Source organism: Gemmatimonadaceae bacterium, from assembly GCA_035533755.1.
GTDB lineage: Bacteria > Gemmatimonadota > Gemmatimonadetes > Gemmatimonadales > Gemmatimonadaceae > JAGWRI01.
The window spans coordinates 1-56,178 of sequence record DATLTC010000038.1 but is presented as its reverse complement, the minus strand read 5'-3'; the positions used below and the strand labels follow the sequence as shown (position 1 = coordinate 56,178).

Sequence of the window (56,178 nt, the reverse complement as noted above, 5' to 3'; positions counted from 1 at the left end):
GCCGCAAGTATATGATTTTTCGACAGCTATGCAAGGATGCCGGCGCCATTTCAGCGCATCTGAGCGCGTGTCGAGATCCGACTGAAACGAGCTAAATTAGCAACACTATACAGCCATATTCAGGCCATAATATGCTCACTGGACTAAAAATACTCGATCTTTCCAGAGTACTTGCCGGGCCGCTCTCATCCATGCTGCTGGCCGACCTTGGTGCCGACGTGATCAAGGTGGAGCGTGCGGGTCAGGGCGATGAGACTCGCGGATGGGGGCCCCCGTTTGACGAGCGCGGGGAGAGCGCCTACTTCCTGAGCGTCAACCGCAACAAACTGAGCGTGGCGGTGGACCTCGACCGTCCCGACGACATTGACCTGTTGCGGCGTCTCATCAGTGAGGCGGACGTCGTGATCGACAACTTCCGCCGCGGGGCGCTGGAGCGGCGGGGAATCGATCCCGAGGCGCTCGTCGTGGCCCACCGCCGGCTCATCTGGTGCACGATCACGGGATTCGGCCGCGAGAGCACGCGTCCGGGATACGACTTCGTCACCCAGGCCGAATCGGGGTGGATGGCCATCACGGGAGAGCCGGGCGGCGATCCCATGAAAGTCGGCGTGGCGCTGGCAGATGTCCTAGCGGGCAAGGACACGGCGATCGCGGTGCTGGGTGCGCTCGTGGCGCGTTCCGGCAGCGGCGTCGGGCGCCGGATCTTCACGTCGCTGGCCGAGAGCGCCGTGGCGGCGCTGGGGAACGTGGCGCAGAACGTGCTCGTTTCGGGCAAGGACGCCGCACGCTGGGGCAACGCGCACCCGAATCTCGTCCCGTACCAACTCTTCCGCGCTGCCGACCGTGCTCTGGTCATCGCCGTGGGGAGCGACGCGCAATGGAAGCAGTGCGTGGGCGCGCTCGAGTTGGCCGAGCTGGCGGACGATCCCCGTCTCGCCACCAACGCGGGGCGGTTGGAGCATCGGGTGCGCGTCGTGAGCGCGATCGCGGCGCGCGTGGGTGAGCGCCCCGCGGCGCACTGGCAGGGCGTGCTCACCGATACCGGCGTTCCCACGGGCGTTGTTAGAACAGTATTAGAGGTGCTCTCGGAAACGGCGGGGGCATCGGCGCTTTTCGGCGTTCCTTCGAGCGTGGGGGGCAGTGTGCGCCGTCCGCCGCCGCGGTTGGACGAACATGGGGCGCTGGTGCGGGCCAACGGGTGGGCCTCGTTCGGCGATCCGGGGCTCCCGGGGCCCGGCGTTACCTCCCCGTCCCTCATTTCGTCTTGAAGGCGTGACATCCGGTGCCGGTCTCGGAGTGGGTGTCGCTCCCTGTTCCAACTGGGGAAAGTGCATTACTCTATCGTCGTGAAGACGACGGAGACACCCTCGGTCGTTGATCAGGACGCGTCTGATCAACTGGTCATTCAGCAGGTGCTCGCGGGCAAACGCGACGCATTCCGGCTGTTGATCACCCGGTACAGCGACCCGCTGTATCGCCACGCGCTGTGCATGACAGGGAGCCCGGATGTCGCGGAAGACATCCTCCAGCTCTCTTTCATCAAGGCATACCAGCACCTCTCCGAGGTGCGGGGCCGGTTCGACGCGTGGGTGTTTCGGATCGTTGCGAATGGCTGCAAGGACTGGCTGAAGAATATTCGGCGGTCGCATCTGAGCTACGAGGAGGATGATCAACCCTCGCAGCACGCGACCCCTGATGAGGAACTGGATCGAACGGAACTGCGCTCGGACCTGGATCGTGCACTGGCGTCGCTGCCCGCCTCGTTGCGGGAGGCGTTCATCATGAAACACGTGGAAGGGCGCTCGTACGAGGAGATGGCGGATTTGCTCGGCACAACGGTGGGAGCGTTGAAGATGCGAGTGCACCGTGCACGCGAAGCGCTCCAGGCCCTACTTGAGGAGAAGTACGCCTGACCATGTACGACGACCTGAACCCCGAGTCTGGTCTCACGCGCGACGTCCAGAAGCGTCCGACGAAGGACGAACCGGCGCGCCCACTCATCGATCGTGAAGTGCCGTTGGGTCCGCAGGCGGAACGCCCTCTCGCCGCGCCCGTACATGCGTGGTTGGATGGGGAGCTGCCGGAGGCTGCCGTGCGCAAGACTGATGCTTCGAAGGACGTGGAGTTCTGGCGTGGGTTGGACGTCGAGATGGCGCGAGTGCGCCGCCTGCGGACGCCGCAGCACGTGGAAGCGCAGATCATGGCCGCGCTCCCCACGCACGCGCCGGCCTCGATGATCACGCCCTGGTATCGCCGCGAGTTCGTGGTCACACCGACCGCGGCATTGCTGGTCGGCGCCGCGCTGGTCGCGGCCGCGTCCATCGTCACCGCGTTGATCGTGCGCTGAGCATTCGTCTCGGCGACCGAATCAGGCGGCCGGGCTCCTTCGCGATCCCGGTCGCCTTTTTCGTGCTCCCTCGCTAGCGTTGGGCGCACGATGACCCAACCGGCTGGCATCGCGGCGCGTTATCTCGCGCTCGGCGACTCGTACACGATCGGCGAAGGCGTGGCCGCCGACGCGCGGTGGCCCAACCAGCTCGCAGCCGCGCTCCGCGCGCGGGGGCTGGCGATTGCCGGTCCGGAACTCGTGGCCCGCTCCGGGTGGACGTGCGATGAGCTGTCCGCCGGAATCGATGCGGCAAACCCGGCGGGCCGGTGCGCGCTCGTGTCGCTCCTGATCGGCGTGAACGACCAGTTCCGGGGAGCGTCGGCGGCCGAATACGCCTCGCGATTCGCGCCGCTGCTGGCCCGGGCCGTCGCCCTGGCCGGCGGCCACGCGGGGCGCGTGATCGTGGTGTCGCTCCCCGACTGGGGGGTCACGCCGTTCGCCGAGGGGCGCGACGGGGCCGCGATCGCGACGGCCATCGACGCCTTCAATGCCGTGAACCGCGCCGAAGCCTCGCGGGCAGGGGCGCGCTACGTGGACGTGACCCCCAGCTCCCGGCGCGCCGCAGGCGACGAGACGCAGGTGACGAGCGACGGGCTGCATCCGTCGGCCGCGGTGTACGCCGACTGGGTGCGGCTGGCGCTACCCACGGCCGCGACGATCGTGGGCCAGTGAGCGCCGGCCGCGGCTAGAGGTCGCGCCGCAGGAACAGCAGGGCCACGCCGTTGCGGTAGAAGTCGGGGATGCGTGCCTCCTCCTCGAACCCTTCCTCACGCAAACGCCTGATGGCCGCCCCGTAGGGCGCCTCGTCGGGCCATTCGGCCATCGCGAACCGGGCGCCCATGGCGCGCAGGACGTCGCAGGCCCTTGCCACGAGGTGCGGGTCGTTGCCGGCCAACAGGTGCACGCGGCCGGCTCCCGTGCTGCCCGCAACGAGTCCCACGAGCGCGACGGCGGTGACGACGCCCCCGTGTTCGGTCCACACGGCGCAGCACTCGTCCGAGTCCTGCCGCTGGGCGATCGCGAGCAGCTCGAGGGCCCGCGTCAGATACGCCGTTCCGCCGAGCGCGGACTCGATCAGATCGCGGGCGCGGGCCGGCATGGCCTCAGATGTGGAGCGCGCGGCCGAGCGCGGCGAGCGCGGCTTCCTTGGTGGCTTCGGAGAGCGTGGGGTGGGCGTGCACGGTGATGCCGATGTCTTCGCTGGTAGCCCGGTATTCGAAGCCGAGCACGACCTCCGCGATCAGTTCCGAGGCGTTGGGGCCGATGATGTGGCCGCCCAGGAGCTCGTCGGTGCGGGCGTCGGCCACGAACTTCACGAACCCCGACGTCTCGCCCATCGAGCGGGCGCGGCCGTTGGCGGAATAGGGGAACTTGCCCACGCGGTAGTCGCGCCCCGCGGCCTTCACTTCCTGCTCGGTGAGCCCCACGGACGCGATCTCGGGCCAGGTGTACACCACCGACGGAATGGACTTGTAGTGCATGTGCACGGCCTGTCCGGCGATGACCTCGGCGGCCACGACGCCCTCCTCTTCGGCCTTGTGGGCAAGCAGCTTGCCGCCCACGCAATCGCCGACGGCGAACACGCCGGGGAGGTTGGTGCGCATCTGATCGTCCACGACCAGCTCGCCGCGCTTGCCCACGGCCAGGCCCAGCGCGGCGGCGTCGATGCCGGAGAGCACCGGCCGGCGGCCCACGGCCACGAGCACGTAGTCGCCCTCGAGCGTCTCGGTGGCGCCGTCCTTTTCCACGTCCACGAACACCCGGTCGCCGTCGCGCCGTCCCCCGACCACCCTGGTGCCCGTGCGCAGTTCCAGCCCCTGCTTGCGGAACGTGCGGTCGGCTTCCCGGACGACGTCGTCATCCATGCCCGGGAGGATGGTGGGGAAGAGCTCGACCACGGTCACCTTGGCCCCGAGGCGGCGCCAGACGGACCCCAGCTCCAGCCCGATCACCCCGCCGCCGATGACGATGAGGTGCCTGGGCACCTGGGGGATGCGGAGGGCGCCCACGTTGGAGAGCACCCGCTCCTCGTCGAACCTGAGGAATGGCAGGTCGATGGGCACGGATCCAGTGGCGATGATGACGTGTTTGGCGCGGACGGTCGAGGTGGTGCCGTCGGCGCCGGTGACCTCGACCACGTTGCCCGGCTTGAGGCTGCCGCGTCCTTTTAACCAGGCGACCTTGTTCTTTCGGAACAGGAACTCGATCCCCTTTGTATTTTGTCCTACGACGTCGTCCTTGCGCTTGAGCATCCGGGCGAGGTCGAGCCGCACTTCTCCGAGCACGAGACCGTGCTCGGCGGCGTGCGACCGCGCGAAGTCGAAGTGCTCGCTCGACGCGAGCAGCGCTTTCGACGGAATGCAGCCGACGTTCACGCAGGTGCCCCCCAGTGTCCTGTCCATCTCGACGCAGACGGTGGACAGGCCGAGTTGGGCGGCACGGATGGCGGCGACGTAGCCGCCCGGTCCGCCGCCGATCACGGCGACGTCGATAGGTGTGGGGTCCGGACTTGCCATAATTTGGGCGCAGGCGAATTTGAATCCTAAGCTAGCCGGTGCGCGTAGCCTGAGGGAGTCGGCGGCACGAGGTCGCGGCGGTGCGTCGCCGAGACTGCAGATGGGCAGGTAGGTTCAGTGGGAGCATCCCCTTTTTCTGGAGTCAGGATATGTCACGAGCTCTTCGGTCGGCGTTCGTTGGTGTGGCACTCGCCGGGTTGGCGTCGGTGGCTGGCGCGCAGGTCTGCGTGAGCACGCCGTCATTCTCGGCCGGTTCGGCGCGGCTTGGCGGGAGCGCGATCAGCGAGCAGGACCATAGCGGCGCGTACGCGGCCCAATTGGCGCTCGGCACGTGGAACGACTTCTTTGCCGTGGGCAACTACACGCACACCAAGAACAACAGCGGCGACGGTCAGTCCAACGGCGGCGGCGCCGCGGTGGGCTACGTGTACCAGATGGGCGGGGCCAGCCAGGTCTCGTTCTGTCCCATGGTCGGCGTGCAGGCGCAGAAGGGCTCCACGGTCGGGCGCATCCCGTTCAACAACCTTCCCCAGAACACGCTCGACGTGAGTGCGGGCGGCTCGCTCGGTTGGGTTGCCGCGAGCTCCGAGGACCTGCAGGTGATTCCGTCGATCGGGCTCTTTGCGGTGCACCGCAGCTACAAGTCGACGATCGTGATGCAGGGCACGTCGGCGCCCACGACCACCGACGACTTCGGCATGTTCACCGGCACGATCGGGTTCGTGTTCGACAAGGCGTGGACGCTGTCGCCGCTGGTGCAGGTGCCGCTGTCGGAGACCGACGGCAAGGTGGCGTACGGGCTGTCGCTGTCGTACAACTTCAACCTCCCGAAGATCTTCTGAGCCGGTGAGGCGCTGGATACAGCAGCGGGGCCGCACGATGTGCGGCCCCGCTTTTTTGTGCCGGCGTGCGAGCGGCGCTACTCCACGAGCATCGCGCCGGGCTCTTCCATCAACTCCTTCACGCGGACCAGGAAGAGCACCGCCTGCTGGCCGTCCACGATGCGGTGATCGTACGACAGCGCGATGTACATCATCGGCCGGATCACCACCTGGCCATCGAGGGCCACGGGGCGTTCCTGGATCTTGTGGAGGCCGAGGATGCCCACCTGGGGATAGTTGAGGATCGGGGTGGAGATCAGCGAGCCGAACACGCCGCCGTTGGTGATCGTGAACGTGCCTCCGGTGAGGTCGTCCATGGTCAACTTGGCGCGACGGGCGCGGTCGGCCACGGCGTTCATCTCCCGGGCGATCTCGAGCAGGCCCATGCCGTCGGCGTCCTTGATGTTGGGCACCACGAGCCCGGCATCGGACGCGACGGCGATTCCCATGTTCACGTAGTGCTTGTAGACGATGGACTCGCCGTCGATCTGCGCGTTGACCATCGGGTACGTCGCGAGCGCCTGGCAGGCGGCCTTCACGAAGAACGGCATGAACGACAGCTTCACGCCGTGCTCCTTCTCCACGCGGTCGCGCAGGCGGGCGCGGAGCGCGTTCACGGCGGTCATGTCGATCTCGTTGAACGTCGTGAGGTGCGCGGTGGCGTGCTGCGCCTGCAGGAGGTTCTCGGCGATGCGCTTGCGGCGGGTGGACATCTTCTCCCGCGTCTCGCGCTGCTGCACGCCGTGGGCTGCGGGTACAGTGGGTACAGTGGGTACGGAGGGTGCGGCGGGCGGGGCTGCGGCCAGGGCCGGGGCGCTGGGCGGAGCGCTCGGGCGTGCCGCGATGGCGTCCACCACGTCGGGCTTGCTGACCACGCCGCCAAGGCCGGTGCCGGCCACGCGGGAGAGGTCGACCCGGGATTCTGCCGCCAGCCGTTCAGCGGCCGGCGAGGCGCGTACGGCGCTGGCGCTGGCGGGGGCGGGGGCCGGCGCGGCAGGGGGTGGTGCCACCTTGGGCGCGGCAACTACCGGGGCGGGCGCGACAGGGCCGGCGGCCGGTTTGGCGGTCTCGTCCACCTCGGCGAGGGCGTCGTCCACATGGACCACGTCGCCTTCGGCGTGCAGGTGTCTGGCGAGCACGCCGCCGGCAAGCGACGGCACCTCGACGGTGATCTTGTCCGTCTCGAGTTCGACGATGGTGTCGCCGGGGGCGACGGCTTCTCCCTCTGCCTTGAGCCAGCGGGAGACGATCGCCTCGGTGATTGATTCGCCGAGCGGGGGGACCTTGATGGAGGTCATCAGTGATTCGTAGTCGGTTCGCGCGGACCCGAACGGCGCGCGGCGCCGCAGGCCCGGGGACTCCGGTGCATATTTCCACGCGGCGCGGAGCGCCGGTGCGCTCCCGTCGTGGCAAGCGATTCCAATATAACCGTAGAGGATGGCGGTGCGAGGACTGACGATCTCCGCTCACGGCGGACTCGAGCAACTCCAGCTGCGCGACGACCTGCCGATGCCGGCGCTGCGGGCGCCCACGGACGTGCGGGTGCGCGTGCGGGCCGCGGCGCTCAACCATCTGGACCTGTTCGTGCTGGAGGGGTTGCCGGGGGTGACGATCACGCCGGGGTGGGTGGTGGCCGCCGATGCGGTGGGCGTGGTGGACGCCGTCGGTCCGGCGGCCGCGGGCGTGCGGGTGGGCGACACGGTGATCATCAACCCCGGGATCAGCGATCGCACGTGCCGGTATTGCCAGCAGGGCGAGCATCCGTTGTGCGTGTCGTTCGGGATCCTGGGCGAGCACCACCCGGGCACGGCGGCGGAATACGTGGTGGTGCCGGGGTTCAACGTTCGCGCGATTCCCGAACGCACGCCGGTGGCCGAGGCGGCGGCGTTCGGGCTCGTGACGCTGACGGCGTGGCGCATGCTGGTGACGCGGGCGGCGGTGCAGGCAGGGGAGCGCGTGCTGATCTGGGGCATCGGGGGCGGGGTGGCGACGGCGGCGCTGCAGATCTGCAAGATGCGTGGGGCCGAGGTGTGGGTGACGTCGGGGAGCGACGAGAAGCTGGCGCGGGCGCGCGCGATGGGGGCCGACCATACGCTCAACCATCGGACCCAGGACGTGGCGCGCGAGATCCGGAGCGCCACCGGCAAGGCGGGGGTGGACGTGGTGGTGGACAACGTGGGGACGGCCACGTGGAAGCAGTCGCTGGCCGCGCTGGGCAGGCGTGGGCGCCTGGTGACGTGCGGTGGGACGTCGGGGCCGGTGGTGGAGACCGACGTACGCCGGCTGTTCTGGAACCAGTGGTCGATTCTCGGCTCGACGATGGGCACGGACGGGGAATTCGACGCCATCACGGCGGAATTGCGCGCCGGCCGGCTGCTGCCGCCCGTGGACCGGGTGTTCCCGCTCGCGCAGGGACGCGAGGCGTACGCGCGCCTGCAGCGAGGGGAGCAGTTCGGCAAGATCGTGCTGGCGGTGGAATGACCGATCGAGCGAGGGGCGCGCGGGGATGAGCGAGCACGCGCAGTTCGCGCCCGATGAGGAGCGGGCGATCCGGGAGGCGCACGCCGCGGGACATGGCGCGCGGTGTCCGCGCGACGGCGCCGCGATGACGCTGCGGGAAATCGGCGGGGGATCATTCGGGCTGGGCTACGCGCGGCGGCGCGAGTGGCTGCTCTGTCCGGTGTGCCGGCGCAGCGTGATCTTCGACCGGCGGCGGGGCACGCGTACGTGAGCGGCCAGCGCGGCTCCGCGGCGCCGGCTCTCGTGCGGCCGCTCGGGCGGGTGTAGCTTCCACGTTTCAACCCCTAGGGCGCATGCTCCTCCAGGATACGACGCAGGTCACGAACTTCGGTCAACGGCTGGGCGACAGCTTCGCGCAGGTCTTCAGCGCCTTCCTGCGGCCGCTGGGCGGCGCGGTCATCATCCTGTTCGCGGGCTATCTGCTGGCCAAGCTGATGCAGCGGATGGTGGAGCGGTTGCTGCGGCGGCTGCGGCTGAACCAGATGCTGGAGCGCGGCGGCGTGCTGCAGGCCGTGGAGCGCGGCGGGTCGCACCTGAATCCGGCCCGCGTGGTGGCCGGGTTCGTCTTCTGGCTGGCGATGTTCGCGGTGATTCTCATCTCGGCCGACGCGCTGGGATTGTCGTCGCTGGCGAGCGTGTTCTCGGAGCTCGTGAGCTACATCCCGAGCCTGATCGCCGCGGTCATCATCATTCTCGTGGGCATCGTGCTCGGCGGCTTCGTGGGCGGATTGATTGCCGCGTCGGCGGGGGCGCTCACGGGTGGGCGGACGCTGGCGCGCGTGGGGCGGGGCGGGGTGATCCTGCTGGCGGTGTTCATGGCGGTGCAGGAGTTGGGGATCGCCACCGACATCGTGACGACGGCGTTCGCGATTCTGTTCGGCGCCGTGGCGCTGGCGCTCGCCATGGCGTTCGGGCTCGGGAACCGGGAGCTGGCCGGGGAAGTGACGCGCGAATGGTACGAGCGGTATCGGCGGGAACGCGACGAGGTGCGAGAACTGGAGCGGCGCACGGAGGCGGAAGAGGAAGCGGCGCTGGACCGTGAGGAGCCCGGTTCCGGAGGCTAGAGAACAGGACGTGAACGAGCTGTGAAAGGGGCCTCGGACAGACGTCCGGGGCCCTCTTTGTAAAGCGAAGTGAAATAGCGACTTACGCTAGCTGCTATCGGTTGATTTTCGGCCCTCAAACATTTATCTTCCGGGGTCATCGTCCGGCCGATTTTTGCCCCTTCCCCGACGCCCAAAATGACCGCTCCGAACAATCGCGAACGGATCCTTCCCCGTCTGATCGACGACGAGATCAAAGAGTCGTTCATCAACTATTCGATGAGCGTGATCGTGTCGCGTGCGTTGCCCGATGTACGCGACGGTCTCAAGCCGGTGCATCGGCGCGTGCTCTACGCGATGAACGAGTTGGGGTTGGTGCCGGGGCGCCCGTACAAGAAATCGGCCACCGTGGTCGGCGACGTCCTCGGCAAGTATCACCCGCACGGCGACTCGAGCGTGTACGACGCGTTGGTGCGCATGGTGCAGGACTTCTCGCTGCGCAACCCGCTGATCGACGGCCAGGGGAACTTCGGATCGGTGGAAGGCGATCCGGCGGCGGCCTACCGGTACACCGAAGCCCGTCTGACGCCGATCGCGATGGAGATGCTGGCCGACATCGACAAGAACACGGTCGACTTCGTGCCCAACTTCGACGACCGGCTGCAGGAGCCGTCGGTGTTGCCGTCGGGCGTTCCGAACCTCGTGGTGAACGGGTCGTCGGGCATCGCGGTGGGCATGGCGACCAACATCCCGCCGCACAATCTGCGCGAAGTGGTGGCGGCCATCCTGCACCTGATCGAGAATCCCGACGCGACGCCGACCGACATCCGGAGGTTCATCAAGGGGCCGGACTTCCCGACGGCGGGGTTCATCTACGGCCGGCAGGGCATCAAGGACTACCAGGAGACGGGCCGCGGCCGGATCGTGATGCGGGCCCGGGCGGTGATCGAGGAGAAGGAATCCTCGAACAAGGCGCAGATCGTGGTCACGGAGATTCCGTACCAGGTGAACAGCGCCAAGCTGCTCGAGGACATCGCGTCGCTGGTGCGGGACAAGAAGCTCGAGGGGATCAGCGACCTGCGCAACGAGTCGGATCGCGAGGGGTTGCGGATCGTGATCGAACTCAAGCGGGATGCGATCCCGCGCGTGGTGCTCAACCAGCTCTACAAGCATACGGCGCTGCAGTCCACGTTCGGCGTGATCATGCTGGCGCTGGTGCCGGATCCCGCCACGGGCAGCCTGGTGCCGAAGGTGATGCCGCTGCTGGAGGTGCTCGAGCATTACATCGCGCACCGGCACGATGTGATCGTGCGCCGGGCGCAGTTCGAGCTCGACAAGGCGCTGGAGCGCGAGCACATCCTGGAAGGCCTCAAGATCGCGGTCGACAACATCGACGAGGTGATCAAGGTCATCCGCGCGGCGGAGGATACGCCGGCGGCGAGCGCGCAGTTGCAGCGGCGGTTCAAGCTCTCGGAGCGGCAGGCCGAGGCGATCCTCAATATGCGCCTGGCCAAGCTCACCGGCCTCGAGATCGAGAAGCTGGAAGAGGAGTTGCAGGAAGTGCAGGCCACGATCAAGGAGCTGCGGATGCTCCTCGAGTCCAAGCCCAAGCGGATGTCGATGATGAAGGAGGAGCTGGTGCGCGTGGCCGACAAGTTCGGCGACGACCGGCGCACCGAGATCACGAGCGACGAGGGCGAGTTCACGGTCGAGGATCTGATCGCCGAGGAGGACATGGTGGTCACGATCTCGCACTCCGGCTACATCAAGCGGACGGCGGTGTCCACCTACCGGCGGCAGCGCCGGGGCGGCAAGGGGGGGACGGGGACGACGCTGAAGGACGAGGATTTCGTGGAGCACCTGTTCATCGCGTCCACGCACGACTACCTGCTGTTCTTCACCGACGACGGTCGCGTGTTCTGGCTCAAGGTGCACGAGATCCCGCAGGCCGGCCGTGCCGCCAAGGGCAAGCCGGTGGTGAACATGATCAGCGTCTCACCGGAAACGCGCATCCAGGCGATGATGCCGGTGCGGGAGTTCCCGGAGAGCAAGTTCCTGATCTTCGCCACGCGCCTGGGCACGGTGAAGAAGACGGCGTTGTCGCAGTACGCGAATCCGCGGACCACGGGGCTCAAGGCCATCAAGATCGAGGACGGCGACGAGCTGATCGACGTGCAGGTGACCGACGGCAACAACGACATCGTGCTCGCCACGCGCCATGGGCTGTCGATCCGGTTCCACGAGAGCGACGTGCGCGCGATGGGGCGTGACACCACCGGCGTGAAGGGCATCGAGCTCGGCGACGACGACGCGCTGATCGGCATGGTGGTGGTCAAGCGCGAGGCGAATCTGCTGGTGGTGACCGAGAAGGGCATGGGCAAGTGCTCGCCGATCGACGAGTACCGCGTGCAGCACCGCGGGGGCCGGGGGATCATCACCGTGCACCGCACCGAGAAGACGGGCGTGGCGGTGAGCATCAAGGAAGTGCTGCCCGACGACGAGTTGATGTTGATCACGTCGAACGGGATGATCATCCGCATGCCGGTGAAGGGGATCCGGGTGGCCGGCCGCAACACGCAGGGCGTGCGGCTGGTGGATCTCGACGGCGGCGATCTGGTGCGCGACGTGGCCCGGGTGGTGCCGGACGATCAAGAGGAGGGCGTGGGCGACGAGTCGGAGGAGCCGGTGGTGGCCGGGGACGAGGAGTAGCGGATATCCGGCCGATGCGCTTTACCGCGCGGCGGGGGGGCGGTACCTTAGCGCGTTAACGACTCTAATCGATGCCCACCAGCCCCCCCGCCGTCAAGCCGAAACGCCGCAGCTCCACCTCGCTCGAGGTCGTGCGCGACTCGTTGCACGACCGGGCCGATCTTGCCGACGCGCTCCGCCATGCGCGGGCCGACGCCCAGGGCGAGGCGATCCTGTGGCAGCGGTGGGTGCGGTATCTCGGCGTGTTGCTGGCGCTGCTGGTGGCCCTGCTGTTCGGCGCCGCCCCCCAGGACGCGGCCCTCGTGCCCACGTTGCTGGCGGCGGGCGCGTACGTGGCTACGGTCCTCGTGGCGTCATGGCGCGTGAAGCGCTCCGAACGCGGCGTCCTTCATCCCTTCCTTCCCGGCGTGCTCGTGACGGCCGACATCGGCGTCACGGCGGCGTTCTTCTACTTTGCCAGCTCGGGGCAGGTGCACCACCGCATGCTGCTCATCGGCCTGCTGGCCATCCAGCTGTCGGTGTTCTACTTCGGCCGGTGGTTGGGGGCATACACCATGCTGCTCACCGCCGTGGTCTACGTGTTGATGGAGCGGGTGGTCCCGCCGTTCCTGGCGGGGCCGCGGGCCACGCTGGATCAGGTGGCGCTGAATACCGTGGTCTTCCTCCTGGCGGGCGGCGTGATGCTGTACGTGCTCGGCAGCTTCCGCGAGCGCATGGATGAATTGCGGCTGTTCTGCAAGCTGGTGGAGGAAGGGGAGATCACCACCAAGCTCGCCGCGACGCGGGCCTCGCACCCCGACGACCTCACGCTGCTCGCCCGGAGTTTCGAGGCGATGCGCGACCGGTTCGCCGAGCAGATCGGCAGTGATCCGCTCACCGGGTGCGTGAACCGCCGCGCCCTGGAGAATCGGCTGCGCGCCGACTGGCGCCTGGCCAAGCGGCGGGGGTCGCATGTGGCGGTGGTGGCGATCGACCTCGACCATTTCAAGAAGGTCAACGACACCCGCGGGCATCCGGTGGGCGACGTCGTGCTCCAGCAGTTGGCGGGCATCATGAAGGCCACGGCGCGGGACACCGACACCGTGGCCAGGCTGGGGGGCGACGAGTTCGTGGTGGTGCTGCCGGACACGGGGTGGGAAGGGGCCGTGGTGTTCGCCGACCGGCTGCTGCACAAGGTGCGGGAATTCGCGTTCGGCACCGAGAGCACGCCGGTGTCGGCCACGGTGTCGATCGGGGTGGCGTTGGCCCGCGGCACCGATCCCATCTCTCCCGACGTCCTGCTGCACGAGGCCGACCGCTCGCTCTACAAGGCGAAGACGGCCGGCCGCGATCGCGTGTACTCGTGACGCGCGCGGCCCAGGCGCCGCCCGAAGCGCGGCTGGTGACGCTGGACGACCTCGAACGCGCGGCGGCGATTCTGGCTCCGGTGGCGGTGCGCACGCCGCTGCTGCCGTTCGACGGACTGGTGGGGGCGGTGGACGCCGACGTCTGGCTCAAGCCGGAGATGCTCCAGCGGGGGGGGGCGTTCAAGTTTCGCGGCGCGTACAACTATCTCGCGAATCTGTCCGCCGCCGCCCGCGCGCGCGGCGTGATCGCCCCGTCGTCGGGGAACCACGCGCAGGCGGTGGCGCTGGCGGCGCGGCTGTTCGGCGTGCCGGCCACGGTGGTCATGCCGACGACGGTGACGGCCGCCAAGCGCGCCGGCGCCGAGCGCCTGGGGGCGCGCATCGAGCTCGCCGGCACGACGACGGCCGACCGCATGGCCCGCGCCGAGGAGATCGCGGGTGCCGAAGGATCCACCCTGGTGCCGCCGTACGATGATCCGACGATCATCGCCGGCCAGGGCACGATCGGGCTGGAGATCACGGCGCAACTCCCCGACGTGGCCACGGTGCTGGTGCCGGTGGGTGGTGGCGGGTTGAGCGCCGGCGTGGCTGCGGCCGTGAAGCTCACGGCGCCGCACGTGCGCGTGATCGGTGTGGAGCCGGCGGGCGCTCCCAAGTTGACGCGCGCCCGCGCCGCCGTGCGGCCGGTGCGGCTGGAACGCACGCAGAGCATCGCCGACGGGCTGCTGGCCGTGGAAATCGGCCAACTGCCGTTTGCGCACCACCAGCGCTACGTGGACGACGTGGTGACCGTGGACGACGCGGCGATGCGCGACGCGGTGCGTTTGTTGATCGATCGCGCGAAGCTGGTGGCGGAGCCGAGCGGCGCAATCACGATCGCGGCGTTGATGGCCGGCGCGGTGCGTGTCCAGGGGCCGGTGGTGGCCGTCCTGAGCGGCGGCAATGTGGACTGGGCCGGTCTCCAGGCGTTGCTCGGCGGCGCCCACGGTTAGCGGGGTCATTTGACGCGGCCCCGGTCCGGGCGCACCTTTTGCCCATGAAGCGTTGCCCCAGCTGCCGGACCGACTATCCGGATGACGCCCAATTCTGCACCAAGGACGGCACGCGGCTGATCGCCAAGCCGGACGCCGCCGTGGCCGACACGCGGGCCACGGCCACGCCGTCGCGCCCGCCCGGCGAGTCCGCGGCCAGCGGCGCCGGGCTCATCGGCCGCGTGCTCGACGGCCGGTACCGGGTGGAGCGCAAGGTGGGCGAGGGCGGCATGTCGTTCGTGTATCTGGCCTCCGACGCCACATCGCAGCAACGGTGCGCGATCAAGGTGCTCTCGGCGGCGCTGTCGCAGGACACCAACGCCATGGCGCGCCTCAAGCGGGAAGCCAGCCTGGGCATGCGCCTGGCGCATCCGAACGTCTGCCACATCATGCGGATGGGCGAGACGGAGGACGGCCTGGTGTACGTGGTGATGCCGTTTGTCGAGGGAGAGATCCTGTCCGACCGCAACAACCGGTTGGGTCACATCCCGGTGGACGACACAGTGCGGCTGGTGAAGGACATGGCGGCCGGGCTACAGGTGGCGCACGAGTTGAAGATCGTGCATCGCGATCTCAAGCCCGAGAACATCATGGTGTGCAAGCGGCCGGACGGCACCGACTACGCCGTGGTGATGGACTTCGGACTGGCCAAGGAGCGCCGCGCCGGCGCGGAGCTGCAGAAGCTCACCGCCACCGGGATCATCCTCGGCACGCCGGAGTTCATGAGCCCCGAGCAGTTGCGCGGCAAGCCGCTCGATGCGCGCACCGACATCTATTCGCTGGCGCTGCTCACCTACGAGATGCTCACCGGCCGGCTGCCCTTCCAGGGCCGCACGCAGCAGGAGATGATGATCGCCCGGCTGCGCAGTGAGCCGATCGCGCTGCGCAAGATGCGTCCCGATCTGAACCTTCCCGAAGCGGTGGAGCAGGTGTTGCTCAAGGCGATGGCGCGCAACCCGGACGACCGGTATCAGACGGCGTTGGCATTCGCCGAGGCGCTGGGCGCCGCGGGCGGAGGCGACGCGGGCGCCGCGGACAACGGCCTGATGGGGAGACTATTCGGACGATGAGAATGCCGTTGGGATGTGTGGCCGCCGTCGTGCTGGCCTCCGGGCTCGGCGCCCAGCAGACGCGACCGCGCTCCGCGCTGGACGTGCTGCACTACGCGTTCGCGATCACCCTGCCCGACAGCGGGGCCACATTCCACGGCGACGCGGCGATCACCGTGGCGCGTGGTGCGCCGGCCGACACGTTGACGCTGAATCTGATCGGCCTGGGTGTGGACAGTGTCGAGGTGGACGGCCGTCGGGTGCAGGCAACACGCACCGCCGACCGGATCCTGGTGCCGCTGCCGCGCGGCGCGCGGGACACGCTGCGCGTGGACGTATCGTACGGGGGCCGGCCCGACGACGGCCTGATCATTCGCCAGGACAGCGCTGGGCGGTGGACGTATTTTGGCGACAACTGGCCCAATCGGGCGCGCCACTGGCTGCCGACAGTGGACCATCCGAGCGACAAGGCCACGGTGTCGTGGACGGTGAGCGCGCCGGTGAGCGAGACGGTGGTGGCCAACGGGACCACGTCGGGCACGACGCCGGCGCCGCCGCTCGCGCCCGGGGGCGCCGCGCGGCAGGTGACGCGATGGAACGAGATCCGGCCGATCGCCACGTACCTCATGGTCATCGCCGCGGCGCCGTTGGTGGAGACGCCGCTCGGCAACACGGCGTGCGGCTATGGGAGCGTGGCGCGCTGCGTGCCGCAGATGGTGTACACGGCGCCCGAGCAGGCGGCGTGGATGCCGGGGCCGTTCAGTGCCGCCGACAGCATCGTGACCTTCTTCTCGCGGCTCATCGCGCCGTTCCCGTTCGAGAAGCTCGCGCACCTGCAGTCGTCCACGCGGTTCGGCGGCATGGAGAACGCGAGCGAGATCTTCTACGCCGACGGCGAGTTCCGACGGCACACGATGAACGACGCGTTGATCTCGCACGAGACGGCGCACCAGTGGTTCGGCGACGCCGTGACCGAGCGCGACTGGCCGGATCTCTGGCTCTCGGAAGGGTTCGCCACGTACTTCTCGGCGCTGTGGGAGGGGCACGCGCACGGCGACAGCGTGTTCCGCGCGACGATGAGCGGCATCCGGCGCCGTGTGCTGAACGACGCGCGCGTGGCCACGCGGCCGGTGATCGACACGGCGGAAACGAACCTCATGGCGCTGCTCGACGCGAACAGCTACCAGAAGGGCGGGTTCGTGCTCCACATGCTGCGCCGCACACTGGGCGACAGCGCGTTCTTTCGCGGGTTGCGCCGCTACTTCCATGCGCACGAATTCGGCAACGTGGACTCGGGCGACCTGCAGCGGGCGCTGGAACACGCGTCGGGGCGTCGGCTGGGCTGGTTCTTTGACCAGTGGCTGCGCCGGCCGGGGTATCCGGAGCTGACGGTCACCTGGCACTACGACGCGGCGGCGCACGCCGTGGACGTGGATGTGGCGCAGGGCGACCGGTTCGGATACTACCGCGTGCCGCTCACGCTGGAATTCCGCAGCGCGGACGGCCGCGCACAGCGGGTCACCATCCAGCTGCCGGCATCGGCCGACACGCGGGCCGCGATGCCGCTGCGGCTCGCGTCGCCCCCCGTGAGCGTCGTGGCCGATCCCGACGGCTCGCTGTTGGCGCGCATCGACGTGCGCTGAGGCGCGCCGCGCCCGCGGCGCACGGACTCAGCGTCCGATGCGCCGTACTTCGATCATCAGGCAGTGGTCCTGCACGACGTCGATGCCCTCGCGGGCCAGGCGCTCGGCGGCATCGTCGTTGCGAATGCCCTGCTGGAACCACACGGCCTTCGGCCGCTTGGCGATGATGTCGTCCAGGTGCGCCGGAATGTCCTTGGGACGGCGGAACACGTCCACGAGATCGACCGGACCCGGAATGGCCGCGAGCGTGCGATACACGCGCTGGCCGAGAATCTCGGTGACGTCGGGATAGTACACCGGGACGGGCACGATCTCGAACCCTGACTTCTGCAGGTACTCGGGCACGTGGTACGCCGATTGATCCGACTCCGGCGTCTTGATGCCGAGGACGGCGATGCGGTGCGTCTGCTCGATGATGCGGCGGATGCCGTCGTCATCCTCGACGAGATGGGCGCGCCAGTCGGTGGAAGTGTCTGGCATGATGGTGTCCGGAAAGGTGAGGCATGCGCTCCCCATTCGGATGCGGGCTCGCATCACACCGCCCGTCATGAGCGGTTAGCTTTGAATAATACAACATTTGTGTACCGATCTTTGGAGGTGTTAACGCATGAAGATGCTCGTTCTCGGCGCCGGGCTTCAGGGCTCCGCCTGTGCCTATGATCTGTTGCAGGATCCCGAAGTGACCGAAGTCCGCATCGCCGACCTGCACGTGGACGACCTGCCCGCCTTCCTGACCAAGGCATCGGGCGGCAAGCTCAAGCCCACGACGCTGGACGTGCGCAATCGCGCGGCCGTGGTGGCCGCGATGAAGGGATGCGACGCGGTGATGAGCGCGATTCCGTACTACTTCAACTTCGAGATGGCCGAATGCGCGGTGGAGGCCGGCGTGCACTTCGCGGATCTCGGCGGCAACACCGAGATCGTGTCCCGACAGAAGACGCTCGACGCCGAGGCGACCCGCAAGAAGATCTCGGTGATGCCCGATTGCGGGCTGGCGCCGGGGATGGTGAACATCCTGGCCGAGCACGGCATCCGGCAGCTCGACCGCGTGGACGCGGTGAAGATCTTCGTCGGCGGGCTGCCGCAGCACCCGCAGGCGCCGCTCAACTACCAGATCGTCTATTCGTTGGAAGGGGTGCTGGATTACTACACCACCCTGTCGTGGGTGCTGCGGAACGCCAAGCGCACGCAGGTGAAGGCGCTCTCGGAGCGGGAGGCCGTGCAGTTCGCGGCGCCGATCGGGACGCTGGAGGCGTTCCACACGGCGGGCGGGCTGTCGACGATGGCGTTCCGGTACGAGGGCAAGATCCCGACCATGGAGTACAAGACCCTGCGGTATCCCGGGCATGCGCAGATCATGGAAGCGATTCGCGATCTCGGGCTGCTGGAGCAGGAGCCGATCGACGTGAAGGGGGTGAAGGTGGCGCCGCGCGACGTGGCGGTGGCGGCGATGGGCCCGCGCCTCACGATGCCGGAGAGCAAGGACCTCGTGGCGCTGCGCGTGATCGTGTCGGGAACCAAGGGTGGGAAGCCGAAGACGATGGAATGGGAGTTGGTGGATCGCTACGACGAGGCGCACGGGATCAGCGCCATGGAGCGCACCACGGGCTACTCGCTGTCAATCACGGGCCTGATGCAGGTTCGGGGACAGGTCACGGCGCTGGGGGTGCGTACGCCGGACGAGGCGATGCCGGCCGAGCCCTATATTGCCGAGTTGAAGAAGCGCGGGATCAATATCCGGACGATCTCGTCCTGAGTGGCGCGAAACGAACCGGCGGCGATCGAAGCTACTCGATCGCCGCCTGGTGCGCGCGGGGCCGTGGGCGACGGCCCCGCGTTCAGTTTCTGGAGAAGGCCGCGAGCGCGGCGCCCATCTTGTCCATGGCGGCGCGGGCGTTCCAGCGATCGCCGCCGTTGTAGATGAGCGCGAAGGCGAGGATCTCGCCGTCCTCGGCGGTGACGTAGCCGGCCAGCGAGGCCACCGTATTGGTGGTGCCGGTCTTGGCGTGCAGGTTGCCCTGCGCCGGCGTGCGCCGCATGCGGGCCTTGAGCAATTCCGACTCGCCGGCTACGGGGAGCGACGAGTGGAAGGCCGAGGACCAGGGGGCGCGGTTGGCGTAGGCGAGGAGGTGGACCATGGCGCGGGGCGTGACCGAGTCGCGCACCGAGAGCCCGCTGCCGTCGGCCACCCGCACGTCGGTGCCGGGCACGCCGACCTTGGTCCACAGAAACTGGCGGAGCGCCGCCTCTCCGGCTTCCACCGAGCCGATGTGATCGGGCGCCGAGACGCGCGACGCATCGCGGAACAGCAGCTCGGCGACGTGGTTGATGCTCTCGCGGTTCATCTGCGAGATGATCTCGGCGAGCGGTGGGGACTCGATGGACGCCACCGGCGTGGCCGAGGCCGGCGTGACGCCCTCGCGCAGTTCGCCGTCCACGGTGATGCCGAGCGCGGCGAGCGAGGCACGGAGCGCGCCGGCAGCGAACCGCGGCGGATCGTTGGCCACGATCGAGTACCGCTCGGTGGACGCCCGGGTGCCGATCCATCCGCGCACGTCCAGCGTGGTGTCGGTGAGGCGGCGCACCGAGATGGCGCCTCCGCGACTGCCGGGACGCAGCGTGACGTGATTGGCGATGGCGTAGGCCGTGGTGGCGGGCTCGAGCGCGATCGTGGCGCGGCGCGGCCCGGGTGAGACGGCGACCCACACGACGTTCTCGTTGAGCGACAGCGCCGACACGGGCGCGGCGTATGCCGCGGCGAGGTAGCGCCGCTTCCAGCCATCGGGGATGGGCTGATCGACGAACGCGCTGGCGTCGGCCACGATGTCGCCCTTGACGCGTTTGAGGCCGGTGGCGGCGATGGCGCGGGCCAGGTTGTCCATCGGCGAACCGGTGGCGCCGAGGAACCGCGTGGAGAGCGACGGATCGCCGCCGCCGCGCAGATAGAGGCTGCCCGGGAGCGTGCCGTCCGGCTGCATCGCGGTGTCGCGCAGAACGTCGGTGCCGATCTGGTAGCTGGGGCCGAACCGATCGAACGCGAGTCCGGTGGTGAACAGTTTGAGCGTCGATGCGGGCTGCATGAGGGCATCGGCGCCGCGCTGGAACAGCGTGTCGCCGCGGGTGAGCGAGACGACGATGGCGCCCCATCGCCCGGTGCGCACCTTGCTGGTGAGCAGATCGGCGAGATCGGCATCGAGCGCCGGCACGCCGCGGGGCGCGATCGGGCGCGACCGCCCGGGAATCCGCCGCGTGGTGGCGCGGCCGGGAACGGTGAATGGAACGCCGAGGTGCGCGGGCGTGACGGCGGGCGCCTCGGCGCGGATCGGCGGCGGGGCGGCGGGTGGCGCGCTCGGCGACGGAGCGGCCGGACCGTGGGCCGCGAGGGCGACCGCCGCGCCGGTGAAGATCGATATCAGGGTGATGGCAAGCTTCATGACAGCGTTGGCACGTGAGAGAGGATTCGGACCGGTCCGGTCACACCTTCAGGATGATATGCCGCCTCTCTAGTAGGACAAGGATTCCGTACCAGAGTAACACAAAAGCGACGGCAAAGGCGAGGGATGCGTTGACCGGCGAAGCCCACGACAGGAACAGGGCGCGAAAGACCGCTTCCTGCAGCGGCATGGAACGGCCGCCGTACGACACGGAGAGGACGGAATACGTCATGCGGGCCATGAAGAACGAGCCCACGTACGCGGCCATCGGGTTGAGGCCGTATGTGACCCAGGGTCTGGTCCACCAGGTGACGCCGCGTACATCCACGATCCACATGATCGTGGCCAGGGCAACGCAGGCCATGCCGGCCGTGAACAGCACGTAGGAGCTGGTCCACAGATTCTTGTTGATGGGCAGGGCCCAGTTCCACATGAGGCCCGCCATCATACCGAGCGCTCCCACGGCGAACAGCGCGCTCACGCGATCGAGGAGTGGGCGCTCCCTCTGCGCGATCCACCGGCCGGCGAGGTTGCCGAGCAGGCACGACGCCACGGCGGGGATGGTGGAGAAGAAGCCCTCCGGGTCCCAGGTGACGCTGCCGGGCCAGGTATGATTGCCGAGGCCGAAACGGGTCCAATCGAGGAGATAGCGGTCCCACCACGCGGCCATCGTGGCGTCGGGGCGATCGAGCAGCAGGGCGCCGATCGTGCCATGGGTGCCGGGCACGGGGAGGCAGGTGAGGACGAACCAGTAGGCGAAGAGGATGCCGGCAACGGCACCGACGATCTGCTTGGCCGACGCGCGGCGCGAGATGAGGCCGGCCGCGATGTAGGCCAGTCCGATGCGCTGGAGCACGCCGAGGAGGCGCCAATCGTACAGGCGGTCGACCACGCGCTGCAGGAACGTGGGGTCGGGCACTCCCGGGATGGCGGTCCAGGTGAAGAAGGGCACGCCGTTGAGGAGGAATCCGAACAGGAAGATCAGCCCGCCGCGGCGTAGGATCTGGCGGACGACGGCCGATTCGTCGTCGCCGCGCGCGCGGCGGGCGGCGAGTGAGATCTCGGTGGTGATCCCGACGATGAAGAGGAAGAACGGGAAGATGAGATCGGTGGGGGTCCAGCCGTTCCAGGCCGCGTGTTCGAGCGGCGGGTAGATGGCGCTCCACGTGCCCGGCGTGTTGACGAGGAGCATGCCGGCGATGGTGAGACCGCGGAACACGTCGAGCGAGAGCAGGCGTTCACGCGGCGCCTGGCTGGCGATCGGAGCGTGTTTCGGCCGTGGGCGGGTCAATGCCGCGTCATGCCAGGTGGATGGCGAGGTGTCCGAACAGGAACAGGAGCGCCACGATCGTGATCATGGCGATGATCAGCGGGCCCGTGAACAGGGCGCGGAACAGCCGGTGGTCGTAGCGCAGATGCATGTAGAACATGACGACGATCGCGAACTTGATCGCCGAGAGGATGAGCAGGGTGGGCACGAACAGGTGGGACGCGACGAAGCTGGGGATGTAGTAGATCCAGACTTCGCCCACCGTGATGAGCGTGAGGATGACGGCGACCTTCCAGTAGACGGACCAGGTCGGGTGCTCCTTGACCTCGCCCATCGCGGCATGGTCGGAGTGGGCGACGTGGGTGGCGGCCGTGGGTTCGTGAGCCATTGGAGGTCCGGTCAGTGAATGAGGTACACGAGCGTGAAGATCGCGATCCAGACCACGTCCACGAAGTGCCAGTAGAGCGCGGCGATGTCCACGATCAGGGCGTCCTTGGGCTTGAGGCCGCGCTTGAAGTCGATGGCGAGCAGGGTGAGCAGCCAGAGCACGCCGGCGGTGACGTGGGCGCCGTGGAAGCCGGTGAGCGTGAAGAACGACGATCCGAACAGGTTGGTGCGGATGGTGAGCCCTTCGTGCACGAACGACGTGAACTCGAACGCCTGGAACCCGAGGAAGGTGGTGCCGAGCAGGGCCGTCATGAACAGCCACAGCTTGGAGCTGCCCAGGATCCGTTCGCCGAGCGTGTGCTTGGGCTGGTCGGCGTTCTCGACCGCGGCCAGGGCGAGCACCATGGCGAGCGAGGACATGAGGAGGACGAACGTCGACGCCGAAGTCACCGGGATGTTGAGGATCGGCTTCATCACCGTATCGCACACCGGCGGGCTGCAGACCTCGTGCGGGAACGGCCCGACCACGCTGCGTCCCTTGTAGATCAGGTAGGTGGAGATGAGCGACGCGAAGAGCATGCACTCCGACCCGATGAAGGCCCAGATCGCCACCTTGCGGTGATCGAGGCCGGTGGTGGTCGGCGTATGCCCGTGGTGCTCGACGGCTGCTGCAGGATTGGCCATTGAAGAAACCGGGGATTGCGGTGTGCGGCGCGCGGGAGACGGAGGAACGGCGCGCCGGAGAAATCCGGCGCGCCGGGGTCAGCTACTCCAGGGGACTGAGCAACCAGCTGTACAGCGACGTGACCATGGCGGCGGCACCGCCGAAGATGAACGTGTACGCCAGCGGCATGTTGTGCTTGTGGATGAACAGCAGGCCGGTGAACATGAGCGTCATGAACAGGGCGACGAAGAACGGCTTGATGGTGGGGAACGGCATCGGAATGCCGAGTTCCCGGGCCGTCTTGATCGGCTCGCCTTCGTGGAATTCGTGCACGTCGCCCTTGTGGTCCCAGAGCGGGTAACGCGAGGTCACGGTGGGGATCGTGGCGAAGTTGTAGTCGGGCGGCGGCGACGGGATGGACCATTCGAGCGACGGCGCGTTCCACGGATTGTGACCGGCCACGGCGCCGTGCTTGCGGCTGCGCAGCGCGTTCCAGATGAAGATCAGCGTGGCGAAGCCGAGCAGGTACGCGCCGTACGACGAGATGAGGTTGTACATGTCGAAGCCCTGGCCGGCATCGTAGCGGTAGATGCGGCGCGGCATGCCGGCGAGTCCCGAGAAGTGCATCGGGAAGAACGTCAGGTTCATGCCCACGAAGGTGAGCCAGAAGTGCCAGTTGCCCAGCTTCTCGCTCAACAGGCGGCCGGTGATCTTGGGATAGTAGTAGTAGATGCCGGCGAAGATGCCCATCATCGAGCCGCCGAACAGCACGTAATGGAAGTGGGCGACCACGAAGTAGCTGTCGGTCTGCTGGAGGTCGGCCGGCGGCGAGGCGTGCATGACGCCCGAGATGCCGCCGATCGTGAACAGCGCGAGGAGCCCGATGGCGAACTTGGCCGCCACCGTGAACCGCACGTTGCCGCCCCACATGGTGAAGATCCAGTTGAAGATCTTCACGCCGGTGGGGATGCCGATGAGCAGCGTGGTCACGCCGAACACCGAATCGGCGATCGGGCCCAATCCCACGGCGAACATGTGGTGGGCCCACACGCCGAAGCCGAGGAAGGCGATCAGCATGCCGGAGTACACCATCACCGGATAGCCGAACAGCGGCTTGCCGGAGAAGGTGGGGAGCACTTCGGACACGAGGCCGAAGGCCGGCAGGATGAGGATGTAGACCTCGGGGTGGCCGAAGATCCAGAACAGGTGCTGCCAGAGCAGCGGATCGGCGCCGGCGGCCAGTTCGTAGAACTGGGTGCCGAAGAACCGGTCGAACTGGAGGAAGATCAGCGCGACGGTGATCACCGGGAACGCGAGGATGAGCAGGAACTGCGTGATGAACGCCATCCAGGTGAACATCGGCATGCGCATGAGCTGCATGCCGGGGGCGCGCATGTTGATGATCGTGGTGATGAAGTTGAACGCCGCGGCCAGCGACGAGACGCCGAGGATCTGGAGGCCGATCACCCAGAAGTCGATGTTGAGGCCCGGGTTGAACTGCATGGTGGTGAGCGGCGCGTAGCCGAACCACCCGCCGTTGGGCGCGGCGCCGATGAGCCACGACGCGTTGATGAACAGCCCGCCGAACAGATAGACCCAGTAGCTGAACGCATTGAGCCGCGGGAACGCGACGTCGCGGGCCCCGATCTGGAGCGGGATCAGGAAGTTGAAGAAGGCGGCCGACAGCGGCATGACGGCGAGGAAGATCATCGTCGTGCCGTGCATCGTGAACAGCTGGTTGTACGTGTCCGCCGAGACGAGCGTCCCGTTGGGGTGCATCAACTGGGCACGGATGATCTCGGCTTCGAATCCGCCGATCATGAAGAAGGTGAGCGCAGTGACGAGGTAGAGAGCCCCGATGCGCTTGTGGTCAACGGTGGTGAGCCAGCTCCAGATCCCCGTGTTGGACGGCTCGTGCGTCGAAACATAGGGCGGGGCGGCAGCAGTGGTTGCCATGCGTCAGAGTCTCCGTGCGACTACTTCAGGGTCTGCAGATACGCGACGATGTCCGCGATCTGCTGATCGGTCAGTTTGCCGACGTCCGTCGGCTTGCCCGTCATGGGGTCGATCTGTCCTGCTCCCAGCGTGTTCATGATCACGCCGGGCTTCATGACGCGGGCGTTCTTGATCCACAGCTCGAGATGTTGGGCGTCGTTCGGGTAGAGGCCGCCGGCGATCGTGGTGCGGGTGGCGACGTGCGTGAGGTTCGGGCCGAGCACCGCCTGCATCATCGGGTTGCCCTTGATGGTGTGGCAGGCGAGACACATGCTCGTGGGCGCCGAGATCAGCTTCTGGCCCTCCACCGGATCGCCCTTGAGCGACTGATCGAACGTCATACCGGCCGGGATCGGCGTCTCCGGCACCGCGTACTTGGGGATGTCGGCCCGCGGGAAGCTCACGAAGCTCTCCGTGGCCGGCGCTGCCTGCGCCACCTGCACCGTGGGCGCCGGCATCCTGGCCGCGACGGCGCCCGGCTTGGCCTTGGTGGTGTCGGGAATCAACGACACGGCGGGCTGCTCCTGATGCGCGGCCCACGCCGCGAATTCAGCAGGCTTCACCGTGAACACCTTGAACCGCATGTTGGCGTGCGACGTGCCGCAGAACTCGGCGCAGAATCCGTTGAACACGTCCTCGGTGACCGAGTCCGGCGTGAACCACAGATAGTTGGTGTGGTTGGAGATGAGGTCGCGCTTGCCGCCCAGCTCGGGTACCCAGAACGAGTGGATCACGTCGGCCGTCCTGAGGGTGAAGTTCACCTTGCGGCCGATCGGCAGATACAACTCATTGGCGGTGGTGATGCCGTACTGCGGGTACTGGAACTCCCACCACCACTGATGCCCGGTGACGGTGACCTGGAGCGCGTCGGCCGTGGCCGGGGCTTCGGTCTTGAAGATCGTCCGCACGGTGGGCACGGCGATGACGGCGAGAATCACCGCCGGGATGGCCGTCCAGAGGATCTCGAGCTTCGTATTCCCATGGACGTGCACCGGGGCGGGCTGGCCTTCACGCTTGCGGAACTTGATGAGCGTGACGACGAGGATCGTCTCCACGAACAGGAAGACGAACGACCCGAGCCCGATCAGGATGTCGAACAGGTGCCCGACGTCCCGATTGAAGTCCGTGTGATTGTGGAAGATCGAGTTGGGATGGGCAGGGGCGCACGCAGCAACCAGCACTGCGAACGCGGCCGTCAGCGCGGCGGTGGCCAGCCGGCGCGGGCGGAAATGTGGGGCCATGCGAAGTCCTTGGAACCGACGGGGTCAAGGCGCCCCAGGGGATGGGGCGCGCGCGGGCGAAAAAACAGCTTCGGCAACCTATGGGTTCAAGGAATCTAAATCAAGCGAATCGGGATTCGATCCCCGTCCCACGCCGGACCCCGACGCCGTGAGCGGCCTGCAGCGCTACCCGTCCCCGTGTGCTGGGGCCTTTTCGTCCGGCGACGAGTGTTTCTCGATCACCTGTTTGGTGGCGATCTCCAGCGCCTGGCTGATCTGGCCCACGCCCTCGCGCATCTGCCGGATGCGCGTCGGGTCGCTGGAGCCGCGGCTGATGGAGAGGAGCATGGCAAACACCTGATCCGAGATCATGCCGAACTGGCCCTTGAGCAGCCCGCCGAGGACGGGGAGCTGCCGCTTGAGGTTCTGCATGAAGGTGCCCGTGGGGGTCTGCCGTTTGACGGCCAGGGCGTACTGCTCCACCATCCCGTGGATGCGCTGCAGGATCACCGCAGCCTCTTCCAGCGTCTTGAGTTTGGCCTGACCGGCACCGTCGAGTTTGAGTACTGCCATGGAGCAACACCGGAAACGAGGTGAAAACCGATCTACGACGTGGTGGTTCGGGGAGCCGTCATCCGCTCCGGATCGAGGATCTCGTCGATCTGTGCGCGGGTGAGGAGTTTCTGTTCGAGCACCAGTTCGGTGACGCCACGGCCGGTGTCGAGCGCCGTCTTGGCGATCTGCGTGGCCCGCTCGTAGCCGATCACCGGCACGAGCGCGGTGACGATGCCGATGGAGTGTTCCACGAAGTCGCGCATGCGCTTGGGGTTGGCGGTGATCCCCGTCACGCACCGCTCGCGCAGGACCACGCACGCATTGCGCAGCGTGTCCACGCTGCGCAGCAACCGGTACGCGATGACAGGCTCGAACACATTGAGCTGGAGCTGGCCCGCCTCGGCGGCCATGGTCACCGTCACGTCGCCGCCGATGACGTCGAAACAGACCTGGTTCACCACCTCGGGGATCACCGGATTGACCTTGCCGGGCATGATCGACGACCCTGGCTGCATGGCGGGCAGGTTGATCTCGCCCAGGCCCGTGCGCGGACCGGAACTGAGCAGGCGGAGGTCGTTGCAGATCTTGGACAGCTTGACGGCGCAGCGCTTGAGCACGCCGGACAGCTGCACGAAGGAGCCGGTATCCGAGGTGGCCTCGACCAGATCGGGGGCGGTGATGAGCGGCAGGCCGGTGATGGCCGAGAGGTGGACGCGCACGGCTTCGGCGTAGCCCGGCGGGGCGTTGATCCCGGTGCCGATGGCCGTGGCGCCCATGTTGATCTCGCGAATCAGGGCCTGCGCTTCGCCCAGGCGGTCCACGTCCTCCAGAATGGTGTGGCCGAACGCCGAGAACTCCTGGCCGAGGGTCATCGGGACGGCGTCCTGGAGCTGGGTGCGTCCCATTTTGATGTGGGGCGCGAACTCCTCGCCCTTGGCGAGGAAGGCGTCCACGAGTTCGCGCATCGCGGCGCGGAGCCCGTCGATGCTCGTGTGGAGGGCCAGCTTCACCGCCGTGGGATAGACGTCGTTGGTGGACTGGCTGAGGTTCACGTGGTTGTTGGGATGCACCACGGCGTAGTCGCCGCGGGGCTTGCCCAGCAGCTCCAGGGCGCGGTTGGCGATGACCTCGTTGGCATTCATGTTCGTCGAGGTGCCGGCCCCGCCCTGGATGGCGTCCACGAGGAAGTGCTCATGGTGACGGCCGGCGCGGATCTCGCCCGCGGCGTCGTCGATCGCCTGGGCGACGTCGCGCGGCAGGAACCCGAGGTCGGCGTTGGCGCGGGCGGCCGCCGACTTCACGGCGGCCATGGCGTCGACGAGCGACGGGAATTCGCGGATCGGCACGCCGGTGATCGGGAAGTTCTCCAGCGCGCGCAGCGTCTGCACGCCGTACAGCGCCTCGGCGGGCACGTCGCGGTCGCCGAGGAGGTCGTGCTCCCGGCGGGTCTCGCCGCCCGAGAATCCCATGGCGCGGCCGCGGCCGGCGAGGGTGGCGTCGGCGGCCTTGAGGCGCTGGGCGATGGCGCGGGCGGCGCGGGTGACGAGGGCCGCATGGAGGGCGGGCGAGTCCTTGAGGAGCGGCTCGAACCGCGCCCGGTGGAACACGAGCGCTTCGGTGGCGACGAGGGCGCGCCCCGAGGTGCCGTGGGGCGAGTCGTCGAGCAGCGCGCCTTCACCTACCACGTCGCCGGCGCCGAGGGTGGCCAGCGGGGTGGCGCTGGTGGCGTGTTCGATGGCCACGCTGCCGCTGAGCAGGACGGCGAAGAAGTCGCGGGCGTCGCCGTCGCGGAACAGCATCGCGCCGGCTTCGTACGTGGTGGGCACGGCGGCGCGAACGAGCTGCCAGCGGAGGGAATCGGGCAGGCTCTCGAAGAAGGGGATCCCCGCGAGCTGCTCCTGCCAGGCGTTGGAAATCATAGGATTCGTAAGGTATCCCAGGCACCGGAGGCTGGGTAGCGAGCGCGAGCCCGCGGGGAGGGCACGGGGCAGGCGGACCCTCGTATCCGGGCGCGAAAAGGCGTAGAATTGCCGGGACCGCTGTTCATGCCACCGTGTGAGGAGGAACCGTGTCGATTTCCCGTCGTGATTTCATCGGCGCAGGGGCCGCGGCCGCGGCGGGCCTGGCGCTGCCGCACATCGCCGGCGCCGAGCCGGTGCTCTCGTCGATCGTCGACCGCGCGGACGCGCGGCGCGGCGCGCCGGCCTCCCGCCCGGTGATCATCTCGGCGGGCAACGGGTTGACCAAGGACCAGAACGGCAAGCAGGGGATCAAGGTGGCGTACGATCTCCTCGCCGCGGGCGCCGATCCGCTCGATGCCGTGATCGCCGGCGTCAACATCGTGGAGTTGAACCCGGACGATCAGTCGGTGGGGCTGGGCGGATTGCCGAACGAGGACGGCGTGGTGCAGCTGGACGCGTCGTGCATGCACGGGCCCACCAAGCGGGCGGGGGCGGTGGGGTGTCTCGAAGACATCGCCACGGCGTCGTCGGTGGCCAAGGCGGTGATGGACTTCACGGACCACATCTTCCTCGTGGACCGGGGCGCGCGGCAGTTCGCGATCGAGATGGGGTTCAAGCCGCAGAATCTGCTCACCGAGAAGAGCCGGCAGGACTGGCTGCGGTGGAAGGCCGATCTCAATCCCGATGACAACTGGCTGAACCTTCCGTCGCGCCAGCCGGCGCGCGGCGGCGGGCGCGGCCGCGACGACGACGAGGTGCAGACGGCGCACGTGTTCTACGACGCGCACGGCGTGCCGCACACCTACGGGACGATCAACATGAACGCGGTGACGGCGAGCGGCGACATCGCCTCGGTGACGACGACGAGCGGGCTGTCGTGGAAGATTCCGGGGCGGGTGGGCGATTCGCCGATCATCGGCGCGGGCCAGTACTGCGACAACGCGGTGGGGGCGGCGGGGTCGACGGGGCGCGGCGAGGCGAACATGAAGGTGTGCGGGGCGTTCCTGGCCGTGGAGTTCATGCGGCAGGGGATGTCGCCGCAGCAGGCGGTGATGCAGGTGATGGAACGGGTGATCGCGATGACGGAAGCGCGGCTGCTCGACGAGCACGGCCGGCCGTACTTCGACCTCGAGTACTACGCGGTGAACAAGAAGGGCGAGTACGCGGCGGCGTGCGCGTATCAGAGCGCCGACCCCGATCGGCCGACGTCGTTCGCGGTATGCGACGAGAAGGGGCCGCGGATGGAGCCATTCGCGTATCTGTTCACGGCCGATCAGCGGCCCAAGGGCCACGCGATGTCGGGGACGCTGGTCATTCCGCGGTGAGATGAGCAGTCGCGGGACGACCCTCGACGATCTCCGGCAGCGGCTGGCGGTGGCTGCCGGTGCGGTGGCCACGACGTTCCTGATCGGCGTGTTCGGGTATCACGCATTGGGCGGCCCCGGCACCACGTGGATCGAGGCCGTATACGCCACGGCGACGGTGCTGACCACGGCGGGATTCACGGGGCCGATCGACGTGTCGCGGAGCAGCGGCGTGATGGCGTTCACCGTGGCGCTGTTGTTCTTCGGGGCGAGCACGGTGGTGTACGCGATCTCGGTGGTGACGGCGTTCGTCGTCGAAGGCGATTTGACCCAGGGGTTCAGGAGACGGCGCATGCGTCTGACGATCAAGGAGATGGAGGAGCACTACATCGTCTGCGGGGTGGGGGCGACGGGGATCGCGGTGCTGCGCGAACTGGTGAAGACGGAGCGCCCCGTGGTGGCGATCGAGCACAACGAAGCCCGGGTGAAGCGCATCGAGGAGGAGTTTCCGGACGTGCCGATCCTGCAGGCCGATTTCACCGACGACCAGGTGCTGCTGCAGGCGGGCGTGGCGCGGGCGGCGGGCATCGTGGTGTGCACGACGCTCGACAAGGACTCGCTGGTCACCACGGTCACGGCGCGGCAACTGGCGCCCGGCATCCGCGTGATCGCGCGGGCGGGACAGGAGCGGTCGATCTCGCGGCTGCGCCAGGCGGGCGCGGATGGCGTGGTGTCGCCGGCGCTGATCGGCGGCATGCGCATGGCGAGCGAACTGGTGCGCCCGAGCGTGGTGAGTTTTCTCGACATGATGCTGCGCGACACCAACAAGAACCTCCGCATCGAGGAGGTGACGGTGCCGCCGGACTCGCCGTTCGTGGGGCGCTCGCTGCTCGAACTCGATCTGCACGCGCGCACCAAGGCGCTGGTGCTGGCGGTGCACGAGCCGGGCAGCCAGGCGTACACGTACAATCCGTCGCCGGAGGTGCGGCTGGACGTGGGGTCGGTGCTGATCGTGATGGGCGACCCGGCCACGGTGCGCGCGCTGCGCGCGGCGTGCGAAGCGGCCCCGGCGACGGCGGGCGCATGATGGGCGACGAGCGGTTCTTCCTGCCCGGCCCCACGCAGGTGCGCCCCGAGGTGTTGGAGGCGATGTGCCATCCGATGATCTCGCACCGCAGCGCCGCCATGGAACTGCTCATGCGCACGATCCACGGACGGCTGCATCCGCTGTTCGGCACCGCGCGGCCGGTGTACGTGGTGGGCGGATCGGCCACGGCGGCGATGGAGATGGCGGTGCGGTGCGGGAGCATCGACCGGGTGCTGGCGCTGGTGTGCGGCGCGTTCGGCGAACGGTTCGCCGAGATCGCCGAGCTCACCGGGCGCGACGTGACGCGGGTGATCGCCGAGCCGGGGGAGACGGTGTCGCCGGAGCAGGTGCGGCTGGCGCTCGAGCACGGCACGTACGACACGGTGACGGTGGTGCATTCGGAGACGTCCACCGGCGCGCTCAGCGACGTGGCCGGCATCGCGCGCGTGGTGCACGAGGCGTCGAGCGCGATGCTGCTCGTGGACGGGGTGACGAGCGTGGGGGCGATGCCGGTGGAGATGGACGCCTGGGGCGCCGACCTCGTGTTCACGGGATCGCAGAAGGCGCTGGCGCTGCCCCCGGGCCTGGCGTTCGTGGCCGCGTCGGAGCGTCTGCTCAATCGCGCGCGGGGGTTGTTCGACCGCGGGTACGCGCTCGATCTCGCGCGCTACGACGATTTCTGGCACAAGGCGCAGAGCCCCACCACGCCGCCCATTCCGCTGCTGTACGCGCTCGATCGCCAACTGGCGGACATCGAGCTCGAGGGCCTGGGGGCGCGGTTCGAGCGGCACGCGCGCATGGCGCGCGCCTGCTGGGATTGGGCCGAGGGGCTGCCCAACGCCGGCCTGGGCGTGGACGTGCTGGCCCGCGACGGCGCGCGCTCGCCCACGGTCACCTGCCTGCTCTGCGACCATCCCGAGGCGGTGGTGCGCACGCTCAACGAGCAGGGCTACGTGATCGGGCCGGGCCATGACGAGCTGCGCAAGACCACGGTGCGCGTGGGCCACATGGGCGATCACACCGTGCAGGGCCTCGAGGTCCTGCTCGACGTGATGGGGCGCGTGATCCGCGCCCTGCGCTAGCCGGTCAGCGCAGCACCGAGGCGCCGCTGGTGGCGCCGCTGGTGGCGCCGCTGGTGCGCGCCGGCGCGGGGCCGCTCGCGCGGCCGGTGCGCGTCTCGCCGCTCGGCCGCGCGTCGCCGATCCGCAGGTTGGACACGAGTCTGGCCAGCCGTTCGGCGGCGTGCGCCATCGTGCCCGCCGCGGCGGCGATCTCCTCGGTGCTGGCGCTCTGCTGCTCGCTGGCCGCGGCCACCTGCTGCATGGCGGCGGCGAACGTCTCGGTGCCGCGGGCGATCGCGTCCAGGCGGTCGGTGATCTCGCGGACCACGGTGTTGGTGCTGGCCGCGGCCAGTTCGATGGACGATGTCCATGCCTCGAGCTCCGCCACGCTGGTCTCGAGCTGGCGGAACGAGGCGGAACCCTGCTCGGTGGCGCGCCGCACGTCGCGCGCCGTGGCGGCCATCCGGTCCATGCTCTCGCTGGAGCGCTCCACGCCGGCCAGCACGTCGGCCACCACGCGCTGCGTGCGCTCGGCCGCGTCCGACGACATGGTCGACAGGCGGCGCACTTCGGCGGCGACCACGGAGAATCCCTCGCCCTGCTCGCCGGCGCGGGCCGCCTCCATGGCAGCGTTGAGGGCGAGCAGCTTGGAATGGCGGGCCAGCGACTGTACCAGCGTGACGAAGGTGCGGATCTCCTGCGACGCGTCCACCAGGGCGCGCACCGCGGCGGCGCTGGCGGCGACGTCGTCGGTGAGGGCGGCAAGGGCGCCGGTGCTGTCGTCCATCTGGCGGCGGTTCTCGAGCGCCAGATCGCGGAGCCGCGCGTTGCGGGCAACGCCCTCGTGGGCGCCGGCGTCCATGCGGGCGGCCAACGGCCCCAGGTTCACGGCTGCGGCGGCCAGGGACTGGATGGACTCCGCCATGGCGCCGGATTGGGTGCTCAGATCGCTGGCCGTGTGGGCGATCTGGCCGGCGGAGCTGGACATCTCCTCGGAGCTGGTCGTGATCTGGGACGACATGGTGGCCGTCTCGTGCGCCGAATCGGTGAGCGCGCGGGCCAGCCTGCCGAGTTCGCTCACCATCTTGGCGAGGGCGCGGGCGAGCCGCTCGATCTCGTCGGTGGACCGTACGCCGGTCACCCGCACCGTGAGATCGCCGGCCGCCACCGCTTCGGCGAGGGCGGCCAGTTCCATGGCCGGCTGCCGGATGCGCCGGTTCACCAGCCGGTCCACCACGAATCCGATGCCGACCATGATCGCGAACAGGAACGCGGCCAGCCCGACCAGGAAGGCGCGCACCTGCCGGTAGGTGGCGTCGGCGTCGACCACGGTCTCGTGCGCCAGAATCACCCACTGGCCCAGGTTGGCCGTGGCCAGCGCGCCCCGTTCGGGGCCCCGCGATCCGACGTACGTGAACGCGGTGTCGCCGGGCATGCGGACGGCGCCGGCAAACGCGCGGAGGTCGTCGCTGGTGGCGTTGCGCGAGGCGATCAGCACCTTGCCGGAGGAATCGGCCAGCTCCACCCCGATCTCCGACACCGAACCGGTGGCGAACACCCCCTGGAGCGTGGACCGCAGCACGGAGTCGGCCGCGAGGCTGGCCGGGCCGGCGGCGCCGGGTCGTTCCGCCGCCACCGCCAGGGTGAGGGCCGCGTAGCGCCTGGCCACCGTGGCCAGGCGGGAATCCGCCTGGGCGCGGAGCGACCGCGCCATCTCGCGGTTGGCGAACATCGCCAGGGGGATCAGGATGATGGCCGCGGCAAGCGCCGAGAGCGGCACGAGCCGCATGGAGAGCGCGCTCGCCGAGGTGGCGAAGGGTTTTGGGGAGGTCGCGGTGGGTGCGGGCGGAAGCGTGGGCGGCATCGGGGGCAGGAACGTGGCGGCAGGTGGTGCCCCGCGCCGGGCACCGTCACCAATCTGGCTTGTTTGCCTCCTGGGGCCAAGTAAATTGCGGAATCACTCGGCAATTGCCCTTTGGCGCGGGTCCGGTTCCGCCGTCGCGAGTGCCTGACGCGCCACCCCAAACGCATGACTGACTCGAACCATTCGCCCACGGCCGATCTCCCGGCCGCGTATGACCCTTCCGTGGTCGAACGGAAGTGGCAGGCGCGTTGGGACGAGCGCGGCACGAATCGCACCGATCTCGCGGGGCCGCGCCCGTACTACACGCTCATGATGTTCCCCTACCCCTCGGCCGAGGGGCTGCACGTGGGGAACCTGTTCGCGTTCACGGGCAACGACATCCACGGGCGCTATCAGCGAATGCGCGGCCACACGGTGTTCGAGCCGCTGGGCTACGATGCGTTCGGCATCCACTCTGAGAACTACGCGCTGAAGGTGGGGGTGCATCCGCTCGAGTTGATTCCGCGCAACATCGCCAACTTCCGGCGCCAGCTGCGCCGCTCGGGGCTGATGGTGGATTGGCGCTACGAGCTGTCCACCACCGACGCCGCGTACTACAAGTGGACGCAGTGGCTGTTCATCCAGCTCTACAAGCGCGGGCTGGCTTACAAGAAGGCGGCCGCCGTGAACTGGTGTCCGTTCGACAAGACGGTGCTGGCCAACGAGCAGGTGGTGAACGGCGAGTGCGAGCGGTGCGGCACCAAGGTGGAACAGCGATTCCTGGAGCAGTGGTTCTTCCGGATCACCGACTACGCGGGCCGGCTGCTCGGCAACCTCGACACGCTCGATTGGTCGGAGAGCACGAAGTCGGCGCAGCGGAACTGGATCGGCAAGTCGGAGGGCGCGGAACTGGCGTTCGGCGTGCAGGACCTGATGGAATTCGCGGGCAGCGCCACGGTGAGCGGGGGCGGGCTGAGCGGCGAGGTGATCTCGACGCCGGTGGAGATCCGCGTGTTCACCACGCGGGCCGACACGATCTTCGGCGCGACGTTCCTCGTCGTGGCCCCCGAGCATCCGCTGGTCGAGCAGCTCACCACCGACGAGCAGCGCGGCGACGTCGAGGCCTACCGCGCGGCGTCGGCCAAGCAGGACATCGTGACGCGCAAGGTGAACAAGGACAAGACGGGCGTGTTCACCGGTTCATACGCGATCAACCCGGCCACGGGCGCGCTGATGCCGGTGTGGATTGCCGACTACGTGCTGATGGAATACGGCACCGGGGCGATCATGGCCGTGCCCGGGCACGACGAGCGGGATCACGAGTTCGCGCTCAGGTTCGGGCTGCCGATCGTTCGCGTGGTGGGGCGCGACGGGCACGAGACGGCGGCGCCGATGGACGCGGCGTTCACCGACAACGTGGCCGGCGTGCTCGTCAACTCCGGGCAGTTCAACGGACTCACCGTCCCCGAGGCCAAGCACGCGATCGTGGCCTGGCTGGCCGACCGGGGCGCGGCGAAGCCGGTGGTGAACTACCGGTTGCACGACTGGTGCATCTCGCGGCAGCGGTACTGGGGTCCCCCGATCCCGATCATCTATTGCGAAGCGTGCGGGCCGGTGCCGGTGCCGGAGCAGGATCTGCCGGTGGTGCTGCCGGTGCTCGAGGACTTCAAGCCCGACGACTCCGGCATCTCGCCGCTGGCGCGGGACGAGGCGTGGTACCGCGTGGCGTGCCCCACGTGCGGCCGGCCGGCCCGCCGCGAGACCGACGTGTCGGACACCTTCCTCGACAGCTCGTGGTACTTCCTGCGCTATCCCAGCGCCGACCGCGATGACGTGGCCTTCGACCCCGAGATCACCCGGCGCTGGCTGCCGGTGAACTCGTACATCGGCGGCAACGAGCACGCCGTGCTGCACCTGCTGTACTCGCGCTTCATCACCATGGTGCTGCACGACGCCGGCCTGCTGGCGTTCGAGGAGCCGTTCACGCGGTTCCGGGCCCACGGCACGATCGTGCGCGAAGGGGCCAAGATGTCGAAGAGCCGCGGCAACGTGGTGAACCCCGACGAGTACGTGGAGCGCTGGGGTGCCGACTCGTTCCGCACGTACCTCATGTTCCTGGGCCCGTACGAGGAGGGCGGGGACTTCCGCGACCAGAGCATCTCCGGCGTGCGGCGGTTCCTCGATCGGCTGTGGACGTCGGCCCACGAGGCGGTGCGGGCCGGCGATCCCGAGGCGACCGTGCTGCGCAAGGTGCACCAGACCATCCGCAAGGTGACCGACGACATCGTGGCGCTGAGCTACAACACGGCGATCGCGGCGATGATGGAGTGCGTGAACGTGCTCCGCGCCCACGACCGCGTGCCGCACGTGAACGAGGTGGAGCCGCTGGTGCAGCTCGTGGCGCCGTTCGCGCCGCACGTGGCCGAGGAGCTGTGGGAGATGCTCGGCCACGATCGCAGCGTGTTCGACGACGGATGGCCCGCGTTCGACGCGCAGCTCGCCGCCGAGGACTCGGTGACGGTGGCGGTGCAGGTGAACGGGAAGACGCGCGGCACCGTGCAGGTGCCCATGGATGCCGAGCAGGCCGCGGCGCTGGAAGCGGCGCTCGCCGAGCCGACGATCGCCAAGTTCGTCACCGGATCACCGCGCAAGGTGATCTACGTGAAGAACCGCCTGCTCAATCTGGTCGTCTAGCGCCGGCGCTCAGGTCCACTCGGAATAGTGGACCTTGGCGTCAGGGTGGCCGAACGCCACCGCCGCGATGTAGTCCACGCGGCCGATGTCCACCAGCCGCACCCACAGCCGCTGTCGATCGATGCCGGTGATGCCGGTGACGTCGATCTCGTGCTGCGGTTCCTTGCCCAGCGTCACGCTGAACGCGTCGAACGCCGTGGCGATGCCGGTGCCCAGCGCCTTGACCACCGACTCCTTGCGCACCCAGGCACGGAAGAACGCGTCGGCGCGCTGGTCGGGTGGGAGGGCGAGCAAGGCGTCGTACTCGCCGCGGGCGAAGAAGCGGGCCGCGATTCGCTCCACGTCGGCCAGACGCGTCATCCGCTCGAGATCCACGCCCACGTCGTCGCCCCGCGTGACCGCCACGAGCATGTGATCGGCGGAATGCGAGACGCTGAACTGCAGCGGCTGGTCATTGTTGCCCGCCACCACCTGCGGCTTGCCGCGCGCGGAACGGCGGATGGCGATCTCGGACGCCGGCTGGCTGAGGTACTTGGCGAGGATCCCCCGCACCCAGGCGCGGGAGAGGGTGAGGCGCGCCCGCTGCGCCTCGCTCCCCACGAGCGCCGTCTTCTCGCGCTCCGCGGCCGGCAGCATCTGCGCTGCGCCGGCGAGGTTCTCGGGCGTGGCGGCCAGGGTGGCGTGCCACACGTGGATGTCGTTGCCCTTCAGGGACGCGGGAGTTTGTGCGCTGGGTGACATTGGCGATCCGCTACTAGAAGCTCAGCCCGAAGGTGACGGGCAGGGTGACATAGGAACTACCATCCGTGAGCACCTTGTGCAACCGGACTTCGAAGTAAGCGGTCATTCCGGTGAGCGGAATCTGGATGCCCACGCCGCCGTTGAAGCCGGGCTTGGCGCCGTTTCCCGTGACCTTGTACAACCCCATGCCGCCGATCAGATACGGGTGGAACGACGAGCCCTGGAAATGATACACCGCATTGATGATGCCGGCCGCCGTCTGGCTGGCGTGTCCGTCGGCCGTTCCCGCCTTGGAGGGGAACCGCTCGTAGAACAGCTCGCCTCGCACGCTCATCACCTGTCCGGGCGCCTGGTACTCGGCGACGCCGGCCAGGTTGAACCCCGAGCTGTACGACCTGGCGAGCGAGCCGGTAGGAACGCTCACGCCGAACGCGGCGCCGAGGTGGCCGGCCGACAATCCGCCCTGCGCCGACGCGGTGGAGGCGGCGATGGCCAACATCGCGACGATCGTTCCGATGCGCTTCATGCGGGATAAATGTAGTGCTAGAGGAGGTGGCCGATCCACGCACCCACGAAATACCCCGCCGCGGCCACTCCGAGCCCGACCACGAACATGTCGATGCCCGACCGGAATACGCTGCGGCCCGTGAACACCGACCGCGCCGCGCCCACCACCCAGTGCGAGAGCATCGAGATGCCGAACGAGACGACGATGGCGGTGGTGCCCGACCAGATGAGGAAGGGCGCCACGGGGATGAACGCGCCGATGGCCGTGGCTGTTCCCGTCACCCACCCCTCGCGCAGCGGGGACATGGCCCGATCCCCGATCCCCAACTCCTCCTGGACCTGCTCGTCGAGCATGCGCTCCGGATCGGCCATCACCTCGGTGGCCAGGGCGTGCGCCGCCTGCGCGTCCATGCCCTTGGCCTGGTAGATCAGGGCCAGCTCATCGCGCTCGACCTCGGGCATGAGCGCGATCTCGTCGCGCTCCATCGCGATCTCGTGGGCGTACACCTCCTGCTCGCTCTTGGCCGCCAGGTACCCGCTCGACCCCATGGACAACGAGTCGGCGATGAGGCCGGCCACGCCGGCCACGATCACCGCGTGCGATTGGTCGGCGGCCGAGGCGCCGATGACGCCGGCCACGAGCCCGAAGTTGGCGGTGAGGCCGTCGTTGAAGCCGTACACGACGTTGCGCAGGAAGCCGCCCGACTCGGTGCGGTGCCAGGGCTCGCCCTCGCGGCCGGCCATCGTGCCGAGCGTGCTCGCGTGCCCGGCGCTCTCCCGCGCCAGCGTGAGCGACTCTTCCTTGCCGGGCGCTCCCACGGCGGTGCCGCGGTGCATGTTGAGGTACCCTTTGACCTCGCGTCCTTCCTCGGCGAGCAGCATCGGGAGCAGGAACCCGGGGCCGAGCCAACGGCCCAACAGCGCCAGGAGCCGCGTACGCGCGGTGGGGCGGAACGTGCCGGGAGGCCGTCCGTTCTCGGTGAGCAAGCGCTCCCAGATCTCGGTGTGCCGGTCTTCCACGTTGGCCAGCTCGAGATAGATGTGCTTCTTCTTGGGGTCGTGCTCGAATCCGGCCAGGATGCGGTACAGGAAGGCCGCGTCGGCTTCGTCCTGCCAGTGGTGCAGGAAGTTATGGAGGTCGGGCGGGGGCATGGGCCATAATATGGGCGATTCGGGGCGTGCGTGAGAGTAGGGCGGTAGGAGGGTAGGGGGGTCGTGGGGAACGGCGTTCCGCAGTCATCCGTCCTACTCCCCTACCGTCCTACCGTCCTACCGGCTCTCCAGGTAAACCCTCGTCCTGTCACCCCGTGTCCAAGCTCCCGAAGCCCCACACACCGGGAGAACCCAAGCACCATGCGCACAAGACTGTTCATTCCATTCGTACTGGCCGCGGGCGCGTTGGCTACGCCCGTGCTGGGCCAGGTCGTCATCCGCCGCGACCCCGGTGCCAACGTACGGACGATGTCGTTCAGCAGCGACGAGACGCCGCGGGCGGTGATCGGCGTGACCACGTCCACGGGCGACGCGCGCGACACGCTCGGCCTGCTCGTCACCGACGTCACCTCCAACAGCCCGGCCGGCAAGGCCGGCATCCAGGAAGGTGATCGCATCCAGTCCATCAACGGAATCGATCTGAAACTCGAACGCATCGACATCGGCGATTCCGAGATGGCCGATGCCATGGCGCGCCGTCTCACGCGCGAGCTGGGCAAGGTCAAGCCGGGTGACAACGTGACATTGCACGTCTACCACAACGGGCAGTCCAGAGTCGTGACCGTGAAGACGGTGAATTCCCAGGACCTGTACGGCGATCCGATGGCGAGGATCACCGGCGACATGGAGAATCGAGCCGCCCTCGGTGTCTCGCTCGGCATCGCGGGGAGCAAGCGCGACACGCTGGGTGTGTTGATCATGGGGGTGGATGACGACAGTCCGGCGGCGGCCGCGGGACTGGAGGAGGGGAATCGCATTGCCGCGATCAACGGCGTGGATCTCAAGGTGGATCGCGCGGACGCGGGCGACCACTACGTGTCGAGTGCGCGGCTCCAGCGGCTCCAGAAGGCGATGTCCAAGGTCAAGCCGGGTGACGACGTGGCGCTGCAGGTGTACGCCGACGGCCGGTTCAAGACCGTGCACGTGAAGGCGGTCAAGGCGTCCACGCTCGGGAGTGCGTCGCGGACCTTCATGTTCCGCGGCGACGGCGAGGGGCCCATGAATATCAACGTCGACGGGCCGCAGATCCGCGAGACGATCCAGCGGGCCATGGATCAGGCGCAGCGGTCGCTCGAGCGGGTGCGCGTCGAAGCGCCGAACATGCGCTGGGACATGGACGAGAGCACACCGCCGATGCCGCCGATGCCCGCCGCTGCGCCGCGGGCCATGGTGGCGCCGGGCGTCCGCGTCGTGCCGATGCCCGCCGCCGCGCCGGAGCCGCTGCGGCGCATCGAGGCCCGCGTGATGTATGCGCCGCGGCCGCCGCTGCGCGTGATCCGGTTCTGACGCTCGTTTCCGATCGCGGGCGTCGGGCGCGGGGTGCCCTCCTCCGGGGGTGCCCCGCGTTTTTCTCGCCGGGCGATTTCGCGCGCGGTAGCTTTCCCGGGTGATCGCCACCGCTCCGTTCCGCGCTCGGCGCATGCTGCCGGCATTTGGTGTGATCCTGCTGGGGGCGTGCGCGCCGCCGATGCGGGCGCAGCAGGCCGCCCCCGCGGCGGCCGGCGTGGTGCCCGGAATCGAGGTGCTGCTCCGCGACTCGCTGTCGCTCCTTCGCGGCAAGCGCGTGGGGCTGATCACCAACCAGAGCGGACGCGACCGGCAGGGGCGGAGCGACATCGATCTGTTGTACCACGCGCCGGGCGTGAAGCTCGTGGCGCTGTTCGCGCCCGAGCACGGCATCCGTGGGACGGCCGAGGCAGGGGCGCGCATCGCGTCGGACACCGACGCGGCCACCGGCGTGCCGATCTATTCGCTGTACGGCGCCGTGCGCGCGCCCACGCCGGCGATGCTCGACGGCGTGGATGTGCTGGTGTACGACATCCAGGACGCCGGTGCGCGGTTCTACACGTTCGTGTGGACGATGGCGCTGTCGGCCGACGCGGCCGGGCGCGCGCACGAGCCATTCGTGGTGCTCGACCGGCCCGACCCCATTCGCGGTGACCGGGTGGAGGGCGGCGTGCTCGATCCGGCATATCGATCGTTCGTGGGCGAGTATCCGGTGGCGCTGCGCTACGGGCTCACGCCCGGCGAGTTGCTGCGGTATCTGGCCGGCACCGGGCAGGTGCACGCCGACGTGCACGTGATCCCCATGGACGGATGGCGTCGTTCGATGTGGTACGACGAGACCGGGATCCCGTGGGTGCAGCCGTCGCCCAATCTGCGGTCGATGGACGCGCTGGTGCTCTATCCGGGCCTGGTGTTCTTCGAAGGGACGAATCTGAGCGAAGGGCGAGGCACCGAGGCGCCGTTCCAGCTCGTGGGCGCGGGGTGGCTCACCGACGCCGGCGCCATCGCGCGCGAACTCAACGGCATGCACCTGGGTGGCGTGCGGTTCGATTCCACCTCGCGGACCATCGCCGCCGGTCAGAAGTGGGGCGGCCGGGCCATTCCCATGCTGCACGTGTCGGTCACCGACCGTGACCTCGTGCAGCCCGTGAAAGTGGCGGCCTATATGCTGCAGGTGATCCGGCGCGCGCACCCGAGCGAATTCCGATGGGCGCTGCCGCACATGGATGAACTGGCGGGCAGCGATGTCCTGCGCAAGGCGATCGACGCCGGGACGGTGGCCGGACTGCTGCCGCGATTGGACGCGCAGTCCCGCGCGTTCCGGCGGGACGCCGCGAAGTACCGGCTCTACCGCTGAGCGTCAGAGCTCGCTGCGCAGCACCTTCGCGAACACGTCGGTGTCCACATTGGCGCCGGTGAAGACGATGCCCACCGTGCGGCCGCGCAGCACGTCGCGTTCCTTGAGCGCCGCGGCCAGGCCGAGCGCGCCCGCGCCCTCGACCACGTTGTGCGTGGCGCTGAATGCGTGGCGCATGGCCTGCGCCACCTCCGCGTCGCTCACGTCCACCACGCGAGCCACGCGGCCGCGCATGAGCCCGAGCGCCGTGGCGTCGGGGGTGCGGCAGGCCACGCCGTCGGCGATTCGCGTCTCCACGGCGCACGACACCAACTCGGTGCCTTCGAGCGACCGCTTGTAGGCCGGCGCGGCGGACGACACCACGCCCACCACGTCCACGCCGCGGCCCAGCGCCTGCTTGGCCGCGAGCATGCCGCAGATGCCGGATCCGAGTCCGATCGGGATGTACACCGTCTGCAGATCGGGCGCGGCGCGCAGCAACTCCATGGAATACGTGCCCACGCCCGCCACGAGGCCGGTGTCGAACGAAGGCATGCGGTGCCAGCCGCGCTGCCGCGCGATCTCCACCGCGTGCTCCAGCGCGGCCTGGAAATCGTCGCCGAATTCGATCAGCTCGGCGCCCAGCGCGCGCATGGCGTCGTTCTTCTCGCGGCTGTTGCCGTGTGGCACGACGACCGCGGCCTGGAGTCCCTGGCGCGACGCGGCGAACGCCACCGACTGCCCGTGGTTGCCGCGCGTGGCGGTGACGATGCCCTGCACCTCGGGATGTTCGCGCTTGAGGCGATCCATGTACACGAGCCCGCCGCGGATCTTGAACGCGCCCACCGGCGTGTAGTTCTCGTGCTTCACCCACACCGCGGTACCCACCAGCCGATCGATGAGCGGCCAGCGGTATTGCGGCGTGGGCGGCATGACCGCCTTCACCAGGCGGTCGGCGGCTTCCAACTCGGCGAGCGTGGGGAGCGACGGCGCCGGCGTCGAGTCTGCCGTCATTCGTTGTCCTGGAACGCGGCGCGCACTTGGGAGATGGTGCAGAGCGGCCGGAAGGGGATCCCCGCCGCTTCGATCGCGGCCGCGCCGCCCTGTTCGCGATCCACCACCGAGGTCGCGACGACGATCTCCGCGCCCGCCTCGCGCACGTGCTCCACCGCCTTGAGCAGCGACCCGCCTGACGTGGTCACGTCCTCGACGATCACGACCTTCTTGCCCCTGGGATCGATGCCCTCCACCCATTTGCCGAGCCCGTACTTCTTGGCTTCCTTGCGCACGATGAATCCGGTGAGCGGGCGGTCGCTCTTGGCCGAAGCGTACACGGCGGCGAGGACGATGGCGTCGGCGCCGAGTGTCGGCCCGCCCACGGCGTCGGCGCCGAATTCCTGCGCCAGGCGCCGCACCGCGTTGCCCACCAACTCGACGCCGTCGGGGTGGTACGTCACCTGCTTGGCGTCGAGGTAGAAAGTGCTCTTGGCGCCCGACGCCAACGTGAAATCGCCCTCGCGGTACGAGAGGCGGGCGAGCAGCGCGGCGAGTTGATCGTGGGACGACATCCGGACTCCGGGGTGGGACTGGGCTGCGGGCAAATTAGGGAAGCGCGTAGGCCGGTGGTAGCGGGCGCTCCCTAGCGGAACACGCCCTTCGTGCCCCCGAGCCAGAACACCGTGTCGGCCGGCGTCGCGGGGCCGATGGTCCCTTCCACCGCCTTCGTGAGCTTGGCGGGGTCGTACACGATGCCGGCTTTGATCACGATCGCGGGGAACCGCATCTTGCGGATGTCGGCCAGCGGGTTGCCGTGGACGATCACGGCGTCGGCCCACTTGCCCGTCTCGATGGAACCCAGCCGGTCGCCGAGGCCCATCGCGTGCGCCGCGTTGATGGTGGCGAAGCGGAGCGCGGCGTAGGGCGGAATTCCCGAGAGCACGAACGACAGCAGCTCGCGGTGCACGGCGAATGGCGTGAACCACTCGCCCCAGCTCGGATGGTCGGTGCCGAGCGTGATGAGATTGCCGCCGCCCGCGTCGTAGAACGCTTTGATCTCCTTGCGCTTGGCCCAGTAGATCTTCTCGAACTGCTCCAGCGGCGGCCGTGGCGGGCGCGAATCCACGATCTTGCGCATGTACGGCGTGAGGAAGCGCTTCTCGTCGGTGAAATAGGTGAACACCTGCGGGTCGCGCTTGCCGAAGTAGCCATAGGCGCTGAGCGTGGCGTCGTAGTAGACGTGGTGCTGGATGTAGAGCTGGAAGGTCCGCTGGTACGCGGGCGAAGCGAACGTCGCGGTGGTGAAATTCTCGAGCGACGCATACGCGCTCCGGGTGGCCGGATACGCGTCGCCGCCCATGAAGTGCTCGATGCGGTCGATGCCCATGAGGATCGCGTCGCGCGGGTTCACCGTGTCGTGGAAGCCGGAGTCCAGGTGGCCGGTGACGGTGAGCCCGTACACGTGGGCGCGCTGGATGAGCGCCTGGAGCTGGTACGGCCTGATCCCCTTGGCCTTGAACCCGCCCACGCCCATCTCGGCCCAGTGGTCCACCTCGGCGTCGATCGAATCCACCGAGATGTCGTGCGGCCAGCCCGGGCGCGCCGTGCCGAAGTAGGGGCCGGAGTTGAGGAGTCGTGGGCCCGGTTCCAGCCCGCGGTTGATCCGGATGCGCAGCGCGCGCATCGAGTCGGGGTTCATCTCGCCGGCGGGCCAGGTGCTCGTCACCCCGTTGGCGAGGAAGAGCGACGGATAGGCCCTGGTCTCATCCACGCGGCCGTTGCCGAACAGCATCATCGCGTAGTGCGCGTGCAGATCGAACATGCCGGGGGTGATCGTCTCGTCGTCGGTGAGCCGGATGGTGTCGGCGCCGGGTTTGACTTCCGATAGATCGCCGCCCACCCGCTGGAACTTGCCGGCGCGGATGAGGATCCCGGGGTTGTGGATGCGGACCGTATCGGTGGCGGTGAACAACCAGCCGCCGAGGATGACGAGGTCGTGGGTCTGCGTCTGGGCGACGGCGGACGCCGCGGGGACGAGGAGGGACGCGGCGAGGGCGGAGAGGAAGGCGAGGCGGCGCATGGTGGTGGCTCGGGTCGGCGGACGCGGGGGGTGCACGGGAACATAGCAAATCATCGTGCCGGCGGCGGCGGAGGAGCCTCCGCCCCCGCTGGGTTCGACGCCGCGCCGCCCCCTGCGTACATTCCCAAACGACCCCGGTCCCCCCGGGGGTCGATGGCAACCGCCGAACGCCGAGGGCTCCGCGCATGACCGTCACCTTCAAAGTCAACGGGACGTCCCACTCCGTGGACGTGCCCCCGGACATGCCGCTGCTCTGGGTGCTGCGCGATGTCCTCGATCTCAAGGGCACCAAGTTCGGCTGCGGCATCGGCCGCTGCGCCGCCTGTACGGTGCACGTGAACGGCGTGCTCACGCACTCCTGCCGCCGCGAGATCTCCACGGTCGCGGGCGCCGAGGTCACGACGATCGAGGGGCTCTCCCCCGACGGCGCGCACCGGCTGCAGCGCGCCTGGGAAGAACTCGACGTCCCCCAGTGCGGCTACTGCCAGGCGGGCCAGCTCATGGCCGCCGCCGCCCTGCTCGAGAAGAATCCGCATCCGTCCGACGCCGAGATCGACGTGGCCATGAGCGGGAACCTGTGCCGGTGCAACACGTACCTCCGCATCCGGGAAGCCATCCATCACGCCGCGAGCATGGAGGCCACCCAATGAGCACGCCCTCTCCCGTCACCCGCCGAGACTTCCTCCGCGTGTCGGCCATCGCCGGCGGCGGACTGCTGCTCTCCACGTACTTCCCGGGATTCGGCGACGCCGAGGCCCACGCCGCCACGACGGCGTCCGGCGACTTCACGCCCAACGCGTACATCCGCATCACGCCCGACGGCATGGTCACGATCATGGCCAAGAATCCGGAAATCGGGCAGGGCGTGAAGACGATGCTGCCGATGATCATCGCCGACGAACTCGACGTGGACTGGAAGAACGTCCGCGTGGAGCAGGCGATACTCGACACCACGAAGTTCGAGAACCAGTGGGCCGGCGGCAGCCTGGCCACACCGTTCAACTGGCTGCCCATGCGCCGCGTGGGCGCCGCCGGCCGCGCCATGCTGGTAGCCGCCGCCGCGCAGACGTGGGGCGTGAGCGCATCGGAGTGCGACACCGCGCACGGCGTGGTCACGCATCGGCCGAGCAAGCGCACGCTCGCCTACGGCGCGCTGGTGGACAGGGCGGCCACGATCCCGGCACCCGATCTCAACGCGGTGAAGCTCAAGGACCCCAAGGACTTCACGATCATCGGCACCTCGGTGCACGGTGTGGACAATCACGCCATCGTCACCGGACAGCCGCTCTACGGCATCGACGTCACGCTGCCGGGCATGTTGTACGCCGTGTTCGAGAAGTGCCCGGTGTTCGCGGGCAAGGTGAAGAACGCCAACGTGGACGCGCTCAAGGCGGAACCGGGCGTGCGCCACGCGTTCGTCGTGGACGGCGCGCCCGACAACGGGCTCGAAGGACTGCTCAGCGGCGTGGCGGTGGTTGCCGACAGCTGGTGGGCCGCGAACTCGGCGCGCCGGAAGCTGGACGTCACGTGGGACGAAGGGCCCACGGCGGACCAGAGCAGCGCGTCGTTCGCCGAGCAGGCGGCCGCGCTGTCCAAGCAGGCGCCCATGCGCTCGCTGCGCAACGACGGAGACGCCGACGCGGCGCTCAAGGGCGCGGCCCACGTGGTCGAGGCGGCGTATTTCTATCCGTTCATCTCGCACGCCACGCTCGAACCGCAGAACTGCACGGCGTCGTATCACGACGGCAAGCTCGAGATCTGGGCGCCCACGCAGATGCCGGCGCGGGGCCGCACGATGGTGGCCAAGACGCTGGGCATGAAGGAGGACGACATCATCGTCCACATGACGCGGAGCGGCGGCGGGTTCGGACGCCGGCTCAACAACGACTACATGCTCGAGGCGGCCGCGATCGCCAAGCGCGTGGGCGTGCCGGTCAAGCTGCTCTGGTCGCGCGAAGACGACATGCGCCACGACTTCTACCGTCCGGCGGGGTTCCACTACTTCACGGGCGGCGTGGACGCCGGCGGCAAGCTGGTGGCGTGGAAGGACCACTTCGTGACGTTCGGCGAGGGCGAGCACTACGCGGCCAGCGCGAGCATCGCCCCCACGGAATTCCCGTCGCGGTTCATCGCCAACTTCTCGTTCGGCGCGTCGACCATGCCGCTGGGCGTGCCCACCGGCGCGCTGCGCGCCCCCGGCAGCAACGCCATCGCGTTCGTGATGCAGTCGTTCATCGACGAACTGGCGCACGCGGCGCACGCGGATCCGGTGCAGTTCCGGCGCGATCTGCTGGCCGGCGTCGAGAGCGGCGCGGCCATGGACGCCGAGCGCATGAAGGGCGTGCTCGAACTGGTGGCCGAGAAGTCCGGATGGGGCAAGCAGACCTTCCCACGGGGCACGGCGCAGGGCGTGGCGTTCCACTTCAGCCATCGCGGCTACTTCGCCGAGGTGGTGCAGGTGACGGTGAGCCGGGCGGGGGTGCTCAAGGTGGACAAGGTGTGGGTGGCGGGTGACATCGGCAGCCAGGTGATCAACCCGATCAACGCCGAGAATCAGGCGCAGGGCGCCGTCCTCGACGGGATCTCCGAAGCGCTGGCGCAGGAGATCACCATCGAAGCGGGCCGCACCGTGCAGGGCAACTTCAACAACTACGATCTGCTCCGCCTGCGCCAGGCGCCGCCGGTGGAGGTGCACTTCCTCACCACGAACTTCCCACCCACGGGCCTTGGCGAGCCCGCGTTGCCCCCCGCCGTCGCGGCGCTGTGCAACGCGATCTACTCGGCCACGGGCAACCGGGTGCGTTCGCTGCCGCTGTCCAAGCACGATCTGAGCTGGACGTAGGACCCGCCGCGCGGTCTTCCCCCGGGCCGCACCCACCGCTGCCGGTCACCGGAGGTTGTTGATGTCTGGAATGGATCTGCGCCGCCACACCGCGGCGCTCGTCGTGGCGTGCGCCTGCACGTTCTGGTCCGCTCCCCGCGCCGCGGGGCAGACGCCGCCGGCGGCCACGTTCGGGCAGTTGCGCTATCGCTACGTGGGCGCGCCCGGCAACCGCATCAACGCCGTGGCCGGCGTCCCCGGCAACCCCGAGGTGATCTACGCCGGCACGCCGTCGGGCGGCGTGTTCAAGTCGGACGACGGCGGGCTGCACTGGCATCCGATCTTCGACGGCCAGGATGTGGCGTCGATCGGCTCCATCGCCGTGGCGCGCACCGATCCCCGCACGGTGTGGGTGGGCACGGGCGATCCGTTCATCCGGCCGAACATCGAGATCGGCAACGGCGTGTACCGGTCCACCGATGCCGGAGCCACGTGGACGCACATGGGGCTCGATTCCACGGGGCGCATCGGGCGCGTGGCCATCGATCCCACCAACGCCAACGTCGTGTTCGTGGCGGCGATGGGACACAGCTACGGACCGCAGCAGCAGCGCGGCGTGTTCCGCACCACGGACGGCGGCCACACGTGGCAGCGGGTGCTGTTCGTGGACCAGAACACCGGCGCGATCGACGTCGTCATCGACCCCGTGAACCCGCGCGTGGTGTTCGCGGCCACCTGGCAGCTCGAGATCCATCCCTGGACGAGCTTCAGCGGCGGCGCGGGCAGCGGCATCTACATGTCGCGCGACGGCGGGACCACGTGGACCCATCTCACCGGCCACGGGCTGCCGCACGCGCCCATCGGCAAGATCGCGCTCGCCATCGCGCCCAGCGACCACGAGCGCGTCTACGCGCTGATCGAGACCGCCGACCAGGGCAATCTCTGGCGCTCCGACGACGGCGGGGCCAATTGGAAGCTCACGAGCCGCGATCCCAACATCAATCGCCGGGCGCGCTACTTCTCCAAGATGGGCGTCCTGCCCGACGATCCCGACGACGTGTTCTTCCTCACGCAGTCGGTGTACCGGTCGCACGACGGCGGCGCGACGAACGTCGAGGTGCCGGGCCTCTTTCCCGACCACCACGATATCTGGATCGATCCGGTGGACGGCAACCGCATCATCATCGCCAACGACCGCTACGTGAACATCTCGCGCGACCGCGGGCGGTCGTGGTTCCACGTCGATCTCCCCGACGCGCAGATCAACCGCGTGGCCACCGACCGCCGGATGCCGTACGACGTGTACGGCTCGCGCCAGGACGGCCCGGTGTTCTACGGCCCGAGCAACAGCCTGCTGGGCAGCACGGGCGTGGGCAGCGCGCCCGATGGCATCGGCATCATCCCCGAGGGCCTGTGGCGGTGGGGCGGCGGCGCCGAGAGCGGGTGGGCGATCCCCGATCCCGCCAACGACGCCGTCATCTGGTACAGCAGTTCGAACGGGGTGAGCCGCTTCAATACGACAACCCGCATAGGGCAGCCGGCCAGCCCGTGGCCCAGCGGCCGCGGCGGCGAGGGCCGCGGCGGCGTGGACACGCGCGAGTTCCGCACCAACTGGAGCGTCCCGATCGCCACGTCCCCGTTCCATCCGCACTGGCTGTACGCGGGCAGCCAGTACGTGCACCTGACCACCGACGACGGCAAGACGTGGAAGACGATCAGTCCCGATCTCACGCGCAACGACAAGGCCAGGGAGCGCGCGCCCGGCGATCTGGGCAACGACAACCAGGACATCCCGTGCTCGCTGTACGCGATCGCCGTGTCGCCGATCGAGGACGGCGTGGTCTGGGCGGGGAGCAACGACGGCCTCGTCCACGTCACGCGCGACGGCGGCAGGACGTGGACCGACGTCACGGCCGCGATCCCCGGGCTCCCATCCTGGGGCAACGTGACCAGCATCCAGCCGTCGCACTTCGTGAAGGGCGGCGCCTACGTGACCATCGATCGCCACCGCGCGGCCGACAATGCGCCGCACGTGTACCGCACCGACGACTACGGCCGCACCTGGACGGACATCGGCCGCGGCATCCCGAACAGCGTGTTCAGCTACGCGCGCATCATCCGCGACGACCCGGTGCGGCCGGGGCTGCTCTACCTGGGCACCGAGAACTCGCTGTACCTGTCGCTCGACGACGGCGCGTCGTGGGTCAACGCGCAGAACGACCTGCCGCACGTGCCGCTCAATTGGATGGAAGTGCAGCCCGACTTCAACGATCTCGTGATCGCCACCTGGGGGCGTGGCTTCTGGATCATGGACGACGTGACGCCGCTGCAGCAGCTCACGCCGGCCGTGCTCGCCGCCGACCGCTGGCTGTTCCAGCCGCGGCCCGCCTATCTGTTCCATCTGCGCGATGCGACCACGGCCACGAGCTTCGGCGCCGAGTTCGATCCGCCGGCGAACGTGGGGCAGAACCCGCCCTACGGCGCGTCGCTCAACTACTATCTGAGATCGGCGGCGGCGGACAGCGTCCGGTTGACCATTCTCGACGCCACGGGCAACACGGTGCGCACGCTAAGCGGGCCGGCGGACGCCGGCATCGACCGCGTGTGGTGGAACCTCCGCGCCGAGGCCAAGCGCGATACGTCTGGCGCCGCCGCCGGCGGCGCTGCCGCGCGAAGACCGGTCGCCGCGCCACAAATCAAACCAGGCGTTTACACGATCAGGCTTTTTGCTGACGGGAAATATCTGGAAACGACGCTTACCGTGAACAGGGACCCGAACGAGAAGTGAACTCGGATGACGTCCGGGTGGTATTAGTACCCTGACCGGCGGCGCCATGGCCGCCGGCGCTCCCGTCGAGCCCCGCCGTCGCCAGCCTGTCGTTCCCCCCCAACCGTACACTCCCCATGTTCGACGTTCGCTCCGCGTCTTCGCGCGAGCGGCGCAGCGGACGCGTCGGCGCCCGCGCCCCGCGTTCGCTCGCGCTCTTCCCCGCCATGATCGCCGCAACGGCCGTGGTCGGATGCTCACGCACCGGCGACGCCCCCACCGCGCCCGCGGCGCTGGCGCGCAGCGCGCCGTGCGCGTCGAGCGGCGTGGTGACGCTCGGCGTGGCGCAGGCAACGGTGGTGGACTGCGCGAACGGTGGCGTGACGGTGACACTGGCCGGCAGCGGCTCACGCTATCTGGTGGTGGCGCAGTTTCCCACCGGCCAGGCGCCGGCTCAGCTCGTGACGTACACACTGTCCACCCTCGGGCCCGCGGCGTCGAGCGCCGGAGACCGCGCGCCGGCCATGCAGTGGCCGGCGGCGGGTGCGGGCGCGGCGCCGGCCACGGGCGGCCCGGCCGCGTTCATTCCCACGCGGCAGCGCGCGGTCGATCACCTGCTCCTCGCGCGCGCCAGGGCGATCGCCCAATCACCGTCGTTCAGCCAGGCGTCACGAAGCAGCGCCCCCGCGGCCTCGCTCGCGCCGCCGGCGGTTGGGAGCACGCGGAGTTTCCATGTGCTGTCGAGCTTCGACGCCGCGCATCCGGCCTGGAAGTCCGTGACGGCTCGGCTGGACTACGTGGGCGGCAGCGTGCTCGTGTACCAGGATGTGGCCGCGCCATCCGGCGGATTCACCGCGGCGCAGCTGCAAAAGTACGGCCAGTATTTCGATCGCACCCTCTACCCGATCGACACGACGGCATTCGGCCAGCCGTCGGATATCGACAGGAATGGGCGCGTGATCATGCTGCTGTCGCCCGTGGTCAATGCCGGCGTGCCGGCCGCAACCTGTTACTCGCAGGGATACGTGGCCGGGTTCTTCAACGCCGAGGACTTCAACGGCGGCGCCGATCCGAATTCCAATCAGGGCGAGATCTTCTACTCGATCGTGCCCGATCCGAGCGGGCAGTTCAGCTGCGCGCACAACGTGAGCGACGTGGACGACGAGGTGCCGGTGGTGTTTCTGCACGAGATGCAGCACCTGATCAACTTCTCGCAGCATACGATCGTGAGCCATGGCCAGCCGGGGGCGAGCTGGATGGACGAGGGGCTGAGCCTGGTGGCCGAAGAGTTGGGGTCGGCCTACTACGAGGCCCGGTGCCCGCCGCCGGCGTGCCGCACCGATCCGGCGCAGCTGCTTCCCGACTCGGCGGTCGCTTTCGCGCGCGGGTTCATGCTCGATTCGTATGACTACGCCACGTTGCCGGACACCGTGAGCCTGACGTTGCAGAACGACGGCCAGTTCGGTCTGGCATGGCGCGGCGGCGACTGGGCGCTAATGCGGTGGCTGGGCGATCAGATGGGGAGCGAATTCTATCGCAAGCTCGAGACCGGGCCGGCCGATGGCATCGCCGACATCGAAGCGGCCACGGGCCAGCCGTTCGCCGCGCTGTTCGCGAACTTCGGGCTCGCGCTGTTCACCGACAGCCTGCCCGGCCTGCCACGGACCATCGCGCCGCCGGTTGACCGGTTCGCCTCGCGCAACCTGCGGGCGCTCTGGTCGAGCGTGGCGTCGATCTCGGGCGCCGGCGGCGGCACGCTGCCGTTTCCGATTCCGGTGCGTCCGATCTCCGCCGGTGCCACGGTCCAGGAGATGGCGCCGGGCGCGATGTCGTTCTGGCGGCTGGACACGCCGGCCAGCGCGTCGGCGATCACCGTGCGCTTTGCCGCTCCCGGGGGAGCGCCGCTGCCCGGATCGCTGCACCCGCAACTGGCCATCTTCCGGTTGCCGCCCGGCCAGTAGCGCGCGGCGTTACTCGTACCGCAACGCGTGCATCGGATCGGTGCGCGACGCGCGCAACGCGGGCACGTAGCCGGCGCCGAACGCGACCGCCGCCAACACCAGCGTGGACACCGCCATCACGGTGGGATCGAACCCCTGCAGCCCGTACAGCAGCGAGCGCGCACCGCGCCCCAGCGCGAGGGCGCCGACGATCCCGATCACCGCGCCGACGACCGTCATCACGCCGACCTGCCGCAGCACCATCGCGCGCACGCGCGGTCCGTCGGCTCCCAGGGCCATCCGCACGCCGATCTCGCGCGTGCGCTGCGCCACCGAGTAGGCGAGCACGCCGTAGAGGCCGATCGCCGCGAGCAGCGTGGCCAGCAGGGCGAACGCCGAGGACAGCGTGCCGATCATGCGGTCGAGGAAGACGTTCTCCTTCACCTGCTGCGACAGCGTCTTGAGATCCTGCACCGGCAGGTTGGGGTCGAGCTTCTTGACCACGCCGGGAATCGCGCGCAGCACCTGCTGCGGATTGCCCGCGCTGCGCACGTAGAAGTGGATGTTGCCGATGGTGCTGTCCTGGCGATAGGGCACGAAGACCACCGGCGGCACGGCCCGCTTGACGTCGCTGTACTTGGCGTCCTTGACCAGCCCGACGATCTCGATGTCGAGCGAATCGTTGCCCATCGACATGTGCTTGCCCACCGCATCCCGCCCCAGATGGAACTTCTTGGCAAAGGTCTCGTTCACCACCGCCACCTTCGGCGCGCCCAGCGCATCGGATTCCGTGAAGTCGCGGCCCGACAGCATGGGCATGCCGATCACGTGGAAATAGTTCGGTCCGACGGCATTGAACCGTGAGCCGGCGTCCACGTCCGGTCCCTTCTTGAAGCCTTCCACGGAAACGTCCTGCCCCCAATTGTTGCCGGCCAGCAGCGGCACGAGCGCCTCCGTCACCCCGGTCACGCCCGGGATGGCCGCCAGTTCGTCCTGCGCGCGCGTGAACAGCACCGCCGAGCGCGCCGGCTGGTAGCCGTTGCGCACGGGCGAGATGGCGAAGGTGGAAACGTTCTCCACCTTCATGCCCAGATCCACCCGGCTCACGTTACCCAGGCTCTTGATGAACAACCCCGCCGAGATGAGCAGCGCCATGGACAGCGCGATCTGCGCCGTGACCAGCGACGTGCGGAACCGCGCCGCGGCGCGCGTGCCCGACGCCTTGCCCGAGTTGTCGCGCAGCGCCGAGACGAGGTCGGGGCGCGTGGCGTGCAGCGCCGGGAAGAGCCCGAACAGCAGTCCGGTGCCGATCGACAGCGCCGCCGCGAACCACACGGCGTTCATGCTGAGATGGAACTGCATCGTGGCCGACTCGTCGGCCGGCAGGAGCGACGTCATGAGGCCCACCGTCCAGTGCGCCACGGCCAGGCTGGCTACGCCGCCGAGTACGGCGAGCAGGCACGACTCGATCAGGAGCTGCCCCAGCACCTGGGCCCGCGTGGCGCCCAACGACAGGCGCACGGCCATCTCGAGCGAGCGGCTCGCCGCGCGGGCCAACAGCAGGTTGGCGATGTTCGCGCAGGCGATGAGCAGCACGATCGCGGTGATGGACAGCAGCATCAGCAGCGGCGTGCGCGCCTGCCCGCTCACCGAGCTCTGGCCGCGGCGACCGTCGGCCAGCGTGAGCTCCTTGGCGCGGAACACTTTCATCGTCGTGGCGCTCATCCCCGTCTGCAGCGGCGCCTCGACGGTGTTGATGATCGAGTGGTACACGGCGTTGATGCGCGCCCGGGCCTGGTTCATGGACACGCCGGGCTTGAGGCGGCCGAACACGTAGATCCAGTAGCTGCGGCGATTCTCGAAGTCCTTGAACCCCGGGTTGACCACGGTGCGCATGCTGATCGGGATGAACACCGCCGGCGTCGCGCCCAGCGTGGTGCCCTGGAATCCCTTGGGCGCCACGCCCACGATCGTCATCGTCTGGCCGTTGACCACGATCGGCTGATTGAGCACCGCGGAGCTCCCGCCCAGGTGCGATTGCCAGAAGTCGTAGCTCAGCACGGCCACGTAGTTGTCGCCGATTCCCTGATCGTCGGCCGGCCCCAGCAGGCGCCCCAGCGCCGGATTCAGGCCGAGCACCGGAAAGTACGAGCCCGACACGAGCATCTGGTCGGCGCTCACCGTCTGCTCGTGGTACGCGATGTTGGCGCCGGTGAGCCAGTGGGCGGCGATGCCGCTGAATCCCGTCTCCGCGCGTTGGAGATCGCGGAACATCGGATAGCTGAACACCTCGTCGCACCCGCCGGCCTGGCCGCACGACTGGGAGCCCGGATTGGGACCCGGCGCGCCGAAATTCACCAGCCGCTCCGGGTGCGGCACGGGGAGCGGCCGCAGGAGAAGCTGGTTGAAGATCGAGTAGATGCCCGCGTTCGCTCCGATGCCCAGCGCCAGCGAGAGAATGGCGACGCCGGTGACGAAGGGCGACTTGAACAGCGTCCGGAAGGCGAGCTTCAGATTGAACATCGGGATCCCCGGGGGCGGAGGCGGGCGAACGGGCAACCGTGCCGATTAGACAACCGATACCCCTCGACGGTTGGCTCGTCCCGGGTCCCTACGGAGCGCGCCCGGATTTGTTTTGCGCCCGCGCCGGACGTAGCATGCGCGCATCGACGTCCCGAACGCAACCGAGCTCCGCGGACCTCGTCCGCGGAGCTCGGCCGCTGTTCACCGTCCTACCGTCCTACCGTCCTACCGTCCTACCGTCCTACCTTGCCCGTCGTCGCACTGTCCTTCCACGTCTTCACCCGCTGGCGGAACTGCTCGGCCAGATCCTGCGGGTTCACGTCGTCCACGGCCGTGGAGTCGGTGACGATGCCGCGCAGCCGCCGCAGGTTCGTCACCGCCTTGGTGAAGGTCGAGTCGTCGCGCACCGCGGCTTCATACGCATGCTTGGCGGCCACCGGGTATCCCGACCGCTCGAGCGCCATGCCGAAGTTGTTCTGGAAGAGCGGCGCCGTCGGCTTGAGCTGCACCACCCGGGCCAACGGGCCCAGCGCGCCCTGGAAGTCCCCGGAGTCGAGCAGCAGCACGCCCAGGTTGTTGAGCCCCCACACGTCCTCGTCGTTGATGACGAGCAGACGGCGGTACGTGGCCATCGCGCTGTCCACGTTGCCGCTCTGCGCCAGCGCCCGCGCCTTGAGGCGCAGCCCGTCACCCGACGTGGAGTCCAGGCTCAGCCCCTTCTCGATGCGCTCCAGCGCCTCGGGCGCCCGCTTCATGTCCAGCAGCACGCGCGCCGAGTTGAAGTAACTCTTCACGAACGTGGAATCGAGCTTGATGGCCGTGTCGAACGCGCCCTCGGCGCGCGAGAAGTCGCCCGCCTTCCAGGTGGAGAGGCCGAGCATGTAGAAGCCGAACGCGTTCCCGGGGTTGGAAGCCACGTAGCTCTCGAACATCGCGGCCGCCTCGGGATAGTGGCCCGCCTTGAACACGTCTTCGGCGTTCTCGTACGTGACCGCCGTGGTCACCGTCATCTTCGACCGGTCTACCCGCGCGGTGCTGGACGATGCGCCCGCAGGCGTCATGTGGCCGGCCGCCGATCCCTCGGGCGGTTGCGCGGTGACGGACGGAGTGCCGGAATGTGCCGGGCGCGCTTCGGCGGTGTCGCCGCCGCACGCCGCGAGCGCAAACGGCACCACGACGAGCGCGGTCCACGAAAGCCGGCGGATACGGATGCTGCGATCGATGCTGTACATGGTCTCCTCCTCGGTGGGGCGCCTGGGCGCCGTGAGTGAATCGTGACGCCCACCGAGAAGGCAAGACGGCGGCCACGAACGCGGCCGCGCTGGCGCGTGCTCTAAGACTCGTGGTGAACGGGACTTGGACTGGG

General features: G+C 68.8%; 46 protein-coding genes. 25 read left to right on the top strand and 21 right to left on the bottom strand.

The window, feature by feature from the left end:
- Positions 1 to 131 precede the first annotated feature (131 nt).
- The 4 genes from VNE60_06250 to VNE60_06235 all read left to right on the top strand — a co-directional run bounded on the left by VNE60_06250 (position 132) and on the right by VNE60_06235 (position 3,061).
- Positions 132 to 1,268: a CoA transferase gene (locus VNE60_06250; protein ID HVB31114.1), complete on the top strand. Its 1,137-nt coding sequence runs from the start codon at positions 132 to 134 to the stop codon at positions 1,266 to 1,268.
- Between the two features lie 78 nt (positions 1,269 to 1,346).
- On the top strand, positions 1,347 to 1,913 hold the full coding sequence (locus VNE60_06245; GenBank protein ID HVB31113.1) for an RNA polymerase sigma factor: 567 nt from the start codon (positions 1,347 to 1,349) through the stop codon (positions 1,911 to 1,913).
- 2 nt (positions 1,914 to 1,915) lie between these two features.
- Positions 1,916 to 2,347, top strand: coding sequence for a hypothetical protein (locus tag VNE60_06240; protein ID HVB31112.1), 432 nt, complete (start codon positions 1,916 to 1,918; stop codon positions 2,345 to 2,347).
- Between the two features lie 90 nt (positions 2,348 to 2,437).
- Positions 2,438 to 3,061: a GDSL-type esterase/lipase family protein gene (locus tag VNE60_06235; GenBank protein ID HVB31111.1), complete on the top strand. Its 624-nt coding sequence runs from the start codon at positions 2,438 to 2,440 to the stop codon at positions 3,059 to 3,061.
- A gap of 13 nt (positions 3,062 to 3,074) precedes the next feature.
- Here the strand turns inward: VNE60_06235 and VNE60_06230 are convergent, their stop codons facing one another.
- Together VNE60_06230 and lpdA are read right to left on the bottom strand one after the other, a co-directional pair.
- Positions 3,075 to 3,488, bottom strand: coding sequence for a hypothetical protein (locus tag VNE60_06230; protein ID HVB31110.1), 414 nt, complete (start codon positions 3,486 to 3,488; stop codon positions 3,075 to 3,077).
- A gap of 4 nt (positions 3,489 to 3,492) precedes the next feature.
- On the bottom strand, positions 3,493 to 4,905 hold the full coding sequence (gene lpdA, locus VNE60_06225; protein ID HVB31109.1) for a dihydrolipoyl dehydrogenase: 1,413 nt from the start codon (positions 4,903 to 4,905) through the stop codon (positions 3,493 to 3,495).
- Between the two features lie 149 nt (positions 4,906 to 5,054).
- On the opposite strand from lpdA, the gene VNE60_06220 reads away from it, so the two are divergent.
- Positions 5,055 to 5,747 carry a hypothetical protein gene (locus tag VNE60_06220; GenBank protein ID HVB31108.1) on the top strand — a complete coding sequence of 231 codons (693 nt, stop codon included), beginning with the start codon at positions 5,055 to 5,057 and terminating at the stop codon, positions 5,745 to 5,747.
- Positions 5,748 to 5,824: 77 nt separating this feature from the next.
- On the opposite strand, the gene odhB is transcribed toward VNE60_06220, so the two are convergent.
- Positions 5,825 to 7,084, bottom strand: coding sequence for a 2-oxoglutarate dehydrogenase complex dihydrolipoyllysine-residue succinyltransferase (gene odhB, locus VNE60_06215; protein ID HVB31107.1), 1,260 nt, complete (start codon positions 7,082 to 7,084; stop codon positions 5,825 to 5,827).
- Between the two features lie 145 nt (positions 7,085 to 7,229).
- Here odhB and VNE60_06210 point away from each other — a divergent pair, with 145 nt between their 5' ends.
- From VNE60_06210 to VNE60_06175, 8 genes are all read left to right on the top strand, one after another.
- Complete coding sequence (locus VNE60_06210) at positions 7,230 to 8,267, top strand: zinc-binding dehydrogenase (GenBank protein ID HVB31106.1); 1,038 nt, start codon at positions 7,230 to 7,232, stop codon at positions 8,265 to 8,267.
- Positions 8,268 to 8,292: 25 nt separating this feature from the next.
- Positions 8,293 to 8,517 (top strand): hypothetical protein, encoded by a 225-nt coding sequence (locus VNE60_06205; protein HVB31105.1) that lies wholly within the window; start codon positions 8,293 to 8,295, stop codon positions 8,515 to 8,517.
- 82 nt (positions 8,518 to 8,599) lie between these two features.
- Positions 8,600 to 9,370, top strand: a complete 771-nt coding sequence (locus VNE60_06200; GenBank protein ID HVB31104.1) for a hypothetical protein — start codon at positions 8,600 to 8,602, stop codon at positions 9,368 to 9,370.
- Positions 9,371 to 9,547: 177 nt separating this feature from the next.
- Positions 9,548 to 12,058, top strand: a complete 2,511-nt coding sequence (gyrA, locus tag VNE60_06195) for a DNA gyrase subunit A (protein ID HVB31103.1) — start codon at positions 9,548 to 9,550, stop codon at positions 12,056 to 12,058.
- A 71-nt stretch (positions 12,059 to 12,129) separates the two neighbouring features.
- Positions 12,130 to 13,404, top strand: a complete 1,275-nt coding sequence (locus tag VNE60_06190; GenBank protein ID HVB31102.1) for a GGDEF domain-containing protein — start codon at positions 12,130 to 12,132, stop codon at positions 13,402 to 13,404.
- Positions 13,401 to 14,396 carry a threonine/serine dehydratase gene (locus VNE60_06185; GenBank protein HVB31101.1) on the top strand — a complete coding sequence of 332 codons (996 nt, stop codon included), beginning with the start codon at positions 13,401 to 13,403 and terminating at the stop codon, positions 14,394 to 14,396. Before VNE60_06190 ends, VNE60_06185 begins: the two co-directional genes overlap by 4 nt.
- Positions 14,397 to 14,440: 44 nt before the next feature.
- Positions 14,441 to 15,505 carry a serine/threonine-protein kinase gene (locus VNE60_06180; protein HVB31100.1) on the top strand — a complete coding sequence of 355 codons (1,065 nt, stop codon included), beginning with the start codon at positions 14,441 to 14,443 and terminating at the stop codon, positions 15,503 to 15,505.
- Between the two features lie 2 nt (positions 15,506 to 15,507).
- Positions 15,508 to 17,127, top strand: a complete 1,620-nt coding sequence (locus VNE60_06175) for a M1 family metallopeptidase (GenBank protein ID HVB31099.1) — start codon at positions 15,508 to 15,510, stop codon at positions 17,125 to 17,127.
- 27 nt (positions 17,128 to 17,154) lie between these two features.
- On the opposite strand, the gene VNE60_06170 is transcribed toward VNE60_06175, so the two are convergent.
- Positions 17,155 to 17,607 (bottom strand): CoA-binding protein, encoded by a 453-nt coding sequence (locus tag VNE60_06170; protein HVB31098.1) that lies wholly within the window; start codon positions 17,605 to 17,607, stop codon positions 17,155 to 17,157.
- 127 nt (positions 17,608 to 17,734) lie between these two features.
- On the opposite strand from VNE60_06170, the gene VNE60_06165 reads away from it, so the two are divergent.
- A complete protein-coding gene (locus VNE60_06165) occupies positions 17,735 to 18,883 on the top strand; it encodes a saccharopine dehydrogenase C-terminal domain-containing protein (protein HVB31097.1) in 1,149 nt (382 codons plus the stop codon).
- Positions 18,884 to 18,965: 82 nt separating this feature from the next.
- Here VNE60_06165 and dacB read toward each other — a convergent pair whose 3' ends face one another.
- The 8 genes from dacB to aspA all read right to left on the bottom strand — a co-directional run bounded on the left by dacB (position 18,966) and on the right by aspA (position 28,571).
- On the bottom strand, positions 18,966 to 20,561 hold the full coding sequence (dacB, locus tag VNE60_06160) for a D-alanyl-D-alanine carboxypeptidase/D-alanyl-D-alanine-endopeptidase (GenBank protein HVB31096.1): 1,596 nt from the start codon (positions 20,559 to 20,561) through the stop codon (positions 18,966 to 18,968).
- Between the two features lie 40 nt (positions 20,562 to 20,601).
- Positions 20,602 to 21,852: a DUF5009 domain-containing protein gene (locus VNE60_06155; GenBank protein ID HVB31095.1), complete on the bottom strand. Its 1,251-nt coding sequence runs from the start codon at positions 21,850 to 21,852 to the stop codon at positions 20,602 to 20,604.
- Between the two features lie 7 nt (positions 21,853 to 21,859).
- Positions 21,860 to 22,219 (bottom strand): cytochrome C oxidase subunit IV family protein, encoded by a 360-nt coding sequence (locus VNE60_06150; protein HVB31094.1) that lies wholly within the window; start codon positions 22,217 to 22,219, stop codon positions 21,860 to 21,862.
- An 11-nt stretch (positions 22,220 to 22,230) separates the two neighbouring features.
- Positions 22,231 to 22,902 carry a cytochrome c oxidase subunit 3 gene (locus VNE60_06145; GenBank protein HVB31093.1) on the bottom strand — a complete coding sequence of 224 codons (672 nt, stop codon included), beginning with the start codon at positions 22,900 to 22,902 and terminating at the stop codon, positions 22,231 to 22,233.
- An 82-nt stretch (positions 22,903 to 22,984) separates the two neighbouring features.
- A complete protein-coding gene (ctaD, locus tag VNE60_06140) occupies positions 22,985 to 24,838 on the bottom strand; it encodes a cytochrome c oxidase subunit I (GenBank protein HVB31092.1) in 1,854 nt (617 codons plus the stop codon).
- Positions 24,839 to 24,858: 20 nt separating this feature from the next.
- Positions 24,859 to 26,118 carry a cytochrome c oxidase subunit II gene (coxB, locus tag VNE60_06135; GenBank protein HVB31091.1) on the bottom strand — a complete coding sequence of 420 codons (1,260 nt, stop codon included), beginning with the start codon at positions 26,116 to 26,118 and terminating at the stop codon, positions 24,859 to 24,861.
- Between the two features lie 165 nt (positions 26,119 to 26,283).
- Positions 26,284 to 26,670, bottom strand: a complete 387-nt coding sequence (locus VNE60_06130) for a hypothetical protein (GenBank protein ID HVB31090.1) — start codon at positions 26,668 to 26,670, stop codon at positions 26,284 to 26,286.
- A 32-nt stretch (positions 26,671 to 26,702) separates the two neighbouring features.
- Positions 26,703 to 28,571 (bottom strand): aspartate ammonia-lyase, encoded by a 1,869-nt coding sequence (gene aspA / locus VNE60_06125; GenBank protein HVB31089.1) that lies wholly within the window; start codon positions 28,569 to 28,571, stop codon positions 26,703 to 26,705.
- A gap of 149 nt (positions 28,572 to 28,720) precedes the next feature.
- Between aspA and VNE60_06120 the strand changes: the two genes are divergently transcribed.
- Genes VNE60_06120 through VNE60_06110 form a run of 3 tightly spaced genes read left to right on the top strand, consistent with a single transcriptional unit; the run spans position 28,721 to position 32,086 of the window.
- The gene (locus VNE60_06120; GenBank protein ID HVB31088.1) at positions 28,721 to 29,938 is read left to right on the top strand and encodes a N(4)-(beta-N-acetylglucosaminyl)-L-asparaginase; all 1,218 of its coding nucleotides are present in this window, start codon (positions 28,721 to 28,723) and stop codon (positions 29,936 to 29,938) included.
- Between the two features lies 1 nt (position 29,939).
- Positions 29,940 to 31,004 (top strand): NAD-binding protein, encoded by a 1,065-nt coding sequence (locus tag VNE60_06115; GenBank protein ID HVB31087.1) that lies wholly within the window; start codon positions 29,940 to 29,942, stop codon positions 31,002 to 31,004.
- Positions 30,971 to 32,086 (top strand): alanine--glyoxylate aminotransferase family protein, encoded by a 1,116-nt coding sequence (locus VNE60_06110; GenBank protein ID HVB31086.1) that lies wholly within the window; start codon positions 30,971 to 30,973, stop codon positions 32,084 to 32,086. Before VNE60_06115 ends, VNE60_06110 begins: the two co-directional genes overlap by 34 nt.
- 4 nt (positions 32,087 to 32,090) lie before the next feature.
- Here the strand turns inward: VNE60_06110 and VNE60_06105 are convergent, their stop codons facing one another.
- A complete protein-coding gene (locus tag VNE60_06105; protein ID HVB31085.1) occupies positions 32,091 to 33,854 on the bottom strand; it encodes a methyl-accepting chemotaxis protein in 1,764 nt (587 codons plus the stop codon).
- A gap of 240 nt (positions 33,855 to 34,094) precedes the next feature.
- Between VNE60_06105 and leuS the strand changes: the two genes are divergently transcribed.
- Complete coding sequence (gene leuS, locus VNE60_06100) at positions 34,095 to 36,602, top strand: leucine--tRNA ligase (GenBank protein HVB31084.1); 2,508 nt, start codon at positions 34,095 to 34,097, stop codon at positions 36,600 to 36,602.
- Positions 36,603 to 36,611: 9 nt separating this feature from the next.
- Here the strand turns inward: leuS and VNE60_06095 are convergent, their stop codons facing one another.
- The 3 genes from VNE60_06095 to VNE60_06085 are packed head-to-tail and all read right to left on the bottom strand — an operon-like array spanning position 36,612 to position 39,002.
- Entirely contained in the window at positions 36,612 to 37,343 is a 732-nt protein-coding gene (locus VNE60_06095; protein ID HVB31083.1) for a 4'-phosphopantetheinyl transferase superfamily protein, read from the bottom strand.
- Between the two features lie 13 nt (positions 37,344 to 37,356).
- Positions 37,357 to 37,869 (bottom strand): hypothetical protein, encoded by a 513-nt coding sequence (locus VNE60_06090; protein ID HVB31082.1) that lies wholly within the window; start codon positions 37,867 to 37,869, stop codon positions 37,357 to 37,359.
- Positions 37,870 to 37,886: 17 nt separating this feature from the next.
- On the bottom strand, positions 37,887 to 39,002 hold the full coding sequence (locus tag VNE60_06085; protein HVB31081.1) for a VIT1/CCC1 transporter family protein: 1,116 nt from the start codon (positions 39,000 to 39,002) through the stop codon (positions 37,887 to 37,889).
- A gap of 201 nt (positions 39,003 to 39,203) precedes the next feature.
- Between VNE60_06085 and VNE60_06080 the strand changes: the two genes are divergently transcribed.
- Positions 39,204 to 40,349 (top strand): PDZ domain-containing protein, encoded by a 1,146-nt coding sequence (locus VNE60_06080; GenBank protein ID HVB31080.1) that lies wholly within the window; start codon positions 39,204 to 39,206, stop codon positions 40,347 to 40,349.
- Positions 40,350 to 40,449: 100 nt separating this feature from the next.
- A complete protein-coding gene (locus VNE60_06075) occupies positions 40,450 to 41,706 on the top strand; it encodes a DUF1343 domain-containing protein (GenBank protein HVB31079.1) in 1,257 nt (418 codons plus the stop codon).
- 3 nt (positions 41,707 to 41,709) lie between these two features.
- On the opposite strand, the gene VNE60_06070 is transcribed toward VNE60_06075, so the two are convergent.
- The 3 genes from VNE60_06070 to VNE60_06060 all read right to left on the bottom strand — a co-directional run bounded on the left by VNE60_06070 (position 41,710) and on the right by VNE60_06060 (position 44,761).
- The gene (locus VNE60_06070) at positions 41,710 to 42,699 is read right to left on the bottom strand and encodes a threonine dehydratase (protein HVB31078.1); all 990 of its coding nucleotides are present in this window, start codon (positions 42,697 to 42,699) and stop codon (positions 41,710 to 41,712) included.
- Positions 42,696 to 43,253: an orotate phosphoribosyltransferase gene (pyrE, locus tag VNE60_06065; GenBank protein HVB31077.1), complete on the bottom strand. Its 558-nt coding sequence runs from the start codon at positions 43,251 to 43,253 to the stop codon at positions 42,696 to 42,698. The genes VNE60_06070 and pyrE overlap by 4 nt, the downstream gene beginning before the upstream one ends.
- A gap of 71 nt (positions 43,254 to 43,324) precedes the next feature.
- Entirely contained in the window at positions 43,325 to 44,761 is a 1,437-nt protein-coding gene (locus VNE60_06060; GenBank protein HVB31076.1) for an amidohydrolase family protein, read from the bottom strand.
- Positions 44,762 to 44,946: 185 nt separating this feature from the next.
- Between VNE60_06060 and VNE60_06055 the strand changes: the two genes are divergently transcribed.
- The 4 genes from VNE60_06055 to VNE60_06040 all read left to right on the top strand — a co-directional run bounded on the left by VNE60_06055 (position 44,947) and on the right by VNE60_06040 (position 52,310).
- Positions 44,947 to 45,411: a (2Fe-2S)-binding protein gene (locus tag VNE60_06055; GenBank protein ID HVB31075.1), complete on the top strand. Its 465-nt coding sequence runs from the start codon at positions 44,947 to 44,949 to the stop codon at positions 45,409 to 45,411.
- On the top strand, positions 45,408 to 47,603 hold the full coding sequence (locus VNE60_06050) for a molybdopterin cofactor-binding domain-containing protein (GenBank protein HVB31074.1): 2,196 nt from the start codon (positions 45,408 to 45,410) through the stop codon (positions 47,601 to 47,603). Before VNE60_06055 ends, VNE60_06050 begins: the two co-directional genes overlap by 4 nt.
- Positions 47,604 to 47,664: 61 nt before the next feature.
- Positions 47,665 to 50,370, top strand: coding sequence for a hypothetical protein (locus tag VNE60_06045; GenBank protein ID HVB31073.1), 2,706 nt, complete (start codon positions 47,665 to 47,667; stop codon positions 50,368 to 50,370).
- 206 nt (positions 50,371 to 50,576) lie between these two features.
- Entirely contained in the window at positions 50,577 to 52,310 is a 1,734-nt protein-coding gene (locus tag VNE60_06040) for a hypothetical protein (GenBank protein HVB31072.1), read from the top strand.
- Positions 52,311 to 52,319: 9 nt separating this feature from the next.
- On the opposite strand, the gene VNE60_06035 is transcribed toward VNE60_06040, so the two are convergent.
- Together VNE60_06035 and VNE60_06030 are read right to left on the bottom strand one after the other, a co-directional pair.
- Entirely contained in the window at positions 52,320 to 54,812 is a 2,493-nt protein-coding gene (locus tag VNE60_06035) for an ABC transporter permease (GenBank protein HVB31071.1), read from the bottom strand.
- 233 nt (positions 54,813 to 55,045) lie between these two features.
- Entirely contained in the window at positions 55,046 to 55,822 is a 777-nt protein-coding gene (locus tag VNE60_06030; GenBank protein ID HVB31070.1) for a tetratricopeptide repeat protein, read from the bottom strand.
- Between VNE60_06030 and VNE60_06025 the strand changes: the two genes are divergently transcribed.
- Positions 55,809 to 56,090 carry a hypothetical protein gene (locus VNE60_06025; GenBank protein HVB31069.1) on the top strand — a complete coding sequence of 94 codons (282 nt, stop codon included), beginning with the start codon at positions 55,809 to 55,811 and terminating at the stop codon, positions 56,088 to 56,090. The two genes, VNE60_06030 and VNE60_06025, sit on opposite strands and share 14 nt — an antisense overlap.
- Positions 56,091 to 56,178 lie beyond the last annotated feature (88 nt).

Coding starts and splice junctions, on each gene's coding strand:
- VNE60_06250 (HVB31114.1), top strand. CDS start 132: ATGCTCACTGGACTAAAAATACTCGATCTTTCCAGAGTACTTGCCGGG.
- VNE60_06240 (HVB31112.1), top strand. CDS start 1,916: ATGTACGACGACCTGAACCCCGAGTCTGGTCTCACGCGCGACGTCCAG.
- VNE60_06235 (HVB31111.1), top strand. CDS start 2,438: ATGACCCAACCGGCTGGCATCGCGGCGCGTTATCTCGCGCTCGGCGAC.
- VNE60_06230 (HVB31110.1), bottom strand. CDS start 3,488: ATGCCGGCCCGCGCCCGCGATCTGATCGAGTCCGCGCTCGGCGGAACG.
- lpdA (HVB31109.1), bottom strand. CDS start 4,905: ATGGCAAGTCCGGACCCCACACCTATCGACGTCGCCGTGATCGGCGGC.
- VNE60_06220 (HVB31108.1), top strand. CDS start 5,055: ATGTCACGAGCTCTTCGGTCGGCGTTCGTTGGTGTGGCACTCGCCGGG.
- odhB (HVB31107.1), bottom strand. CDS start 7,084: ATGACCTCCATCAAGGTCCCCCCGCTCGGCGAATCAATCACCGAGGCG.
- VNE60_06205 (HVB31105.1), top strand. CDS start 8,293: ATGAGCGAGCACGCGCAGTTCGCGCCCGATGAGGAGCGGGCGATCCGG.
- VNE60_06200 (HVB31104.1), top strand. CDS start 8,600: ATGCTCCTCCAGGATACGACGCAGGTCACGAACTTCGGTCAACGGCTG.
- gyrA (HVB31103.1), top strand. CDS start 9,548: ATGACCGCTCCGAACAATCGCGAACGGATCCTTCCCCGTCTGATCGAC.
- VNE60_06190 (HVB31102.1), top strand. CDS start 12,130: ATGCCCACCAGCCCCCCCGCCGTCAAGCCGAAACGCCGCAGCTCCACC.
- VNE60_06180 (HVB31100.1), top strand. CDS start 14,441: ATGAAGCGTTGCCCCAGCTGCCGGACCGACTATCCGGATGACGCCCAA.
- VNE60_06175 (HVB31099.1), top strand. CDS start 15,508: ATGCCGTTGGGATGTGTGGCCGCCGTCGTGCTGGCCTCCGGGCTCGGC.
- VNE60_06170 (HVB31098.1), bottom strand. CDS start 17,607: ATGCCAGACACTTCCACCGACTGGCGCGCCCATCTCGTCGAGGATGAC.
- VNE60_06165 (HVB31097.1), top strand. CDS start 17,735: ATGAAGATGCTCGTTCTCGGCGCCGGGCTTCAGGGCTCCGCCTGTGCC.
- dacB (HVB31096.1), bottom strand. CDS start 20,561: ATGAAGCTTGCCATCACCCTGATATCGATCTTCACCGGCGCGGCGGTC.
- VNE60_06150 (HVB31094.1), bottom strand. CDS start 22,219: ATGGCTCACGAACCCACGGCCGCCACCCACGTCGCCCACTCCGACCAT.
- VNE60_06145 (HVB31093.1), bottom strand. CDS start 22,902: ATGGCCAATCCTGCAGCAGCCGTCGAGCACCACGGGCATACGCCGACC.
- ctaD (HVB31092.1), bottom strand. CDS start 24,838: ATGGCAACCACTGCTGCCGCCCCGCCCTATGTTTCGACGCACGAGCCG.
- coxB (HVB31091.1), bottom strand. CDS start 26,118: ATGGCCCCACATTTCCGCCCGCGCCGGCTGGCCACCGCCGCGCTGACG.
- VNE60_06130 (HVB31090.1), bottom strand. CDS start 26,670: ATGGCAGTACTCAAACTCGACGGTGCCGGTCAGGCCAAACTCAAGACG.
- aspA (HVB31089.1), bottom strand. CDS start 28,571: ATGATTTCCAACGCCTGGCAGGAGCAGCTCGCGGGGATCCCCTTCTTC.
- VNE60_06115 (HVB31087.1), top strand. CDS start 29,940: ATGAGCAGTCGCGGGACGACCCTCGACGATCTCCGGCAGCGGCTGGCG.
- VNE60_06105 (HVB31085.1), bottom strand. CDS start 33,854: ATGCGGCTCGTGCCGCTCTCGGCGCTTGCCGCGGCCATCATCCTGATC.
- leuS (HVB31084.1), top strand. CDS start 34,095: ATGACTGACTCGAACCATTCGCCCACGGCCGATCTCCCGGCCGCGTAT.
- VNE60_06095 (HVB31083.1), bottom strand. CDS start 37,343: ATGTCACCCAGCGCACAAACTCCCGCGTCCCTGAAGGGCAACGACATC.
- VNE60_06090 (HVB31082.1), bottom strand. CDS start 37,869: ATGAAGCGCATCGGAACGATCGTCGCGATGTTGGCCATCGCCGCCTCC.
- VNE60_06085 (HVB31081.1), bottom strand. CDS start 39,002: ATGCCCCCGCCCGACCTCCATAACTTCCTGCACCACTGGCAGGACGAA.
- VNE60_06080 (HVB31080.1), top strand. CDS start 39,204: ATGCGCACAAGACTGTTCATTCCATTCGTACTGGCCGCGGGCGCGTTG.
- VNE60_06070 (HVB31078.1), bottom strand. CDS start 42,699: ATGACGGCAGACTCGACGCCGGCGCCGTCGCTCCCCACGCTCGCCGAG.
- pyrE (HVB31077.1), bottom strand. CDS start 43,253: ATGTCGTCCCACGATCAACTCGCCGCGCTGCTCGCCCGCCTCTCGTAC.
- VNE60_06060 (HVB31076.1), bottom strand. CDS start 44,761: ATGCGCCGCCTCGCCTTCCTCTCCGCCCTCGCCGCGTCCCTCCTCGTC.
- VNE60_06055 (HVB31075.1), top strand. CDS start 44,947: ATGACCGTCACCTTCAAAGTCAACGGGACGTCCCACTCCGTGGACGTG.
- VNE60_06050 (HVB31074.1), top strand. CDS start 45,408: ATGAGCACGCCCTCTCCCGTCACCCGCCGAGACTTCCTCCGCGTGTCG.
- VNE60_06045 (HVB31073.1), top strand. CDS start 47,665: ATGTCTGGAATGGATCTGCGCCGCCACACCGCGGCGCTCGTCGTGGCG.
- VNE60_06040 (HVB31072.1), top strand. CDS start 50,577: ATGATCGCCGCAACGGCCGTGGTCGGATGCTCACGCACCGGCGACGCC.
- VNE60_06035 (HVB31071.1), bottom strand. CDS start 54,812: ATGTTCAATCTGAAGCTCGCCTTCCGGACGCTGTTCAAGTCGCCCTTC.
- VNE60_06030 (HVB31070.1), bottom strand. CDS start 55,822: ATGACGGTGACCACGGCGGTCACGTACGAGAACGCCGAAGACGTGTTC.